55 protein-coding genes (1 of these 55 only partly in view) are annotated in these 56836 nt (G+C 67.8%); 35 read left to right on the forward strand and 20 right to left on the reverse strand.

Features of this window, described 5'->3' with window-relative positions:
- Positions 1 to 144: 144 nt before the first annotated feature.
- The 3 genes from DBO33_RS23480 (at position 145) to DBO33_RS23490 (ending at position 3244) form a co-directional block, all read left to right on the forward strand.
- Entirely contained in the window at positions 145 to 729 is a 585-nt protein-coding gene (locus DBO33_RS23480) for a hypothetical protein (RefSeq protein WP_107656979.1), read from the forward strand.
- Between the two features lie 706 nt (positions 730 to 1435).
- A complete protein-coding gene (locus DBO33_RS23485; RefSeq protein WP_107656980.1) occupies positions 1436 to 1975 on the forward strand; it encodes a hypothetical protein in 540 nt (179 codons plus the stop codon).
- Positions 1976 to 1978: 3 nt separating this feature from the next.
- Positions 1979 to 3244 (forward strand): DUF6545 domain-containing protein, encoded by a 1266-nt coding sequence (locus tag DBO33_RS23490; protein WP_107656981.1) that lies wholly within the window; start codon positions 1979 to 1981, stop codon positions 3242 to 3244.
- 45 nt (positions 3245 to 3289) lie between these two features.
- Here DBO33_RS23490 and DBO33_RS23495 read toward each other — a convergent pair whose 3' ends face one another.
- Positions 3290 to 5251: a cutinase family protein gene (locus DBO33_RS23495; protein WP_107656982.1), complete on the reverse strand. Its 1962-nt coding sequence runs from the start codon at positions 5249 to 5251 to the stop codon at positions 3290 to 3292.
- 184 nt (positions 5252 to 5435) lie between these two features.
- Here DBO33_RS23495 and DBO33_RS23500 point away from each other — a divergent pair, with 184 nt between their 5' ends.
- The 3 genes from DBO33_RS23500 to DBO33_RS23510 all read left to right on the forward strand — a co-directional run bounded on the left by DBO33_RS23500 (position 5436) and on the right by DBO33_RS23510 (position 8048).
- Complete coding sequence (locus DBO33_RS23500; protein ID WP_107656983.1) at positions 5436 to 5618, forward strand: hypothetical protein; 183 nt, start codon at positions 5436 to 5438, stop codon at positions 5616 to 5618.
- Between the two features lie 155 nt (positions 5619 to 5773).
- Positions 5774 to 6907 (forward strand): phosphotransferase family protein, encoded by a 1134-nt coding sequence (locus DBO33_RS23505; protein WP_199856727.1) that lies wholly within the window; start codon positions 5774 to 5776, stop codon positions 6905 to 6907.
- A gap of 55 nt (positions 6908 to 6962) precedes the next feature.
- A complete protein-coding gene (locus DBO33_RS23510; RefSeq protein WP_107660529.1) occupies positions 6963 to 8048 on the forward strand; it encodes a TIGR03857 family LLM class F420-dependent oxidoreductase in 1086 nt (361 codons plus the stop codon).
- 36 nt (positions 8049 to 8084) lie between these two features.
- On the opposite strand, the gene DBO33_RS23515 is transcribed toward DBO33_RS23510, so the two are convergent.
- A complete protein-coding gene (locus DBO33_RS23515) occupies positions 8085 to 9077 on the reverse strand; it encodes a helix-turn-helix transcriptional regulator (protein ID WP_107656985.1) in 993 nt (330 codons plus the stop codon).
- 123 nt (positions 9078 to 9200) lie between these two features.
- On the opposite strand from DBO33_RS23515, the gene DBO33_RS23520 reads away from it, so the two are divergent.
- A complete protein-coding gene (locus tag DBO33_RS23520) occupies positions 9201 to 9662 on the forward strand; it encodes a VOC family protein (RefSeq protein ID WP_107656986.1) in 462 nt (153 codons plus the stop codon).
- Between the two features lie 5 nt (positions 9663 to 9667).
- Here DBO33_RS23520 and DBO33_RS42955 read toward each other — a convergent pair whose 3' ends face one another.
- The 5 genes from DBO33_RS42955 to mbp1 all read right to left on the reverse strand — a co-directional run bounded on the left by DBO33_RS42955 (position 9668) and on the right by mbp1 (position 13126).
- A complete protein-coding gene (locus tag DBO33_RS42955; RefSeq protein ID WP_159080445.1) occupies positions 9668 to 9805 on the reverse strand; it encodes a hypothetical protein in 138 nt (45 codons plus the stop codon).
- Positions 9806 to 9922: 117 nt separating this feature from the next.
- The gene (locus DBO33_RS23525; RefSeq protein WP_107656987.1) at positions 9923 to 11302 is read right to left on the reverse strand and encodes an acyl-CoA dehydrogenase family protein; all 1380 of its coding nucleotides are present in this window, start codon (positions 11300 to 11302) and stop codon (positions 9923 to 9925) included.
- 25 nt (positions 11303 to 11327) lie between these two features.
- The gene (locus DBO33_RS42960) at positions 11328 to 11474 is read right to left on the reverse strand and encodes a hypothetical protein (RefSeq protein WP_159080446.1); all 147 of its coding nucleotides are present in this window, start codon (positions 11472 to 11474) and stop codon (positions 11328 to 11330) included.
- A gap of 166 nt (positions 11475 to 11640) precedes the next feature.
- Positions 11641 to 12741 (reverse strand): glutamate--cysteine ligase 2, encoded by a 1101-nt coding sequence (locus DBO33_RS23530; protein ID WP_107656988.1) that lies wholly within the window; start codon positions 12739 to 12741, stop codon positions 11641 to 11643.
- 136 nt (positions 12742 to 12877) lie between these two features.
- Positions 12878 to 13126, reverse strand: coding sequence for a microaggregate-binding protein 1 (mbp1, locus tag DBO33_RS23535; RefSeq protein ID WP_107656989.1), 249 nt, complete (start codon positions 13124 to 13126; stop codon positions 12878 to 12880).
- A 134-nt stretch (positions 13127 to 13260) separates the two neighbouring features.
- On the opposite strand from mbp1, the gene DBO33_RS23540 reads away from it, so the two are divergent.
- The 3 genes from DBO33_RS23540 to DBO33_RS23550 all read left to right on the forward strand — a co-directional run bounded on the left by DBO33_RS23540 (position 13261) and on the right by DBO33_RS23550 (position 16897).
- A complete protein-coding gene (locus DBO33_RS23540; RefSeq protein ID WP_107656990.1) occupies positions 13261 to 13704 on the forward strand; it encodes a Fur family transcriptional regulator in 444 nt (147 codons plus the stop codon).
- A gap of 35 nt (positions 13705 to 13739) precedes the next feature.
- Positions 13740 to 15962 (forward strand): catalase/peroxidase HPI, encoded by a 2223-nt coding sequence (katG, locus tag DBO33_RS23545; RefSeq protein ID WP_107656991.1) that lies wholly within the window; start codon positions 13740 to 13742, stop codon positions 15960 to 15962.
- Between the two features lie 209 nt (positions 15963 to 16171).
- Positions 16172 to 16897 carry a phosphoribosyltransferase gene (locus DBO33_RS23550; RefSeq protein WP_107656992.1) on the forward strand — a complete coding sequence of 242 codons (726 nt, stop codon included), beginning with the start codon at positions 16172 to 16174 and terminating at the stop codon, positions 16895 to 16897.
- Positions 16898 to 17118: 221 nt separating this feature from the next.
- On the opposite strand, the gene DBO33_RS23555 is transcribed toward DBO33_RS23550, so the two are convergent.
- The 3 genes from DBO33_RS23555 to DBO33_RS23565 all read right to left on the reverse strand — a co-directional run bounded on the left by DBO33_RS23555 (position 17119) and on the right by DBO33_RS23565 (position 19687).
- Entirely contained in the window at positions 17119 to 17901 is a 783-nt protein-coding gene (locus tag DBO33_RS23555) for a GAF and ANTAR domain-containing protein (protein ID WP_107656993.1), read from the reverse strand.
- Between the two features lie 191 nt (positions 17902 to 18092).
- On the reverse strand, positions 18093 to 18875 hold the full coding sequence (locus tag DBO33_RS23560; RefSeq protein WP_107656994.1) for an ANTAR domain-containing protein: 783 nt from the start codon (positions 18873 to 18875) through the stop codon (positions 18093 to 18095).
- On the reverse strand, positions 18875 to 19687 hold the full coding sequence (locus DBO33_RS23565; RefSeq protein ID WP_107656995.1) for a GAF domain-containing protein: 813 nt from the start codon (positions 19685 to 19687) through the stop codon (positions 18875 to 18877). Before DBO33_RS23565 ends, DBO33_RS23560 begins: the two co-directional genes overlap by 1 nt.
- Before the next feature lie 274 nt (positions 19688 to 19961).
- On the opposite strand from DBO33_RS23565, the gene DBO33_RS23570 reads away from it, so the two are divergent.
- The 4 genes from DBO33_RS23570 to DBO33_RS23585 are packed head-to-tail and all read left to right on the forward strand — an operon-like array spanning position 19962 to position 23987.
- Positions 19962 to 21062: a glycosyltransferase family protein gene (locus DBO33_RS23570; protein ID WP_107656996.1), complete on the forward strand. Its 1101-nt coding sequence runs from the start codon at positions 19962 to 19964 to the stop codon at positions 21060 to 21062.
- Positions 21059 to 22165 carry a glycosyltransferase gene (locus DBO33_RS23575; RefSeq protein WP_107656997.1) on the forward strand — a complete coding sequence of 369 codons (1107 nt, stop codon included), beginning with the start codon at positions 21059 to 21061 and terminating at the stop codon, positions 22163 to 22165. The genes DBO33_RS23570 and DBO33_RS23575 overlap by 4 nt, the downstream gene beginning before the upstream one ends.
- A complete protein-coding gene (locus DBO33_RS23580; protein ID WP_107656998.1) occupies positions 22162 to 23163 on the forward strand; it encodes a glycosyltransferase in 1002 nt (333 codons plus the stop codon). Before DBO33_RS23575 ends, DBO33_RS23580 begins: the two co-directional genes overlap by 4 nt.
- Entirely contained in the window at positions 23160 to 23987 is an 828-nt protein-coding gene (locus DBO33_RS23585) for a glycosyltransferase family 2 protein (protein ID WP_107660530.1), read from the forward strand. The genes DBO33_RS23580 and DBO33_RS23585 overlap by 4 nt, the downstream gene beginning before the upstream one ends.
- A gap of 29 nt (positions 23988 to 24016) precedes the next feature.
- Here DBO33_RS23585 and DBO33_RS23590 read toward each other — a convergent pair whose 3' ends face one another.
- Both DBO33_RS23590 and DBO33_RS23595 read right to left on the reverse strand, forming a co-directional pair.
- Positions 24017 to 24760, reverse strand: a complete 744-nt coding sequence (locus tag DBO33_RS23590; protein WP_107656999.1) for a maleate cis-trans isomerase family protein — start codon at positions 24758 to 24760, stop codon at positions 24017 to 24019.
- Between the two features lie 31 nt (positions 24761 to 24791).
- Positions 24792 to 25361: a TetR-like C-terminal domain-containing protein gene (locus tag DBO33_RS23595; protein ID WP_107657000.1), complete on the reverse strand. Its 570-nt coding sequence runs from the start codon at positions 25359 to 25361 to the stop codon at positions 24792 to 24794.
- An 81-nt stretch (positions 25362 to 25442) separates the two neighbouring features.
- Here DBO33_RS23595 and DBO33_RS23600 point away from each other — a divergent pair, with 81 nt between their 5' ends.
- Positions 25443 to 26477 (forward strand): DUF4437 domain-containing protein, encoded by a 1035-nt coding sequence (locus DBO33_RS23600; protein ID WP_234390998.1) that lies wholly within the window; start codon positions 25443 to 25445, stop codon positions 26475 to 26477.
- A gap of 1045 nt (positions 26478 to 27522) precedes the next feature.
- On the opposite strand, the gene DBO33_RS23605 is transcribed toward DBO33_RS23600, so the two are convergent.
- On the reverse strand, positions 27523 to 28986 hold the full coding sequence (locus DBO33_RS23605) for a dihydroorotase (RefSeq protein ID WP_107657001.1): 1464 nt from the start codon (positions 28984 to 28986) through the stop codon (positions 27523 to 27525).
- Between the two features lie 139 nt (positions 28987 to 29125).
- Between DBO33_RS23605 and DBO33_RS23610 the strand changes: the two genes are divergently transcribed.
- From DBO33_RS23610 to DBO33_RS23620, 3 genes are read left to right on the forward strand one after another with little or no spacing between them, the layout of a single operon-like run.
- Positions 29126 to 30313, forward strand: coding sequence for a CaiB/BaiF CoA transferase family protein (locus tag DBO33_RS23610; RefSeq protein ID WP_107657002.1), 1188 nt, complete (start codon positions 29126 to 29128; stop codon positions 30311 to 30313).
- Positions 30310 to 31155, forward strand: a complete 846-nt coding sequence (locus DBO33_RS23615; protein WP_107657003.1) for a cyclase family protein — start codon at positions 30310 to 30312, stop codon at positions 31153 to 31155. Before DBO33_RS23610 ends, DBO33_RS23615 begins: the two co-directional genes overlap by 4 nt.
- Positions 31152 to 32558: an MmgE/PrpD family protein gene (locus DBO33_RS23620; RefSeq protein ID WP_199856728.1), complete on the forward strand. Its 1407-nt coding sequence runs from the start codon at positions 31152 to 31154 to the stop codon at positions 32556 to 32558. Before DBO33_RS23615 ends, DBO33_RS23620 begins: the two co-directional genes overlap by 4 nt.
- On the opposite strand, the gene DBO33_RS23625 is transcribed toward DBO33_RS23620, so the two are convergent.
- A complete protein-coding gene (locus DBO33_RS23625) occupies positions 32541 to 33449 on the reverse strand; it encodes a hydroxymethylglutaryl-CoA lyase (RefSeq protein WP_107657004.1) in 909 nt (302 codons plus the stop codon). The two genes, DBO33_RS23620 and DBO33_RS23625, sit on opposite strands and share 18 nt — an antisense overlap.
- Positions 33450 to 33543: 94 nt before the next feature.
- Between DBO33_RS23625 and DBO33_RS23630 the strand changes: the two genes are divergently transcribed.
- From DBO33_RS23630 to DBO33_RS23640, 3 genes are read left to right on the forward strand one after another with little or no spacing between them, the layout of a single operon-like run.
- A complete protein-coding gene (locus DBO33_RS23630; protein WP_107657005.1) occupies positions 33544 to 34758 on the forward strand; it encodes a CaiB/BaiF CoA transferase family protein in 1215 nt (404 codons plus the stop codon).
- A 10-nt stretch (positions 34759 to 34768) separates the two neighbouring features.
- Complete coding sequence (locus tag DBO33_RS23635; protein WP_234390999.1) at positions 34769 to 35443, forward strand: isochorismatase family protein; 675 nt, start codon at positions 34769 to 34771, stop codon at positions 35441 to 35443.
- 17 nt (positions 35444 to 35460) lie between these two features.
- Positions 35461 to 36168, forward strand: a complete 708-nt coding sequence (locus tag DBO33_RS23640) for a hypothetical protein (RefSeq protein WP_107657007.1) — start codon at positions 35461 to 35463, stop codon at positions 36166 to 36168.
- Between the two features lie 7 nt (positions 36169 to 36175).
- On the opposite strand, the gene DBO33_RS23645 is transcribed toward DBO33_RS23640, so the two are convergent.
- The gene (locus DBO33_RS23645) at positions 36176 to 36961 is read right to left on the reverse strand and encodes an IclR family transcriptional regulator (protein WP_107660532.1); all 786 of its coding nucleotides are present in this window, start codon (positions 36959 to 36961) and stop codon (positions 36176 to 36178) included.
- Positions 36962 to 37103: 142 nt separating this feature from the next.
- Here DBO33_RS23645 and DBO33_RS23650 point away from each other — a divergent pair, with 142 nt between their 5' ends.
- Genes DBO33_RS23650 through DBO33_RS23665 form a run of 4 tightly spaced genes read left to right on the forward strand, consistent with a single transcriptional unit; the run spans position 37104 to position 42332 of the window.
- Complete coding sequence (locus tag DBO33_RS23650; protein WP_234391000.1) at positions 37104 to 38378, forward strand: acyl-CoA dehydrogenase family protein; 1275 nt, start codon at positions 37104 to 37106, stop codon at positions 38376 to 38378.
- Positions 38375 to 39763, forward strand: a complete 1389-nt coding sequence (locus tag DBO33_RS23655) for an aldehyde dehydrogenase family protein (RefSeq protein WP_107657008.1) — start codon at positions 38375 to 38377, stop codon at positions 39761 to 39763. Before DBO33_RS23650 ends, DBO33_RS23655 begins: the two co-directional genes overlap by 4 nt.
- Positions 39760 to 40905: an FAD-dependent oxidoreductase gene (locus tag DBO33_RS23660; RefSeq protein WP_107657009.1), complete on the forward strand. Its 1146-nt coding sequence runs from the start codon at positions 39760 to 39762 to the stop codon at positions 40903 to 40905. Before DBO33_RS23655 ends, DBO33_RS23660 begins: the two co-directional genes overlap by 4 nt.
- The gene (locus DBO33_RS23665) at positions 40902 to 42332 is read left to right on the forward strand and encodes an aldehyde dehydrogenase family protein (RefSeq protein WP_107657010.1); all 1431 of its coding nucleotides are present in this window, start codon (positions 40902 to 40904) and stop codon (positions 42330 to 42332) included. The genes DBO33_RS23660 and DBO33_RS23665 overlap by 4 nt, the downstream gene beginning before the upstream one ends.
- A gap of 123 nt (positions 42333 to 42455) precedes the next feature.
- On the opposite strand, the gene DBO33_RS23670 is transcribed toward DBO33_RS23665, so the two are convergent.
- The 3 genes from DBO33_RS23670 to DBO33_RS23680 are packed head-to-tail and all read right to left on the reverse strand — an operon-like array spanning position 42456 to position 44759.
- Positions 42456 to 43067 carry a neocarzinostatin apoprotein domain-containing protein gene (locus DBO33_RS23670; protein WP_159080447.1) on the reverse strand — a complete coding sequence of 204 codons (612 nt, stop codon included), beginning with the start codon at positions 43065 to 43067 and terminating at the stop codon, positions 42456 to 42458.
- A 19-nt stretch (positions 43068 to 43086) separates the two neighbouring features.
- The gene (locus DBO33_RS23675) at positions 43087 to 43677 is read right to left on the reverse strand and encodes a GPS-CTERM domain-containing protein (protein WP_107657012.1); all 591 of its coding nucleotides are present in this window, start codon (positions 43675 to 43677) and stop codon (positions 43087 to 43089) included.
- Positions 43674 to 44759: a hypothetical protein gene (locus DBO33_RS23680; RefSeq protein ID WP_159080448.1), complete on the reverse strand. Its 1086-nt coding sequence runs from the start codon at positions 44757 to 44759 to the stop codon at positions 43674 to 43676. The genes DBO33_RS23675 and DBO33_RS23680 overlap by 4 nt, the downstream gene beginning before the upstream one ends.
- A gap of 313 nt (positions 44760 to 45072) precedes the next feature.
- On the opposite strand from DBO33_RS23680, the gene DBO33_RS23685 reads away from it, so the two are divergent.
- From DBO33_RS23685 to DBO33_RS23720, 8 genes are read left to right on the forward strand one after another with little or no spacing between them, the layout of a single operon-like run.
- Complete coding sequence (locus DBO33_RS23685) at positions 45073 to 46686, forward strand: nitrilase-related carbon-nitrogen hydrolase (RefSeq protein WP_107657014.1); 1614 nt, start codon at positions 45073 to 45075, stop codon at positions 46684 to 46686.
- 20 nt (positions 46687 to 46706) lie between these two features.
- On the forward strand, positions 46707 to 47549 hold the full coding sequence (locus DBO33_RS23690; protein ID WP_107657015.1) for an oxidoreductase: 843 nt from the start codon (positions 46707 to 46709) through the stop codon (positions 47547 to 47549).
- A gap of 2 nt (positions 47550 to 47551) precedes the next feature.
- Positions 47552 to 48511, forward strand: a complete 960-nt coding sequence (locus tag DBO33_RS23695; protein ID WP_107660534.1) for an alpha/beta hydrolase family protein — start codon at positions 47552 to 47554, stop codon at positions 48509 to 48511.
- Positions 48505 to 49626 (forward strand): aromatic ring-hydroxylating dioxygenase subunit alpha, encoded by a 1122-nt coding sequence (locus DBO33_RS23700; protein WP_107657016.1) that lies wholly within the window; start codon positions 48505 to 48507, stop codon positions 49624 to 49626. Before DBO33_RS23695 ends, DBO33_RS23700 begins: the two co-directional genes overlap by 7 nt.
- Positions 49623 to 50312, forward strand: a complete 690-nt coding sequence (locus DBO33_RS23705) for a hypothetical protein (protein ID WP_107657017.1) — start codon at positions 49623 to 49625, stop codon at positions 50310 to 50312. Before DBO33_RS23700 ends, DBO33_RS23705 begins: the two co-directional genes overlap by 4 nt.
- Positions 50309 to 51226, forward strand: coding sequence for a hypothetical protein (locus DBO33_RS23710; protein WP_107657018.1), 918 nt, complete (start codon positions 50309 to 50311; stop codon positions 51224 to 51226). Before DBO33_RS23705 ends, DBO33_RS23710 begins: the two co-directional genes overlap by 4 nt.
- Positions 51223 to 52008, forward strand: a complete 786-nt coding sequence (locus DBO33_RS23715) for an SDR family oxidoreductase (protein ID WP_107657019.1) — start codon at positions 51223 to 51225, stop codon at positions 52006 to 52008. The genes DBO33_RS23710 and DBO33_RS23715 overlap by 4 nt, the downstream gene beginning before the upstream one ends.
- Before the next feature lie 33 nt (positions 52009 to 52041).
- Positions 52042 to 52785: a maleate cis-trans isomerase family protein gene (locus DBO33_RS23720; RefSeq protein WP_107657020.1), complete on the forward strand. Its 744-nt coding sequence runs from the start codon at positions 52042 to 52044 to the stop codon at positions 52783 to 52785.
- Here the strand turns inward: DBO33_RS23720 and DBO33_RS23725 are convergent.
- Together DBO33_RS23725 and DBO33_RS23730 are read right to left on the reverse strand one after the other, a co-directional pair.
- Positions 52768 to 53439 (reverse strand): hypothetical protein, encoded by a 672-nt coding sequence (locus tag DBO33_RS23725; protein WP_107657021.1) that lies wholly within the window; start codon positions 53437 to 53439, stop codon positions 52768 to 52770. The two genes, DBO33_RS23720 and DBO33_RS23725, sit on opposite strands and share 18 nt — an antisense overlap.
- Before the next feature lie 22 nt (positions 53440 to 53461).
- On the reverse strand, positions 53462 to 54331 hold the full coding sequence (locus DBO33_RS23730; RefSeq protein WP_199856730.1) for an HpcH/HpaI aldolase/citrate lyase family protein: 870 nt from the start codon (positions 54329 to 54331) through the stop codon (positions 53462 to 53464).
- Between the two features lie 228 nt (positions 54332 to 54559).
- On the opposite strand from DBO33_RS23730, the gene DBO33_RS23735 reads away from it, so the two are divergent.
- Together DBO33_RS23735 and DBO33_RS23740 are read left to right on the forward strand one after the other, a co-directional pair.
- Complete coding sequence (locus tag DBO33_RS23735) at positions 54560 to 55540, forward strand: alpha/beta fold hydrolase (RefSeq protein WP_107657023.1); 981 nt, start codon at positions 54560 to 54562, stop codon at positions 55538 to 55540.
- Between the two features lie 107 nt (positions 55541 to 55647).
- Positions 55648 to 56836, forward strand: the 5' portion of a protein-coding gene (locus DBO33_RS23740; protein ID WP_107657024.1) for a catalase. 986 nt of this gene lie beyond the right edge of the window; the window shows 1189 of its 2175 coding nt (coding positions 1-1189); it begins with the start codon at positions 55648 to 55650; its stop codon lies beyond the right edge, outside the window.

Below are 56836 nucleotides of genomic sequence, written 5' to 3' on the forward strand. Positions count from 1 at the left end.
ATGCGCATCGCGGTGGACGGTATTCGGTGCCCGGACGTGCCGTAAGGGCACGGTCTTGCTCTTGCGGCGCACCGAGACCGACCCGCGCGGCGCTAGGTGTGCATGATGACCAGCTCTGCGCAAACAAGTGGTACGATGCTTCCCATGGGCGACGAATTGGGCGCCAGCGAGACCGTGAAGCGTAATAAAGTCGAGTCGGCTGGACAGCGGTTCGGACGGCAGCTGAAAGCGTTCCGGCAGCGAAATCTTCCTGATGACCTGGTAACACACCAGCTCATCCATGACCTGGGAGGTCCTACGCGGAATGTCCAGTCCCGGATCGAAAGCGGGCAGGTCGACACGATAAGCGCCACCACGGAGGCGAAGTACAACCGAGCACTCGAAGCCCTGGGTTTGCCGGCCGGGAGTGCGACCGCGGCGCTGTATCACGGCGGCACGCTCGTGCCGCCCGCCGACGAGCCGCCCGCCGCACCAGCGGTGGACGACGACGTCGAGAGCGGCGTCAGCGCACTGCAGAATCTGGCCCGCAAACATCGGTCGGTCGTCGATCTCGTCACCGAGCTCGACCGGCTCGGCATCGAATTGAAGCGCGCACGCAGCCACACCGAGGGGTATCAGCTGGTCTTCCCGAAGACCGCGATCGATCGGCTGCTCCAGGCGCTGCAAAATACCGCCGACCCCGGACATCCGGGGCACGAATCCGAGCGAGACGACACCCCGGAGACGTAACACCTGCGAAGAAGCCGGCCGCGGACGCACGCACCGCGGCACCTATGCGTTGCATAAGCCCTGGCCAGGCTCCGCTGCCATCGATGTGGCGCGGGGTCCGCCGAAACATGTTCGACAGCAGGATCTTTCGGTGTGCGAACGGGTACTGTTCGCCCTTGTGATCATCCGGGCGTTGGTGCCGTCGCCGAAACTGCTGCGCGCGGGCGAGCGCAGCCGCGGGGAACCGAAACCCCGCCTCCCCCTATGTTCGATCTTGCACTGCCGTCCGCCGGTGTCCATGCAGGTCACACGCGTAGTTTGCGATTCGTGTCCCAAAAACACCCCCTACCCAGGGCCGCAGCGCCAGGTAGGGTATAGGCGAGCCCGGCAAGCCGATGACGACGAGTCGACGCGTGTCGACATGCCGGCCCCCGAAGACAATTCGGAACAATGGATAACGTCGTGCCCCCGTTGAACCGATGGCTTCAACGAACCGTTGAACTGGATGACTTCGGCGAACGACACTGCGCCGGCGGCAATGATGCCGCTGTTCGCGCGGTGAGCAAGATCAGATCTCCACAGGTGCTCGGGGGGAGGAAGTCGTGATTGGATATGTTCTCGATTCCACCGGCCTCGACGCGGGCGTAACAGCTCGGACCAGCGGTTATGCCGACGAGCCGGACATCACCGACGCGCGCCGCCTTACTCGGACGGGGAGGCAGGTGCGATGTTGAAACTGATCCGGCGCAAAGTCGCCGCCCTCGCCTGGAAACCTAGGGGAAAGATCTCCACCCGCGCCCGCCTGCAAGCGGTGGTCGACCGGCTGGAACTGCCCGCGGACTGGACCATCGAGGAGTTCATCGCGTGTGTCGAGCGCATGCGCGGGCGGCGGATCGTGCGATTACTCCTGCCGACGACCGCGCCGGTCGGATTGTGCGGACTGTGGTTGGCGTGCAAGGACTACGACGTGATCTTTCTTCGGCAATCCGCCGACCCGGCGGTAGAACTGCACGTAACTTTGCATGAGGTCAGCCATATGTTGCTCGACCACGGACAGGACACGTCGATCTCCGCGGTGGAATGGTCGACACTGACGAGCGGGGTGGCGCTGAATCACGACATCGACCTCACCACGGTCCGCGCGGCGCGCGGAGTATCGAGTTACGCCTCTATCGAAGAGTACGAAGCCGAACTGTTGGCGACCCTGATCGGCTTCCGTGCCAGGACCGTCGGACCACGTCGCGACCCGATGTTGAAGGAGTTGTGACGCATGTGGCCGCACGACCACCTACCCGCGGGAGTCACCGTCTCAGCGACGTTGTTCATCGTGGTCATCGCCCTGATCCGGCTCTCGCTGACCCTGCACACCTCGGTGTTCGGCCGCATGATCAACATCCTGCTCGGCTTCGACGCGGTAGCGGCCATCCTGCGTGAGCCGCTCTTCGCGCGCCCGATCTCCCGGCTCGTCCCCGGCGGCCTGCCCACCGTGTTCGACACCTGGCATTGGCTGACCGTCACGGCGTGGGCCTGCGGACTCGGCATGGCGCTGCTGCACGAGAACGGGCCGGTGCGGTACCGGATCCAGTTCAAGGTCGTGATCGGCACGTCGGTGGCGATCGGCCTGGCCTTCCTGCTGCTGAGCGCGCCCGCCCGGGCCAACGGGATGTCGTCCATCGCCGAGTACGGCGGTTGGCGCTACGGCGTCTACATCGGGCTGTATTCCGCTCTGCCCGTTATTGTTTCGACCTACTACTACGTGCTGAAAACCAGGGGCACGATGTGGCGGACGACCACATTGCGGGAACGGCTCACGGTGGCCGCCCTGGTCATCTTCGGTATCGCCAGCTCGCTGCCCGCCTGCCTCATCGCGGTCTCGGTGGCGTTGGACGCCGCCGGAGCGGGCAGCGCGTTCACCGACAACGCGTACAACATGGTGGCCGAGGGATTCGCCACCGGCGAGCCGGGACTGTTCTTCTTCAGCGCGCTGATCATGGTGTTCCTGCCGTCCTCGGTGCAGGCCGTGGTGCAACTGCTGCGGCTGGACCGGGAATCACGCGCCGCGCGCCGGGTGTATCCGCTCTGGCGGGACCTGACCGCCGCCGCGCCGCAGGTCGTCTTCCAGCTGAAATGGGCCGACAACTGGAACGTTTCGCCGCAGGAACGGCTGCACCGCCGACGGATGGAGATCCACGACGCGGCCGAGATCGTCGCCCGCTACGTGCTGCCGCTGCCGACCGCCGTCGACGAGCTGATCGAGACCAGCGTCATCGAGGACGACCAGGAGAACATTCGTATGGTCGCCGAGCTGGTGCTGGCGGCCCAGCGGCTCAGCGACAACAGCGGCGAACCGGCGGGCGAACCGACCGCCCGTGGGGCCGACGTCCCCGACGAACAAACCCTGCTGCGCTTCTGGCAGCCCGCGAAGTCGCTACTGCACGCGACCGATCGCACCGCGGAGCGCCGAACATCGGTCGGCACACAACGATTCGCGCCGGGCGCGTTCGAGAGCAGGCAGCCGGGTCAGGTCGTCGGATAGTCGGCGCAGCGGGGTAACCCGCTGCCCGGCAGCCACTTTCGGGTGTCATTTGACGTGGCCGATCCGCTGGTTCATCCAGTCGCCGAGCCACTGGACGGCGTTGCGACCGGCGCCGTCGACCACCAGGGATCCGTAGTTCACGTGCGCGCCGGACGCGACAAAGTTTGCGGCACTGAGGCCGTCGACGATGAGGTTGACCAGGTTGATGTCGTGGAAGGTCGTGATCCGGCTGAGCGGGCCGGTCAGATCTTCGAGGTCGAGGTTCGGCTCCGCGATGGTCTTCGCCGGGGTGCCGGCCCGCCTGCCCAGCACCACCGGCGGGGTCTGCTGCGCCTTGCCGGTGAGCAAATCGACTGTGGCCGCGGCCAAGTCGGCCCCGATCGGCAGCAGGCCGGACAGGGCGACGCCCGCGCCGGCCAGGTCGGGCGCCTGCCCCGGCGGCGGCACCAGCTTCGTCAGCACCGACCAGGCGACGTCCTGGATCCGGCCGATGATCTGCACCAGCCGGGTGATGTCGAAGTTGGACAGGATCGAGGTGACCTGCGCCGCCACCTCGGTGAAGCCCTGCGCGTCCGGGATCACCGACAGCACCTGCGAGATCCACTTCAGGTCAACGGTGCCAACGAGTTTCAGCAAGGGTTGCAGCTGATCGTTCAGCTCGGCGGCGACCTGGTTGGCACCCTCCGCGTCCATCGCGACGATCTTCTGCGGCAGCAGCAGGAGATTGTCGATGATCCGGGGGAAGTCGAACGTGGTGACGTCGGCGGCGACATCGAGCGCTTGGTCGACCAGCACGGTGGGTTTGAGCAGCGACAGGACTCTTGTTGCGGCACCCAGGGTTTCGGGCGAGGCGGCGGCCAGCGGCGCGACCTCACGCCGGACCGACTTGGCCGCGGCGCGCAGCGAGCGGGCTTTGGGAGAATTCGGTCGCAGCGTGCCGACGCCGTTGTCCAGCAGTTCGGTCGCGGTGTCGGCGATCGTGGTCATGGCCGCGACGGCGCCCGACAGGTCGGACTGGTCGAGCTGAGTCAGCACCTCCCCCGCGTCGCGCTCGGCGGTACCGGTCGGCGCGGCGACCAGCTGGGCCGTGGCAGCGGGGTTGGCCGCGCCGGAATCGATGAGGTCTACAAGCGGGTTCAGGGTGTCCAGCAACTTTTCCGCACTGCCGCGGACCTGGGCCAGATCGACCCCCGAGGGGGCAGCGAGGCCTGCGGTCAGTCCGGCCACGGTGGTCGCCAGTCCTGGCAGGTCCGCCTTGGAGAAGTCCGAGGTCAGCGCGGCGCCGATCGGGAAATTCGCGTCCGGCGGCGGCGCACCACCGCTGAGTGCCTTGCTCAGGATCGAGCCCAGCGCGCCGAGCAGTGGGTTGGCGCTCTTCTGGATCGAGCAGTACAGGTCCTTGGGGTCGCAGATCGAAGTGACCCGTCCCGAGAGTTTGCCCATGCCTTGCGGCCGCGGGTCGGCGATGCCGGTGCCTGCGGTACCCGGACCGACGATCGTCTCGCCCGGCGTGCCCGCGCCGGGGTCGGCGAGCAGGCCGACGGCCAGGACGCGATCGGCGGGCACCGGACCGCGATCGTTGCCGATGGCGGCGGCCAGATCGCCTGCGGCGTCGGCACCCTGGCTGTATCCGTTGATGGTGAATCGTGCTGTGGGGCAGCGGGTTCCGTAATCACGCAGCGCGGCGGTGGCGTTCTCCAGCGCGGTGTTCTTGCTGTCGGCGTAGGTGTAGCCGTTGTCGAAGGCGCGGGCCATGTATGGCGTGAAGTAGATTTCGGATCTCGGGCCCTGCTGGCGCTGGATCGCCTCCGCGATCGGCGCGAGCATGCCGATGGGTCGCGCGGGGTCGGCGTCCTCGTCGGTCTCCCAGGTGCCGGGAATGAACAGATTGAATGTTGCTGCGCACGTAGGTGGTTCGGCGTGTACCACGGCGGTGGTACCGGACGAACCCACGGCAACGCCGACGGTCACCAGCGTGGTGACCACATAGCGCTTGGACGAACGCATCACTGACTCCTGCACACGGTCTCTTCGGCTGGGCGATCCGGACCACGGTAAATCAAATTCTCGAACCATGAATTGTCCGCAGTGTCGTTCTTAATGTCGTTAAGAAGTTCTTCGAGAATTCCGGAACGGGAATGGTTGCGCGGACGAACAGCGGGTAATTCCTTGGCACCACAGGAGGTTCACCATGATGGCCATTGCCGCCGCTGTCGCGTTCGGGCTCGCATTGCTGTTCGATCTGACCGATGCCACCCTCGGTGACGAGATCACCGCAGGCACCCTCACCACCCTCGGACTGCTGCTCGTCGCACTGCACCTAGCCGGCGTCGGCACCGGGGCGCGTTCGTGGAACTGGCGCCGTCGCCGGTAATGCCGATGCCGACACACTGAGTGCAGGCCGGGTCCGGTCGAGGTGATCGCGGCCCGCCTGCACCGGGTCCCATTCATCGAGAACGCTTCTTGACACTCGCGATCGGGCAGGCCGACAGTTGGCCATACCGTTCGCGATCTTGTCAGGGGCGACCAATGTCTACACCACCGGCCGAGCCGGGCATGCGACTGCAACGCAGCAGCCGCGAAACCAGCACGCTGATCCCCCGTCTCACCGAGTGGCTCGCCGGCCAGCTGCCGGTGCCCGCCGACCCGAGGGTCACGTTGCGGTCCGGCATCGACAGCAATGGCATGTCGGCGGAGACGCTGGTGCTCCAGCTGAACTGGACGGAAGGCGGCGTCGCACAGGTCACCGACCTGATCGCGCGAATAGTGCCCGCCCCCGGCGACTTTCCGGTCCTTGAGCACTACAACATGCAAGATCAGTTCGACGTCATGCGCATCGTGGCCGAAGCCGGCGACGTCCCCGTGCCGCGCGTGCGGTTCATCGAACCGACCGGCGCGGTGCTCGGCACGCCCTTCCTGCTGATGGACCGCGTCGACGGGGTGGTGCCGCCGGACGTCATGCCCTACACCTTCGGCGACAACTGGCTTTTCGACGCGAGTCCGGAGCAGCAGCAGCGCCTCCAGCGCCGCACGATCCAGACCCTCGCCGCACTGCACGCCATCCCGGACGCGCCGAGCGCCTTCGCTTTTCTCGACCCGCGCCAACCCGGCGCGAGCCCACTCGAACGAACCCTGAATCGCGCCAGGAGTTGGTACGAGTTCGCTGCCCGTGACTCCGGGCGGTCGCCGCTGGTGGAGCGGATCCTGGTGTGGCTCACCGCGAATCTGCCCGAGACCTCGGCCGACGAGGCGGTTCTCTCGTGGGGCGACGCCCGGATCGGCAACTGCATGTATCGCGACTTCGAGCCCGTCGCGGTGCTCGACTGGGAACTGTCGACGATCGGTCCCCGCGAGCTGGACCTGGCCTGGCTGGTGTTCGCGCATCGCGTTTTTCAGACGATCGCCAACACCTTCGGCTTGCCGGGGATGCCGGACTTTCTGCGCATCGAGGATGTAGTCGCGACGTACCGCGAGTACTCGGGCGTGCAGGTGGGTGACCTCACCTGGTACACGCTGTTCGCCGCGCTCAACTACTGCGTCGTCTTCATGCGCTCCGGCGGGCGGCAGGTCCACTTCGGCGAGCTGGCGCGACCGGACGACATCGAGACGCTGTTCCATCACCGGTCTCTCGTCGAGCAGCTGCTCGCCGAGGTCGGCGCCTGATCGGCACCGTCGCCATCCATCGTCCCGAAACCGTTGCAGGAGCAGCATTCTCGTGATCGAGCAATTGAACGAACTGGCCTACTACTGCATTACCCGCCATCCCGCCGACGCCCGGGTGCTGTTCCCGGAGGCGCGCACGGCGCAGGAGATCGGCCTCGGCTCGTGCATGATCGGTGAGCGGATGACCGTCAAGGACTCCGCGGTCCTGTCCGGTGGCGTCGCCGGGTGCACGACCAGCCTGGGCATCGCGGCGGCGGCCACGAATCATCACACCCGGCACCCGATGGTCACCGCGACCATCGGTTCGACGATGCACGCCATCAGCGAGGGCCGATACGCCATGGCTTTCGGCCGCGGCATGGCGGCGAACTGGCAGGCGATCGGCCTGCCCGCGGTCACCGGAGCGCAACTGCGCGACTTCGTCGGCATTCTGCGACGCCTCTGGGCCGGTGAGACCATCATCGACCACCGGGGTCCCGCAGGTTCGTGGCCGGTCCTGTACCACCAGAACGGACTCGCCGACGCACCCCCGATCGGCTTCGTCGCGGTCGGCCCGAAAACCCTCGAGCTCGCGGGCGAGATCGGCGACTTCGTCGTCCTGCACACCTTCTTCTCCGACGAGGCCACCGCGAATTCCGTTGCGGCAGTGCGTCGGGGGGCCGAACGAGCAGGCAAAGACCCGGACAGTGTGCGGATCTGGTCGTGCTTGGCGACCGCGAGCGACGCGCTCTCCGAAGAGGACCAATTGCGGCGGCGGACGGGCCGGCTGGCCACCTACCTACAGGCCTACGCCGACGTGCTCATCTCCGCCAACGGCTGGGATCCCCAAGTCTGGGAGCGGATTCGCACCACACAGCTCTACCAGGACGCCGCGGCCGCCGGACCCATCGATGCGTCCGCCTCCGTCGAGGTGCTCGAGCAGCTCGACGCCCTCATCCCCGACGAATGGCTCGACTCGGCCGCGTACGGGACGCCGAAACAGTGTGTGCGCAAGATCGCGCGGGAGTTCGATCTCGGCTGTCACTCGGTGATCATGCACGGCGCCAGTCCGCACGAGCTGGCGTCGGTGGTCGCGGCCTACCGAGCCGATCGACCCACGCTGCGCCGTGCGGTGGCCGCGAATCCGGGCAAGCTGCTCTGACAACACGACGCCGGTCGGTGCCAGGGCGCGGCCGGCTCATGATTGCGCCGGGTTCGGCAACGGCGCGACTGCCGCACCGGCCGCACGTAGTCGCTGCGCGAAGGTGTGGCAGCGCGCGGCCAGCTCCGGCGGGTCGAGTACCTCGAAGTCGTATCCGAGCAGGAGCACGTGCATCAGCACGAAGTCGAGGCTCGCGGCCCCGCTGATCAGCTCGCAGTGTTCGTCGTCGCGGGGGTGCACCACCGCGGCCGATGCCGGAACCTGTGCGCGCACCGTGTCGGCCGGGGCGTGTACCAAAAAGCGGGCCTGGTGTGGGTACACCCGGCTCGCCACACCCTCCTGCACGTAGGTCGCCGCATCCGGTACGGCGCGCGGACGAAAACGCCAGGTGCGGGCGGCCACCTCGGTCATCCGGTCGACGCGGAAGGTGCGCCAGTCGTCGCGGTCGAGGTCGTAGGCGAGCAGATACCAGCGCCGATCGGAGGCGACCAGCCGATAGGGCTCGACTCGTCGCCGTCGCGTCTGCTCCCCGGACGGGTAGTCGAAGCCCGCCTCGACCTCGTCCCGGCAGGCCCGGGCCAAAATCATCAGCGCCTCGGAATCGACGCGCGGATAACCGATGTCGAACGACTCCACCGCGCCGGCCAGCGCGCGCACCTCGTGCCGCAGCCGGGTGGGCAGCACGCGATCGAGTTTGGTCAGCGCCCGCAGCGCGGCATCGCCCGCGCCGGTGACCGCGCCGCCCGCACCGACGAGCAGCGAGACCGCGGTGGCGATCGCTTCCTCGTCGTCGAGCAGCAGTGGCGGCAGGTCCTGCCCCGGACCGAGTTGGTAGCCGCCGCCGACACCCTGGCTGGCGTGCACCGGATAGCCGAGCGCGCGCAGCCGTTCGACATCGCGCCGCACCGTGCGCGGTGTGACGCCGAGCCGCTCGGCGAGTTCCGGACCGGTCCATACCGGACGCTGTTGCAACAGGCCGAGCAACGTCAGCACGCGTTCTGTCGTGCCCCGCTCGTCACCGACTGCCATCTGCACTCACCCAGTCTGTCCGCAATAGCGGACCGATTCTGTCCGCTAGGGGTGTCAGGATAGTCGCGTGGAGGCAGACGCCTTCGTCTGGAACCAGAACCGACCTACGAACGGAGCAGCCCGATGAGCCGCCAGATCCAGATCACCTTCGACGCGCACGACCCGCGGGCACTGTCGACCTTCTGGCGCGACGCGCTCGGTTACGTGCATCCCGGGCCGCCCGGCATCGAGCTGCCCGCCGACGCCGACCCGCTGGCCGCGTGGGACGAGTTCCTCGCTCGGGTCGGGGTGCCGCCGGAGCAGCGCAATACACGATCGGCCATCGAGGATCCGGACGGGCAGGGCCCGCGGGTGTTCTTCCAGCAGGTGCCGGAGGACAAGATTGCCAAGAACCGCGTTCATCTCGACGTGCGTGCGGCACCCGGCTTGCAGGGCGAGGAGCGGATGGCGGCGCTGGAGGCCGCGTGCGATCGGCTGGTCGCGCTGGGCGCGAAACGAGTGCAGCGCCACGATCCCGAGCCACCGCTGGGGGCGGGCCACATCGTGATGACCGACCCCGAGGGGAACGAATTCTGCTTGGACTGAGCGTCTCAGTACGGGATGGCGGCGGTGAGGGTGTAGTTGACGACGAGGGCGCCGAGCACGATCAGCAACAGCAGCGTCAAGAGCACGCCGGACACATTGTCGATCAGAGCGGGTTCGTTCGGGCGGGTGCGCGACACTGCCATGAGCTAGGACCTCCGGTCGTCGGGCGGGATGTGACTTCGCGATTCCCGGTTCCGTGAATATCAAACGGTGTTTACCTATTTGCCGCGTGCTCGGCGTGTTTGGTGAGCGCGGCCGATTCAGCGGGGCGGGCGCAGGATCTTGAGCGCGGCCTTCAGGATCGGCCCTGGGACGTGATCGCGCATGTTCAGCGCCGAGGCCGCCGCTCTGCCGCGCACCTCGGTACCGCGGCCGAACATCTTGTTCAGCGGCCCACCCGATGGCTCGAGGTCGACGTGCAGTGGCGGCCTGCCGTCGACCGCGCCGAGCGCGTGTGAGATGACGATGCGCTGGATCTCGCTGGTGCCTTCGAAGATGGTGTACAGCTTGGCATCTCGGTACCACTTCTCCACCGGATGGTCGGTGATGTACCCCCAGCCGCCCATGGTTTGGATGGCGCGTTCGGTGGTTCGCACGGCGACCTCGCTGGCCGCGAGTTTCGCCATCGATCCTTCACCGCGCTCGAAGGGCACTCCGTTGGCCGCCATCCAGGACGCCCGCCAGGTCAGCAACCGTGCGGCATCGATCTGGGTGGCCAGGTCGGCGATGGGGAACGAGACGCCTTGATTGTCGATGATCGGCGCGCCGAACGCTTCGCGCCGGTTCGCGTAGGTGGTCATGTATTCCAAAGCGGCCCTGGCGATTCCGAGCGCCTGTGCGGCCACCATGGGGCGGGTCTGTTCGAAGGTACCGAGCGTTACCGAACCGGATCGACCGCCGTTGCGAGCCGCCTCGCGCCGCTTGGCGAGCGAGCGCTCGAGTTTTTCCATGCCGCCGAGCAAATTGTCGGCGGGCACCCGCACGTGGTCGAACTTCAATTCCGCGGTGTGCGAGGCGCGGCAACCCAGTTTGTCCAGCTTGCGAACCAGCTGCAAACCCGGTGTGCCGCCCGGCACGACGAAGAGCGCTTGCCCGCGATGGCCGAGTTCCTGGTCCACCACGGCGTTCACCACGTGCACGTCGGCGATGCCGCCGTTGCCGATCCACATCTTGTGGCCGTCGATGATCCAGTCGTCCCCGTCACGGACCGCCCTGGTGCGCAGGTTGCGCACATCGCTGCCGCCCTCCGGTTCGGAGATAGCGAGCGCGGCGAGCTTCAGATCGCCTGGCGTGCCGAAACATTCGGGCGCCCACTGCAACATCTGCTCCGGTGTGGCGGCCTGGCCGATGGCCGACAGGGCCAGCGCGGGCATCACGATCGCCAACCCGATGCCCGCGCAGCCCCAGAACAGCTCCTCCATGAACATCGGCAGCGACAAGCCGGTCGGGTCGCCGATCAGGTCGCGATAGAACAGCGGGCTGTAGAACCCTCGCTCGGCGGCCTCTTCGAGGACCGGCCACGGGAACTCCTGGGCCTGGTCGTACTGCTGCGCGACCGGCCTGATGCAGTCCTGCGCGAACTCGTGCGCGCGCTTGGCCAGGTCGTGCTGGGCCGCCGTCGGGGTCAGATCGAAAGCCATGACTAGACCTCGGTTATCGACACCATCATGATCGGCTCTCCTCGCCCCCACCGGCCGCACGCTGCGCCTCCGCCAGTTCGGCGCGGAGCCGATCGGCGGTCGCCTTGTCGTCGGCGTCCTCGGCCGTGGTGATGTCCTGCTTCAGCTGCGCGACAACGTCCTGCTGGGTCATGAATTCTCCCGTCTACGTGGCGATCGGCTGCGCTGGTGCACCCGGATCGCGGGGTCGGTTGATTCGATCCACAAATGAGTCGGACGCATCCGCCTCTACTGGGTGGTAACCGGCGTCGCCCGGCCCAAACCCCCGGGTCGGCGGGCCAGCGCGCCCGCTGCCACTTTTACTGGCAACCTTCCAACGTCGCGGTCGCGAGTTCGGCTGTGACATCGGTGATTTCGCCGCGGGTGCGCAGGGCGCGGAGCTGGCGGCGGGCGCCGTTGCCACGCTGCGACAGTTCGGCCAGCGTCTCGGTGACGAACGGGTAGGCGCCGAGTTCGTCGAGGGCGGATCGGGTGTGGTCGACCAATCCGGATATCAACGTGCGGACAGGTGCGACGCGGCGGGTGAGCGGATCCAAGCCCTCCCCGTCGAGGCCTGAGCGCGCGGCGTTCCAGTAGGCGGCGCGGAGCACCTCCGCGGGTACGTCAGGAGCGGTGCGCCCCTGCTCGATGGCGGCCAATGCGGTCAGCACAGTCGCCCGGACCAGGGTTGCCAGCAACGCGGTCTCGGCAACCGTGGCGGGGACGTCGCTCACCCGAACCTCAACGGTCGGAAAGGATTCCGACGGCCGGACATCCCAATAGACCATCTTCCGATCCATGATGCTGCCGCTGGACAGCATCATGTCGACCATGCTCTCGTAGTCGTCGAGCGAGTCGAAGTACGGCGGCGGACCCGCGCTCGGCCACCGCCGCCACAGGATGCTGCGCCAGCTGGCATACCCGGTTTCCGAGCCGCGATAGATCGACGAGTTCGCGGTCATGGCCAGATACACCGGCAACCAGGGCCGCAGGTGGTTGCTGACCTGCACGGCGACTTCACGATCCGGAACCGCCACATGAACGTGGCAACCGGACAGGCCCTGCTCCCGGGCGATCATCCCGAATTCGCGCGCAATGCGCTGGTAGCGGGGTGTTTCGGTGACGGGGTACTGCTCGGGAACTGTTGGCGGCACCGCGACGGCGAGCAGGCGGGCACCGTTGCGCTCGGCGCAGGCCGCGACGTCACGGCGCAGTTGGCCGAGCTCCTTCAGCAGTGCCGCGGTGTCGGAGTGCACCCCCGTGCTGGTCTCCACCTGACAACTGGTCAGTTCGAGCTGCAACTCCACACCGACGTCCTCGGCGGTGCGGGCCACTTCGATGTTCTTGGGGACGGGGGCGCCGGTGTCCGGATCGGCCAACAAGAATTCCTCTTCGACACCGACCGTCGCTGGAGTTTCCATGCTCGGGAAGATGCCCGCCGAGCGACCCGGCAAACAGTGCGCCGCCGAGCATTACCGCCTCGACCGGAGTGCACCCGAAAAAGGCTGGTGGGTAGGCGAATTCGCCTACCCACCAGCCACGGGTGTGCGCGTAGCGCTATTGACCGTCGTGCTGATGGCTCGCTTGCCGCGCTTCGTCCACGTTGGCCTCGGCGCGCGCCTTCTCCGCGGCGGCTTCCTTGGCCGCGGCTTCGCGTTCGGACTCGGCCTTGTCCTGTTGAGCCTGACCCTCGCCCTTCAGGTTCTCGTCTCCGGTGACGACGCCGGCCGCCTCCTTGGCCTTGCCCTTCACGTCCTCGACGACACCTTCGACACCCTCGCGGGGCCCGCTTCCCTGCTCCGACACAGCAATAACCTCCGACCGATCCGACGAACGACTGACATTCGGCGCGTACCCGCTATCGGCCGCCCCAATCCGCCTGTGCTCGATCGCGAAACAAATGCTTGACTCATTCCAGAAAAGGGACCAGACTCTCCGACGTGACGACGGCCACAGAGTTCCAGCAGATGTTGCGGGAAGTCTCGCTGCGCGTGACAGCCCCCCGCGTCGCGGTGCTGACCGCGGTGCACAACCATCCGCACGCCGACACGGACTCGATCATCCGCGCCGTGCGATCCCAGCTGGCGACGGTGTCGCACCAGGCGGTGTACGACTCGTTGCACACGCTCACCGCCGCGGGCCTGCTCCGCTGCATCCAACCGTCGCGCTCGGTCTCGCGATACGAGACGCGGGTCGGCGACAACCACCACCACGTGGTGTGCCGGAACTGCGGGGCCATCGCCGATGTCGACTGCGCCGTCGGCGAGGCACCGTGCTTGACCGCCTCCGACGACCACGGCTACTCGATCGACGAGGCCGAGGTCATCTACTGGGGTCTGTGCCCCGACTGCTCGGCCGCATCGACCGCCCCATCGCATCCCTGACCACAGCCCAGATAACTCGATCAGGAAGGAATTCTGTGTCATCCGAAAGCCGCCCGCCCACTCCGGACACCGAAACCCGAAGCGCAAGCGAGAGTGAGAATCCGGCGATCCCGTCGCCGACCGTCAAGGAGGGCCGTCCGCGCACCAACAAGGACTGGTGGCCGGAGCAGATCGATGTGTCGGTGCTGCACGCCCATTCCTCCAAGTCCAACCCGCTGGGCGAGGACTTCGACTACCCCGCGGAGTTCGAGAAGCTCGACGTCGACGCGCTGAAGGCCGACGTCGCCGCGGTGATGACCAATTCGCAGGACTGGTGGCCGGCCGACTACGGCCACTACGGCGGCCTGTTCATCCGGATGAGCTGGCACGCGGCGGGCACCTACCGCATCGCCGACGGCCGCGGCGGCGGCGGGCAAGGCGCCCAGCGCTTCGCGCCGCTGAACAGCTGGCCGGACAACGCGAACCTGGACAAGGCGCGCCGCCTGCTGTGGCCGGTCAAGCAGAAGTACGGCAACAAGATCTCCTGGGCCGACCTTCTCGTGTTCGCGGGCAACGTGGCCCTGGAGTCGATGGGTTTCCAGACCTTCGGCTTCGGCTTCGGCCGCCCGGACATCTGGGAGGCCGAAGAGGTCTTCTGGGGCCCGGAGGACACCTGGCTCGGCGACGAGCGCTACAGCGGTGACCGCGAGCTGTCGGGTCCGCTCGGCGCCGTGCAGATGGGCCTGATCTACGTGAACCCGGAGGGCCCCAACGGCCAGCCGGATCCGGTGGCCTCGGCCCGCGACATCCGAGAGACGTTCGGCCGCATGGCAATGAACGACGAGGAGACCGCCGCGCTGATCGTCGGCGGGCACAGCTTCGGCAAGACACACGGCGCGGGCGACGCCGACCTGGTCGGCCCCGAGCCCGAAGCCGCTCCACTCGAGCAGCAGGGCCTGGGCTGGAAGAGCGCCCACGGCAGCGGCAAGGCAGGCGACGCCATCACCAGCGGGCTGGAGGTCGTCTGGACCTCGACCCCGACCAGGTGGAGCAACGGCTTCCTGCAGAACCTGTACGGCCACGAGTGGGAGCTGACCAAGAGCCCCGCCGGTGCGTGGCAGTGGACGGCGAAGGACGCCGAGGCCAGCATTCCGGATCCGTTCGACGGACCCGCCCGCAAGCCGACCATGCTGACCTCGGACCTGGCCCTGCGCGAGGATCCGATCTACCGGGAGATCACCAGCCGCTGGCTGGACCACCCCGAGGAACTGGCCGAGGCGTTCGCCAAGGCCTGGTACAAGCTGCTGCACCGCGACATGGGACCGGTCAGCCGCTACCTCGGACCGTGGGTGCCCGAACCGCAGATCTGGCAGGACCCGGTGCCCGACGTCGATCACGAGCTGATCGATGAGCAGGACATCGCGGCGCTCAAGAGCAAGGTGCTCGAGTCCGGCCTCTCGGTCGCGCAGCTGGTGAAGACCGCGTGGGCGTCGGCAGCGAGCTTCCGCAGCACCGACAAGCGCGGCGGCGCCAACGGTGCCCGGATCCGGCTGGAGCCGCAGAAGAACTGGGAGGTCAACGAGCCTGCCGAGCTGGCCAAGGTGCTGCCGGTGCTCGAGCAGATCCAGCAGGACTTCAACGGTTCGGCGACCGGCGGCAAGAAGGTCTCGCTGGCCGACCTGATCGTGCTCGCCGGTTCCGCGGCGGTCGAGAAGGCCGCCAAGGACGCGGGCCACGACGTCACGGTGCCGTTCGCGCCGGGCCGGACGGACGCGTCGCAGGAGAGCACCGATGTGGAGTCGTTCGCGGTGCTCGAACCGCGCGCCGACGGTTTCCGCAACTACGTGCGGGCCGGCGAGAAGGCGCCGCTGGAGCGTCTGCTGCTCGACCGCGCATACATGCTCGACGTGACCGCACCGGAACTGACGGTGCTGATCGGCGGCCTGCGCGCGCTGGGCGCCAACTACGGCGGCACCGAGCACGGCGTGTTCACCGAGCGGCCGGGCGTGCTGACGAACGACTTCTTCGTCAACCTGCTCGACCAGAGCACGGAGTGGAAGGCCTCGGATTCGGCGGAGAACGTCTACGTGGGCGTTGACCGCTCCTCCGGCCAGACCAAGTGGACCGCCACCGCCAATGACCTTGTCTTCGGCGCACATTCGGTGCTGCGGGCGGTCGCCGAGGTGTACGCCCAGCAGGACGCCGAGGCGAAGTTCGTGAACGACTTCGTCGCCGCGTGGGTCAAGGTCGTCGACAACGATCGCTTCGATCTCGCCTGATCTATCGACGAATCCAGGCCGGCCCCTTCTGGGGTCGGCCTGGATTCGTTTACGCGCCTCCTGCCCGGACACGCAAACCTGGCTTTGCGCCGGGCGTAGCAAATGTTGTGAAAATCGTTTGTTCACTCGGTCTCGCGGCGTAAAGTTCGGTCCTGTTTCCGAGTCCCGAAGAGTGGCTTACCCCCAGCAACGCCGGACTTGGGAGCACTATGTCTTTTCTCGATCGTCGTGAAGCAGGCCGCCGACTCGCGCAGCAGCTGCGGCATTTTCGCGGCCAGGATGTGGTTTTGCTCGGCGTCGGCGGGGGCGGTGTCGTGGTCGCCCATGAGGTGGCCGACGTGCTGCGGACGCGACTGGATATCGCGGTCGTGTGCGAACTGACAGTCCCGTACCAGCCGTGGCTGGTGTTCGGCGCACTCGGCGAACACGACGTGTGTGTGCTGGATGAGGACGTCATCGCCCGCGCGCTCGTCTCCCATCCGGAACAGCTCGCGGTGCAACGGGAGGCGCGAGAACAGTTACGGCGCAGCCTCACTCGCTACCGCGGCGAGGGCGGCGCCCTTGCTCTCGACGGTGCCACCGCGGTCATCGTCACCGACGGTGTGACCTGTGCGGCCCCCGCCCGGGTCGGGGTCGCGATCGCGCGGGCCCGCGGTGCGCGACGGGTAGTGGTGGCCACGCCGCTCGGTGCCCCGCGCGCGGTGCGTGCGCTGCGCGGCGTCGCCGACGACGTCGTCTGCTTGGAAACGCCGCCACTGTCCGGGTCGATCCGGCCGTGGTACCGCGAATTGCCCGCGGTTTCCGATGCGGAGGTCGTGGCCCTGCTGAATCAGCGGCACACCGGCTTCCGGCCTGATCGCGCGGAAAACGGAAGTGCGCGCGGCGAATCCGTGTCCACCGGCCTCTCACCGGCAGGCGGCGAGCTGACTATCTGATCCACACTCCGACGAGGGTAAGGAGGTGAAGACATGCAGGCATTACTGCGGCCGGGCCCCGATGGGGCGGCCGACAACGAGGACACCCAGCACGACGCACCGTGAGTACCTCATGAAAGCTGTACCGCCGGTTTCGCTGCACAGGCACTCGGGACAGGACGTCGGTGGAGGGGCCGGGGCTCCGGCGCTACCGCGGTAGCGCCGGGGCGTGGCAACGGTTCTCACCGAGGATGCTGTGAGCCGGTCCGTTTACCCGGCGGCACGGGTGGGCGGCCGGGTTCATTGAAGTGCAGGCCCTCGGGATCGGCGCCGGTACAACGGCGAATAACGTCGGCGGCGACGACCGCCAGCTTCGTATTGCGGCGTTGCGAGACATCGCGCAGGGTCGCCGCGGCGTCCGAGCGGGTGCAGCGCTCGCGACCCATGATGATGCCCAACGCCTGATCGATCACCGACCGTGAGGCCAGCGCCGCACGCAGCTGCTCACTCAACTCCGCCTGCCGTGCGGCCGCGGTCGCCGCAGCGACGACCGCGGCGATGATCGTGATCAACCGGCGGGCCCGCCGGTCGAACGCGTGCGGGATCGTCGAATAGAAATTCAGCGCGACGATCGGCGGGCCGTCCGCGATCAGCGGCTCGCAGTGCACGGACCGGATACCCTCGGCGAGCATTTCCGCCCGGCACTCTGCCCAGCGCTGCTCGGCGCCGATATCCGGAACCGACACCGGCGCAGCGGTATCGAGCGCCTCCAGCACAGGGCCACGCCCGCTACGGTGCTGGACTTCCTCGATCCGCGCCACCGGCGCGTCGGTGGCGGCTACCAGTCGGACGTGGCCACCCATTTTCAGCGTGACAGCGGCCATCGGCTGCTCGGGCACCATGCGCGCGGCGATGGCGGCGACCTCGTCCCACGCCTGCTCGATATCGCGCGCCGCGACCAGCGTCCGGGTCAACTCCGTCAGACCCGTCGCGAGGTCGTCGGATACCAGATCTTGGTCGGCCATCGTTTGGACACCCCTTACGAGCTTCTGCCGCACGCCCTTTCGTCTTGCCCCAACTAGGAGATATCTAACTCATGCTCTACAACGTCGTCTAGATAACCTGCATTCCCGGACATAGATTTTTTGTAGCACTGTGCTCGAGGGAGTGCAAGAGATCAAGGCGGGGAGCCGCTTTCGCCGGACCAGGCCGGCCGTCAGCCGTCAATACGCCTCGGCGGCGCCAGGTCCGCAGGGGGATGTAGCGCACCGGACCGGGCCGGATCGGCGGGATAGGCATCCTGCCCGGCGATGATGGCCCGCGCCTGTTCGGTAGGTGTCACGCCGTGTACCCGGGCCAGCCGAACCAACGTGAGACGCGCCTGTTCGACGTCGAGGCCGAGCTGCTCGACCAAGATGCCGATCGCGACGGCGATCACCTTGGTGCCGTCCAAGACGGCCTCCGCGGTTTCCCTGGTGCTGACCCGGCGGCCGTCGACACTGCCGAGCGACAGGGCGATCCCGGTCAGGTCGGCCAGGACCTGACCGAACTCATTGGGTCGTTCGGTGCCCCACGGGTCGTCGGTGTGCACGATCAACGAGCCGAGCGAGGCGGTCAGGCATCGCACCGGGTATGCGCGGACCGCCCGCATACCGGCGGCGATCGCGTGCTCGCGGTAGCGGGGCCAGCGGGTGTCATCGGGGGCCCACAGATCCGAGATCATCGTCACCGCCCCGTCGCAGGCGCTGGTATAGCCGGGGCCGATCGCGTGCAGCCGCGGATCCGCCGAACGACCTTCTCGCAGCGCCTCCGCGACGACGTGAATCGTGTTCTCCGCCAGGCCATTACGGTCATCGAGCAGGACCAGCACCGCGGAGAACGCGTCGAAGCATTCATACGCGTGCCTGGCTATCGTGTACAGCACGCTGGGCACATCGAAATCGGTGGCCAGCGTCGCGGTCAGCTCCGCGACCGCCAGCCGCGTCCGCGCAGTATCCATCACTCCTCACCTTCGATCCGGTCGCGGTCGCCCCGCAAGGACAGTCGACGAGCGACGATATCGGCCGCCACGGCCGCGATGGAACGCCGCTGCGCATAGGCGTAGGCGCGCAACCGATCCAGTCCCTCGTCGGAGGGCACCGCCAGCTGCACCGCCACCATGCCTGCGGCGATATACACCTCGGTGCGCGAGAACTCGCCCCCGGTCTCCGCGCGCTCTTCGAGTTCGCTGAGCTCGATGGCCTGCTCGACGCCGCCCGCCTTGTGTACGCGCACAGCCCAATTCGCGGACAGCGTGCCTGCGACGGCGGCCGCGCAGGCCGCCGCCGACTCCTGCGCTCCCGCATCCAGCTCGCCGGTCGTGCTGCGGTACAGCTCGAGCACGCCGATCGGCAGCCGCCGACCCGGCAGCGGGAAGGCGAAGGCGGCGCGCACCCCGATGGCCAGCGCGTCCGGCACGAACGCGGGCCAGCGCTCGGCCGCGACGTCGTTGCCCAGGTCGGGCCAGAGTTCGACGCCGGCCTGCCGATAGGCGTCCAGGCACGGTCCTTCGCCGATGACGAATTGCAATTCGTCGATCTGCTGAGCGGTGGCGTCGGTGGCGTAGACGAGTTCCCTGGCCTGCGAGGTCGAGCTCAGCACCGCCACCGCGGCCCCGTCCACCCCCGTCAGCCGCACCACGGTCGCACACAAGGTGCCGATGCCGGTGAACAGGGAGCCGCTGTCGACGCCGTGGCGGGTGCGTCCACCGGGTTCGAGCCGCTCCCGACCGGCGGCGCGGGGCGGCGGGTCGTTCTCGGATGCGTGCTCCACGATGCACTCCCCTCTACTGACCTCAACTCTAGTCTCGATTCCCGCCGCGGCGACGGCACCGGCTTCCGCGAAAACACGGTGACCGGTCGGCCGACAAAGCAGGATACCGGCCGCCGAACGGGCCGGGTTTACGGCTCGATGGCCAGGGTAGGTCCGGAGGACGCGGTTCATGATCATTTGGGAAGGGTGGGTACGGCATGCAGATCGCGCGAGGTAGTCGACTGGTTCGCCGCGCGGGAGCGAGCGACGGCATGGTGCCCGGGTGGCAGCGGAGATGACCAGGACCATCACCGGCAGTGCGCAACTGCCCGCGCCGAGCCGCACGCTGCGCATCGCTTCGGTGCCTGCGTCGCACGTCTACGTGCGGCACCTGTCCCCCGTCGGTCACGCCGACCGGGTGCTGAGGTTGCCGGACCCGCGGCCCGCCGACGGGCGCACCGTGCCGGGTGGCTGGTGGCCGCCGGTGATGCTCGACCCGCAGTGGATTCGCCGCCACCAGCACCAGTTCGACGTCTTCCATATCCATTTCGGTTTCGACGCGGTCGAGCCCGAGGTGCTGGCCGACATCGTGGGCGAGCTCCGCGCGTACGGCAAGCCGCTCGTGTACACCGTGCACGATCTGCGCAATCCGCACCAGCCCGATCCGCGGGGGCATCGAGCACAACTGGATGTGCTGATCCCTGCCGCCGACGCACTGATCACGCTGACACCGGGCGCGGCGGCGGAGATCGAAAAGCAGTGGGGCCGAATGCCGCACGTCCTGGCTCATCCACATGTCGTGCAGCGCAGGCTGATCGAGGCACCCCGCTCCGTCGAACAGTTCGTGTTGGGCGTGCACGCGAAAAGCTTGCGCGCCAACATGGATCCGCTGCCGGTGCTGGAGGTACTGGCCGAGACGATTCGTGGTCTGCCCGGCGCGGTGCTGCGCATCGATGTGCACGACGAGTTGTTCGAGCCGGGCAACCACTGGTACGACCCGGACACCGGCGCAGCGCTGATCGACTTCGGCCGCCGCCCGGGTGTCGATGTCAGGGTGCACGAGTACTTCACCGATGCGCAACTGTGGCAGTATCTTTCGTCGCTGTCGGCATCGTTGCTGCCGTATCGGTTCGGCACCCACTCCGGGTGGCTGGAGGCCTGTTACGACCTGGGGACCGCCGTCATCGCGCCGAGCTGTGGTTTCTACCATCAGCAACGGCCTTGCGCGGTCTTCGGTTTCGACGAGACGCACTTCGATGCCGAATCACTGGATCGTGCGGTCCGCGCGGTCTACGAGAGCCGGGCGCCACGAGCCGATTGGCCGTCACGACGGGCCGAGCGCACCGAACTCGCTGCGGCACACCGCCGCATCTACGAACAGGTGCTGGCGCGATGAGCACCGAACGGCTGTCCATCGCCTTGCTGGCCTCGAATCGGCATCCGATCCGGCAACCGTTCGCCGGCGGGCTCGAGGCCCACGTGTGGCATCTGGCGCGTGCGCTGCAGTCGCGCGGTCACCGCGTGACGCTGTTCGCGGCCGACGGCAGCGACTCGGACGCGGCGGACGCGATACTGCGAGTGCGTGCCTTCAGCCCGAGCACCACGGCGAGCACCGATTCATCGATGCCACCACGCCAGTTCCTCGCCGACCATCATGCCTACCTGACGGTGATGACAGATCTCAGCGCGACCGCACCGACCTCGTTCGACGTCGTGCACAACCACAGCCTGCACTATTTGCCGGTCGCGATGGCTCCGGTCCTCGGCGTGCCGATGCTCACCACCCTGCACACGCCTCCGACGCCCTGGCTGGAATCGGCGCTCGATGTCAGCAAAGGCATCGGTTCCGCTTTCGTCGCGGTCAGCAGGTATACCGCCCAGTCCTGGGACCACGTGGTGCGCGGAGTCGACGTGGTGCCCAACGGGATCAACCTGTCCGCGTGGCCGGCGGGGCCGGGCGGGGCCGACCTGGTGTGGTTCGGCCGGCTCACTCCGGAGAAGGGCGCGCATCTGGCGATCGAGGCCGCGCGCCGCACCGGACGGCGGCTGCACCTCGCGGGGCCGGTCAGCGACGCGCAGTACTTCCGCGAGAGCATCGAGCCCCGGCTCGGCCGGGAGACGGTCTACCACGGGCATCTGGATCAGGCGGCGCTTGCACGTCTCGTCGGTTCGTGCGCGGCCGCGCTGGTCACTCCGCTGTGGGACGAGCCGTACGGGCTGGTCGTCGCCGAGGCGCTCGCCTGCGGCACCCCCGTCGCGGCGTTCGCGCGCGGCGGCATCCCGGAGATCGTGGATTCGGACTGCGGCAGGCTCGTCACACCCGGTGACGTCGACGCGCTGGCCGACGGTGCGGCGCAGGCCGTCACGCTCTCCCGCACGCACGCCAGGGGTCGGGCCGAGACGTCCTGTGGTCTGGACGCGATGGTCGAGGCGTACCTGGAGCGCTATCACCAGCTCATCGCCACCTCGTCCACCGAAGCACACCGGGGCGCGGCATGATCGGCTACTACATTCACCATCACGGTGCCGGGCATCTCATCCGCGCGCGGAGCATCTGCGCCGAACTCGACACTCCCGTCACCGCTTTGACGTCTTTACCGATCGAGGACGATTCCGCCTTCGATCGTGTCGTCACGCTGCCCGCGGACAACACGGCACCCGTCGTCACCGACGCAACCGCCTTCGGTGCGCTGCACTGGGTACCCAAAGCCGATGCGGGACTGCGTGATCGTATGGCCGAGATCGCGCAGTGGATTGCCATCGAGAAGCCCGACGCGCTCGTGGTCGACGTGTCGGTGGAGGTCGCGTTGCTCGCCAGATTGCACGGCGTCCCCGTGCTCACCATGGCACTACCGGGCACCCGCACCGATGCGCCGCACGAGCTGGTGCACCGGATCGCCGATGTTCTCATCGCCGCGTGGCCGCGCGCGGTGTACGAGCCGGGCTGGCTGCGGCCCTATGCGCACAAGACCCATTACATCGGTGGCATCAGCAGATTCGCGGGGCGGTCGCCGCTGCCCCGGCACGGCGGGGTTGGCCGGCCGACCGTGCTGGTGCTCGCCGGAGCGGGCGGGAGCTCGTTCACACCGGCGATGATTCGCGAATGCGCCGAACGTCATCCGCAATACCGTTGGCGGACAGCCGGTATCGACGACTGGGTCGATGATCTCTGGCCGCGGCTGTGTGCCGCGGATGTCGTCGTCTCGCATGCCGGGCAGGGCACTGTCGCCGATATCGCCGCCGCCGGTAAATCCGCGATTTTGATTCCGGCGGAGCGTCCGTTCGGTGAACAGCACGACACCGCAACTGCTCTCGCCGAGGCGGGGATGGCGGTCGCCGTCGACTGCTGCCCGGCGGTCGAGGAGTGGCCCGGGTTGATCGAAGCGGCCCGGCGCCTCGACACCGGACAGTGGCGGCGGTGGGACACCCGCGGTGCTGCGGGTCGCGCCGCCGCCGTGATCGGCCGGATCGCTACCGGCAGCAGGTCTGCGGCGTGAGGACCGCCGTCATCACCCTGGCGGCCCGTCGAACGGCGCACCTGCGCAATCAGTTTCGTGGTCTGGCGATGAGTTCGCGGATGCCGGACGAACACGTCGTGGTGGCCATGGGCGATCCGGAGATCATGGCGCTGGCCGAACAGCAACGCGCGCACGGCGTCTGGATGGACGTGCACGACGCACAGTTGCCGTTGGCCGCCGCCCGCAATCTCGGTGCCAGGACCGCGATCACCCGTGGTGCCGAACTTCTCGTGTTTCTCGACGTGGACTGCATTCCCGATCCGGGGCTGATCGAGCGGTACCAGAGCCTGGCCGCCGCCGAGCCCTTGCTGCTGTGCGGGCCGGTGACCTATCTGCCGCCCGCGCCGACCGGCGGATACGACCTGCCCACTCTGCACCGGCACCGCGATCCGCATCCGGCACGGCCGGACCCGCCCGCGGGCACCTACTTCGACAGCAGCGACTTCGACCTGTTCTGGTCCCTGTCGTTCGCGCTCACCGCCGATACCTGGCGTCGCATCGGCGGCTTCTGCACGCGTTACCGCGGTTATGGTGGGGAAGACACCGACTTCGCGTACAAGGCTGCCGCCATCGGTGCCCGGCTGCGATGGGCCGGCGGTGCCGACGCCTACCATCAGTACCATCCGGTCTCGGATCCGCCGATCGAGCACCTCGACGATATTCTCAGTAATGCCAGGGTCTTTCACCGCCGTTGGGGACGGTGGCCGATGCTCGGGTGGCTCGAAAGCTTTGCCGCCTCGGGACACATCGCCTACGACCAGGCGACCCAGACGTGGAACTCACTGGTCTCATCCGCCGGCTAGGCCTTGCGTCGACGTCCGGCCGGATGGGTTCAGTGCTCGCGCAGGAGCTGTCCGGCACCTTCGACACGGTCGTCGAAGCCGTGCTCGCGCAGCGCGTGCCACAGGGTGGCGGCGTTGATGGCGATGACCGGCTTGCCAAGTTCGTATTCGAGTTGCTCGGCCTGGGCGACGAAGGACAGGTTGGTGCCGACCTGAACGATGGCCTCGACGTCAGGCCCGTCGATCGACGCGACAGTCTCGCGTATTCGGTCGGCACCGACCCGGGCGATGTCCGGTGCTGTGGGACAACGCAGGCCGGTGATCGCGGCGACGTCGAAACCGGCCTCGGTGAAGAACCGGCCGACCTCGATGTCGGCGATCGGCTGGTAGGGCGAGAAGACCGCGATTCGATGGCAGCCCAGTGCGTGCAGGGCGGCCCGGCAGGAGCTCGCGCCGGTGGTCACGGGCAGTCCGGTGCGGTCACGCAGGCGCTGCTCGAAGGCGGCGTTGCCCGCGATGCCACCCCAGAACGTCTCGGCGGACATGCCCATGACCATTCGATCGGGTTCGGCGGTGAGCACATCACGGACCGCGGTATCGATGGAGGCGCGGATCTGTCCGAGCAGCGCTTGGAAGTCCTCGTCGTTGCCCATCACCGGGTTCGGGATGTACATCGATCCGGCGCGGTAGGCGATGCCGGAGAGCCCGGCGCGCCAATAGTCGTGTTCGACAACGGTGTTCGTGCTCGGCACGATCACCCCGAAGACGGCGCGGGGGCCGACGGCATTGGTCATCTGCGTAATTCCTTGGCGTGCGGCGGTTTTGTCAGCGAATCGGGTCGGCGATCCGGGTCAGCACATCGTCGACGGCGCGGTGGGCGCGCTGCCGATCGGCGGTTCGGTCCAGCAGCAGCGCGTCCACGAGCAGCGGCGAGACGATCGCCGTGGCCGCCTCCTCGATGTCTACTTCGGAGTCGACGCCGAGTGCGCGGATCGACCGGTGCACGGGGGCGAACAGGTCCAGCACATAACGCTGGCGCAGCGGCACACATTCTGGATCGGTGGACGAGGCGGTGACCAGCGCGCGTAGAAATGCCGCAACGGGCTTGTCGCGCAGTCGATCACAGAGCAGGTCTACTTCCGCGTGCAGATCGGCCACCGGGTCGCCGGTCGGCTGCGCCGCCGCATGCGGGGCGACGGAGATGAGGGCGGCGAGGAAGTCCCTCGGGGTCGGCCAGTGCCGGTAGATGGTGGTGCGCGCCACGCCGGTGACGGTGTGCAGCCGCTGCGGCGTCAAGGCGGTCCCGCCCTCGGTCAGCAGCAGATCCAAGGCGGCGGTCAGCACGATCTCTTCGGTGTCGGCGGCGGGGCCCGCAGGGCGTCCTGGCTTGCTCACGCAATAAACGATACATCTTGTTTTGCTTATTGATAAGCAGTACATTCTGTAGCGGAATTACCGCTCGCCCCAGGAGAACCCATGCGTCCACATGTCGAACTCATCGACGACCGCGATCTGATCCCGCACATCGCCGAGTTCCAGCACGCCACCGGCAGCGCCGAACAGCGCAACCTCAGCTATGACGAGGAGGATGGCTCCGCCTCACTGAAAGTCCGCTTCCTCAGCGACTGGTCCCGCCCCGCCGGGGTGCACAGCGCCGACACCGAGTGGTTCGTCCTGTCCGGTCAGGTGACCGTCGGCGACACCGAGCTGACGGCCGAAGGTTTCTGGTCGGCACCCAAAGGTGTTCTTACGCCGCCACTCTCCGTCGCCGCGGGCACCGAGATCCTGCTGTTCCGCGAAGGCGGCGACTGGGGCTTCGAACCGGCCGACACCGACCGCGACTTCGTCCGCGCAGACCAGAAATTCGTGGTCCTCGACACCGCCACAATGCCGTGGATCGACGTAAAAGACGGCAGCCCCATGCGTTTCGACCTGGGCGGCACACCCGTCCCAGGGCTCTACATCAAACTCCTGCACCGCGACGCGGAAACCGGCTTCTACACCCGCCTCATCAAGGCCAAGCCCGGCTGGCGCGAGGAACCGCTCGCCCATCACCCCTGCAGCGAAGAGGCCTACTGCCTAGCAGGCGGATTCGACTACAACTTCGGAAAAATGTGGCCCGGCACCTACTTCTGGCGCCCCGCCCTCATCCGCCACGGCGACTTCACCGCCGACGCGGAACAAGGCTGCACCTGGCTCGTCCGCTCCGACGCCGACCTGGTCTCCTTTTCCCCCTCCCCCCCCCCCCTCTCCCTCCCCCTCCCCCCCCCCCCCTTCTTCCCCTCCCCTTTCTCTTCTCCCCCTCTCCTCTCCCCCTCGCCCTTCCTCTCTCTCTTCTTCCGTCTTCTTCTTGCCCCCCCCCACCCCCCTCCCCCCCCCACCCCCCCGCCCCCCCCTTCCCCTTCTCCCCTCTGTTCTGATACCCCGACCCCCCCCACTCCCGACTCACTCACTCGCAGTGTTGTCTCCTGCCGCAATCCGTCCCCTCTCGTCNCCCCCACCTACCAGTAGCCCGGTCGATTCCGAGATCAACCAGCACACGGACGCGGGCGAGCACGCCCACCCCCATCTCCCGTTGCGCACGAACCGCCCCACCCAACAGCCGCACTCTCTCTCGGGATCCGCACCCACTTGGGACCCCCGTCGGTGCAGATCCCGAGAGCCAGTGCGGATCTTCCTGGCAACCACCGCTGCGCCAGCATTGACGCCATTTCGCGTACCCCCCGGAGCTCCGTTCAGGATCAACGGGACCCAGCGGCACCAAAGCGCACGGCCCGCCGCCGCCATGTCCCGCTGAGTGAGCAGTTGCATGCCGAGGGGGACATCACGGCGGACTCACTCGCGTTTTCCCACCCCTATGTCCCGCTGGGTGATCGGCTCGGCTTCGAGCGGGACGTCATGGCGTGCTTACTCCCGTCTCCCTGCCCTCATGTCCCGTCGTTCATGAAAGCGGGCCGCTGCCAGCGAAATCCGCACCCTCTCTCTCCCGCAACGTATTCCATTCCCGGAGATCTCGAAACGCAACCACAGCCAGATGACCACGCTGGAACCGAGCGCCGCGTGACCGACCGCCGAGGTAAGCCGGGTACGGCACACGACGTGCCCAGCACTACTCACGGGAAAACCTGTGTAGGTCTTCAGCTCACTGGACCGCTCAACCTGGGGAGTCCTTGATTGCTCCTATCGGGGGAGGTGAACCTTGGCGGGGTGTCCTTGGGTGTACCCGTCTAGGACCGCGCGCCCAAAGACCTCCCGGGGTGAGCTGACCTGAAGGTTTATGACAGTCGATGGGGTGCCCGGATAGTGCTGAGCGCGTCGGGTGGTGTTCCCGGCTTTCTCTTCCGCAACCTGGGATGGGCAGGGTGAAGGTTCCGGCGTGGGGACTGGCTGTGGTGCTGTTTTCGAGATCTTCGGGAGGGAGGCGATCGGGTTAGGCAGTCGGGCACCCATTCTCGGGATCTGCACTCGCTTGGGAGCGGCAGCCGCACTCTCTCTCGGGATCCGCACCCATTAGGGGCGTCCGTAGTCAGTGCGGATCCCGAGAGAGAGTGCGGGGTTAAGGGGTGGTGCGGTGGAGGTAGTTGCCTTGGGGGGTGTTTTGGACCTTGCCGTTGTGGACTATTCGGTTGCCGCGGAGGAAGACGTCGGTGACCTTTGCGGTCATGGCGAAGCCTTCGAAGGGGGTGTATTCCTGGGCGGATTCGGAGTCTGCGGCGTGGACGGTCCAGTGGGCGGCGGGGTCGACCAGGACGATGTCGGCGTCGTAGCCTTCGGCGAGGGTTCCCTTGCGGGTCAGGCCGTAGCGGCGGGCGGGGTTGGTGGCGGTGAGTTCGGCGATTCGGTGTAGGGAAAGGCCGCGTCTCCGGCCTTCGCCGATCAAACCGGGGAGGAGGTATTCGGCGCCGCCGAAGCCGGATTTGGCGAGGAAGACGTCGTCGCGGTCGGCGCCGAATTTGGCTTCGTCGCGGCAGCATGCGTGATCGCTTACCACCCAGTCGATTTCGCCCGCCAGCAGGTGTTGCCATAGCGCTTCGACGTCGGCTCGCTCCCGCAAGGGAGGATTGACCTTGCCGCCGATGCCGTGGGCGGTGTCGACGTCGGCGAGCAGGTGGCCGATGGTGACCTCGCGGCGGAAGTTCACGTGCGGGAAGGCCTGTGCCATCGTCAGTGCGGCCGCGACGGCTTTCGCGGAGGACAGGTGTAGCAGGTTGATGTCGGCCAGGCCTGTCTCGTGCGCGAGGTAGGACGCCATGGTGATCGCCAGGCCTTCGCTGTGCGCAGGGCGCGAGGCACTGTAGGCGCGCAGGCCGGTTTGCGTGCGGTCCTGCTCGACCAGAGCGGTGTACGCGGCCATGATCTCTGCGGTTTCGCAGTGCAGCGACAGGGACAGAGGCTGACCCGATTGTGCACGGGCCCGCTCGATACCACGCATCACGAACTCGAAATGCGCGAGGTCGTAGCGTTCGTTCGGCGGAATCATCAGGAACGAGGACTGATCCGAAGATCGACCGTGCAGGCCGTGGCCGCCGTAGAACATAAAGATCTTGAACGACGTGACGCCGAATTCTTCGACCAGGTAAGGGATTTCCTCGATGTGCTCGGCGGTCATCGGCGCCAGGTGCAGGCCGTAGTCCACGTGTGATCGCCCGGCCATCCGGTCGAGGACCTCGGGCACGAACTCCCGATAGGGCCCACCGCGGTTGAGGTAATAGCGGCCGGTGCGCATGTACGTCAACGAGGTGGTGACCCCGCCCTGTGCGCAAGCACGGCTTTCGCTCGCGGTGTCGTCGGCGAGATCCCGGTAGATGCCCCAGTGCTGATGCGCGTCGACCACGCCGGGGAATGCGAGCAGCCCACCCGCGTCCACGATACGCGTCTGGTCGTCGACCGGCAGGCCGAGCCCGATCGCAACAATCCGGCCGTCGGCGACGGCGATGTCGGCGAGCGCGGGATCGTCCGACGCGGGATCGCCGGGACGGACCACGCGGGCGTTGCGGATCAGCAGTTCGGTCGCGGGCACGGCAGCCCTCCAGTTTCTCTACGCGAAACGCAGTTACCATTTCGGCGATCATCGCAGTAGCATGCGCTGGTAGTCAATGCCGCGATCCCGCATCAGCGTTTCGCTGAGCGAAACGTGTCGCGGCACTAAGGAGTTGGCGATGACGCAACCGCTGGCCGGAATCCGAGTGCTCGATGTGGCGACACTGTTCGCCGGTCCCCTGGCAGGCACGCTGCTGGCCGACTTCGGCGCCGACGTCATCAAAGTCGAGCATCCGAACGGCGATCCGGTGCGCAGCCACGGCGCCCAGCGCGACGGCGTCGGCCTGTGGTGGAAGATGCTCGGACGCGGCAAGAAATCGGTGACGCTGTATCTCGGTGCGCCGCAAGGCCAAGAGATCTTCCGGCGCATGGTCGCCGAGGCGGACGTGGTGATCGAGAACTTCCGCCCGGGCACCCTGGAACGTTGGGGCCTCGGCTATCCCGAGCTCCGCGCGCTGAACCCACGGCTGGTGCTGGCCAGGGTCACCGGCTTCGGACAGATCGGGCCGTACGCAAGGCGTCCCGGCTTCGGCACCCTGGCCGAGGCGATGAGCGGATTCGCCGCCGTAACAGGCGAGGCGGACGGCCCGCCTACTCTTCCCCCGTTCGGCCTCGCCGACGGAATCGCGGCATTGACAACGGCATTCGCGATCATGACAGCGTTGCGCGCCAGAGACCGCGACGGCACCGGCCAAGAAGTCGACCTGGCCATCATCGAACCGATCCTCACGCTGCTCGGACCGCAGATCATCGCCTACGACCAGCTGGGCGAGTTGCAGCCGCGCATGGGCAACCGTTCCTCGAACAACGCACCGCGCAACACCTATCGCACCGCCGACGGCGGCTGGGTCGCGGTCTCCACCAGCGCCCAGTCGGTCGCCGAGCGGGTGCTGTGGCTGGTCGGCCGCCCCGATCTCATCGATCAGCCGTGGTTCGCCTCGGGCGCCCAAAGAGCCAGGCACGCAGACGAACTCGACGCGGCGGTGGGCGGCTGGATCAGTCGGCACAGCACCGAGGAGGTGGTACGCGCCTTCGAAAAGGCCGAGGCCGCGGTGGCCCCGATCTACACGGCCGCCGACGTGCTGGAGGATCCCCAGTACCGGGCGCTGGGTTCGATCATCGCATTACCGGACGCGGAGCTCGGCACCGTGCGCATGCAGAACATCTTGTTCCGGCTTTCCGAGACTCCAGGCGAAATACGGTGGACCGGGCCACCTTTGGGCGCACACACCGACGAGGTGCTCGCACGCTACGGCGTCGACGCGAACGAGCGGGCCGAGCTCCGCGCCGCCGGGGTGATCCGATGACGCACCCACGGGCCACCCACCGGCCGACAACCGTTGACCCGCTGCTCGCGGCGGTGCGTGGCGGCATTCGCCTGATCGAATTGGGCCAGCCGTTCTTCACCGGCATGCCCTGCTCACCGAACCACCCCGGCTTCCGGATGACGTTGGCGCGCAGACACGGTGACCTGGTGCGCCCCGACGGCGGCTCGGCCGCCAACGAGATCATCGTGACCGGTGGGCACGTCGGCACCCACATCGACGCGCTCAGTCACGTCAGCCAGCACGGCGCACTGCACGGCGGCGTCGACGCACAGGAGGCCCAACGCGGCGGCAGGTTCACCGCCCACGGCGCTGAGCACCTCCCCGGATTGCTGTGCCGCGGCGTACTGCTGGACATCGCCGCCGCCCACGAAACCGACACGCTCCCCGGCGGTTACGAGATCACGGTGGCCGACTTGGACACGGCAGCCCGGCAAGCACGGATCGAGGTGGCGGCAGGTGACGTCGTGCTGATCCGCACCGGATGGTCGCTACTGTTCGGCGAACCCGACGCCTATCTGGGCAAGGAAACGGGCGTCCCGGGGGTCGGTGTCGCCGCGGCACAGTGGCTCGCCGCGCGCGGAATCGTGGCGACCGGCTCGGATACCACCGCGTACGAATGCATTCCGCCCGGCGCCGGTCACAGCGTGCTACCCGTGCACCAGGTGCTGCTCGTCGAATCCGGCATCTACATCATGGAGCACCTCGCACTGGAAGACCTCGCGCTGACCGGGCTCGGCGAGTTCACTTTCCTGCTGGCACCCTTACGCATCGTGGGCGGCACCGGCTCCCCCATCCGTCCGCTCGCGGCGGTCGGCCGATGAACGAGGCAACCATCGTGCAACGGCTGGCCGCCTTCGCCGTGTCCGCCCGCGACGACGGCGTCGGTCCCGCCTTGCGCGCGAACGCCGCCCAGCGGGTGCTCGACGCACTCGGCAACAGCCTCGCCGCGCTCGAAGCGCCGGCCGTCCAGGCGGTGCGTACCGTCGTCGAGGAATGGGGCGGCACGCCGCAAGCTACGGTTCTCGGGTTACCCGGTCGGTGGCCTGCCGCGAGTGCGGCACTACTCGGCGGAACCCTCGCGCACGCATTGGATTTCGACGACACCCACCTGCCGTCGGTCTTACATCCCTCGGCGACTGTGGTCCCGGCCGCCCTCGCCGTCGCCGAAGCCCGGAAAGCCAGCGGCGCCGCGCTACTCGACGCCGTCGCGGCCGGGATCGAGTTGTCGGTCCGCGTCGGCATGGCTGGTTACGATGCGGCGCTTGGCAATTCGATCTTCTTCGAGCGTGGCCTGCACGCGACCGCCATCTGCGGCACGCTCGGTGGTGCCGCAGCCGCCGCCATGCTCGCCGGAGCCGACGCCGACACCATCGCGCACGCGATCGCTATCGCGGCGAGCATGGGGTCGGGCCTGCTGGAAGCCAACCGAACCGGCGGCACCGTGAAGCGGGTGCACTGCGGCTGGGCCGCACACGCCGCCGTCACCGCGGCCGGGCTCGCCCGCGCCGGACTGACCGGTCCGCCGACCGTCTTCGAGGGCAGATTCGGTCTACTCCAAGCGTTCTGCGGCGATCAATGCAATCCGGCTGCCATTCTCGCCGGCCTGGGCGAGCACTGGGAGTTGCCGAAGGTGGTCTTCAAGCCCTATCCCTGCAACCATTTCACCCACGCCGGGATCGACGCGGCACTGCGGCTGCGCGCCGCGGGCATCACCGCCGCCGATATCGTTCGCCTCGAACTCGGTGCACCAACGGCGGTGTTGCGCACCATCGGTGAGCCACACGCGGAGAAGATCCGCCCGCAGTCCGGCTACCACGCCGCCTTCTCCGGCCCCTACACCATCGCCGCCGCATTGCTCGGCGGTGGCGGTCTCGGCGTCTTCCACGAAGACTTCACCGACGCCGCGGCCGCCGACGCGGAACGGCTGGCCCTGGCCGCCCGCGTCACCTGTGTCGCGGACGCACGCTGCGACGCCATCTTCCCGCACCAGTTTCCGGCCGTGCTCACCGCGTGGCTGCGCGACGGCAGCGTCCGTACCGAGCGGGTCGAGAGCAACCGGGGCGGCCCCGGCAATCCACTGTCCGAAGACGAGCTCGCCACCAAGTTCCGCCTGAATACCGAACACAAGCTGTCGGCAGATCAAGCGGACCGGATCAGCAAAGTGGTGTTCGGCCTCGCCGAACAACGAGACCTCGACGAGCTGATGTCACTGCTGCGGACGTGACGGCGCCGGGAACAGGCCGGCCCGGCCGAGCAAGGCAGGCACCGGCTTACCGAGCAATTCGCCCAGCCACGAACCGGTTTCGATGACCGGCTCGATCCGCACACCGGTCTCGATCCCCATCCGATCCAAGCTGTACAGCAGATCCTCGGTGGCGATATTGCCGGTCGCGGCCGGCGCGAACGGACATCCGCCGATGCCCCCGGTGCTGGCATCCAGCACCCGGACACCAGCCTCCAACGCCGCTACAGCATTGGCGTAGCCGGTGTTTCGGGTGTTGTGGAAATGACAACGCAGGCCGACCTCCGGCGCGATCGCCGCCGCACCGGCCACCAGCGCGCGTACCTGATCCGGTGTCCCGACACCGATGGTGTCGGCCACCGCGATCTCGCCCGGCCCCGCCCCGGCGACGCGGCGAATCAGTTCCAGCACAGTCGATTCGGATACTTCCCCGTCGAACGGACAACCGAACGCCGCCGCGATGGTCACCGTCCGCAGCAACCCGGCCTCCCGCGCCCTGGCCGCCAGCTGCGCCCACCGCTCTACACCCTCCAAGGTCGAACACCCCTGATTGCGTCGACTGAACGAATCCGTCGCCACCACAACAACATTGATCTCATCGACACCCGCCGCCAGCGCGCGATCCAATCCACGGTCGTTGAATACCAGCCCGGCATAGGACACTCCATCGATTCGCGGCACCCCAGCCATGACCGCCTCCGCATCCGCCATCTGCGGCACCCGGCGCGGGTTCACGAAGCTCACCGCCTCGATCCGCCGCAACCCCGCATCGACGCTGCGCCGAACCAGCTCGACCTTGTCGTCGGCGGCGAGCATTTCCGGCTCGTTCTGCAAGCCGTCCCTCGGGGCGACCTCGACCAGCGTGACGTTCACAGATCCTCCAACTCACCTTGCGGCCGTGTTCCACTGAGGGATACATTGTATCCAAATTGAACCTCCGGGGTGCAACAGGATGGAGACCCGCCACATGGCAGTCGAGGCGACGAAATCGACAGGGCCGCTTGCCGATCTGCGGGTGGTCGAGATGGGACAACTGCTCGCCGGGCCGTTCTGTGGTCAGCTGCTCGGCGATCTCGGCGCCGAGGTGATCAAACTCGAAGCGCCCGGCACGGGTGACCCGATGCGGCAATGGGGCCGGGAACAGTCGCAGGGCAAATCGCTGTGGTGGCCGGTGGTCGCCAGGAACAAGAAGTCGGTGACCTGCAACCTTCGCGACGAAGCCGGGCAACGGCTCGCGCGGCAGCTCATCGACCGCGCGGACATCGTCATCGAGAACTTCCGGCCCGGCACCATGGAACGCTGGAACCTCGGGTTCGACCGTCTGCGCGAGCACCATCCGGAACTGATCATGACCCGAGTCACGGGTTACGGCCAGACCGGCCCGTACGCGCCCCGCGCCGGCTACGGCTCGATCGGCGAGGCCATGGGTGGCATTCGTTATGTCACCGGCGATCCCGAGCACGCCCCCGCCAGAACCGGTATCTCCCTCGGTGACTCGCTCGCTGCGGTCTTCGCCACCATCGGCACCCTCGCCGCGGTGCACCACCGCACGAACACCGGACGCGGCCAGATGGTCGATTCGGCCATCTACGAGGCGGTACTGGCGATGATGGAGTCCCTGCTGCCGGAGTGGGCGGTGACCGGCTACCAGCGCGAACGCACCGGACCGGTGCTGCCGAATGTCGCCCCCAGCAACGTCTATCCCACCGCGGGCGGCGAGATGATTCTCGTCGCCGCCAACCAGGACACCGTTTTCGCTCGGCTGGCCACGGCAATGGGCCGCCCCGAACTCGCTACCGACGAAAGGTATGCCACCCATACCGCCCGCGGCGCGCGGATGGCCGAACTGGACGAACTGATCGCCAGCTGGACGGCGACCATCGGAACCGGCGACCTGCTCGACCGGCTGCACGCGGCGGGCGTCCCCGCGGGCCGTATCTTCACCGCGCGCGACATGTTCGCCGACCCGCACTTCGCCGCCCGCGAAGCCATTGTGCGACTGACACATCCGGAGTTCGGCGAACTGCCGATGCAGAACGTCTTCCCGAAGTTGAGCGAGACACCCGGCGCGGTACGCCATCCCGGACCGGCGCTCGGCGAGCACAACCAGGACGTCTACGGCGACCTGCTCGGCCTCTGCCCGGACACGATCGAACAGCTCAGCGCCGATGGCATCATCTGAAAACCGCCCGGTGACCGAGCGATCCGGCGAGTCCCGCCGCTCCGGCTACAGCGCTCGCCTCGGCGCGGGCGACTCCCCCGCCGTGCTGGTGATCGATATCTGCGCCGCCTACGTCAACGAGGACTCGCCGCTGTACGCACCGGTAGCCGACGCAGTGCGCGCAGCCGACGAAATCGTTGCTCAGGCAAGAGAATCCGGCTTGCCGGTGATCTTCACCCGGGTCCGCTTCGAACCCGGCGGTCCGGACGGCGGCCTGTTCCGCCGAAAGGTGCCGGTGCTGCGGGTATTCGAGGCGGGCAACCCGCTCGGCGACTTTCTCGATGATCCCGCACCGGTCGCCGGAGACTTGGTGATCACCAAGCAGTACGCCAGCGCCTTCCACGCCACTCCACTGGCCGCGCTCCTGACCGCACGCCGCATCGACACCCTCGTCATCGTCGGCCTCACCACCAGCGGGTGCGTGCGCGCCTCGGCGACCGACGCACTCCAGCACGGTTTCCGGCCGCTGATCGTCGCCGAGGCCTGCGGAGATCGCACCACCGCCTTACACGAGGCCAATCTGCTCGACCTGGACATCAAGTACGCCGACGTGCTGAGCCGCACGGAGGCGCTGGCCGTCTTGCGCTCAGCAGTCGGCAATGAATACAACACTCCCGAGACCGCCGACGGCGCGGAACTCGTCTAGCGGACAAGAGGATTCCCATGGGCCCACACCCGCACGGCTGGTGGATCGTGCTGCATCTGGTGCTGTTCGTATTCTGGCTGGGTGGCGATCTCGGCGTCTTCTATTCCAGCCGATTCGTCATCAACCCCGCACTCACCCCGCCCGCTCGCGCGACCGCGCTGTCCATCATGAGTGGCCTGGATCTCGCGCCCAAGATCTGTCTGGTGCTGTTCCTACCCAGTGGCATCACACTGATGGCGCTGGAACCGCACGGCGCCAGCGCATTCGGAATCGACTTGTTCCCTTGGTGGTTCGTCACCGCGGTGTGGATCTTCGCCGCCGTATGGTTGACGCTCACCGTGCTCGCGCACCGTACCCACGGGCAACTCGCCGCAGTCCGCCGAGCCGACCTCTTCCTGCGGTTCGCGGTCATCACGGCGATGACCGGATCCGGCGTCTATGCCCTGCTCGCGCACGAGCCGTTCGGTGTCACCACCAATCCACGCTGGCTCGGCGGCAAGATCCTGCTCTACACGCTCGCCATCGCGGCCGGGCTGGGCATCCGAATGACGTTGCGCCCCTTCGGCCCCGCCTTCGGCACGCTGATGACCACAGGGTCCAGCGAGCCCGTCGAGCGCACCCTGCGGCGCAGCGTCGACGGTTGCCTGCCGTACGTGTGGCTGATCTGGGGCAGCGTGCTCGCCGCGGCGGCACTGGGTGTGTTCAAGCCCGGTGCCGCACTATGAGCGGTGGTTACGGCGTGTAGCCGAGCTGAGCGGAGACCGCGCCGGCCGCCTTCAGCAGCATCGGCACGTACTCGTCCATCCGCGGCTGGAACCGGGAGAGCGGCCCGCACACGCTGATCGCGGCCACCACGCCACCGTCGTGGTCGAGGATCGGCGCGGCGAGGGACGCGGCCCCGATCTGGCGTTCCCCCATCGAGATCGCGTAGCCGCGCTTCTTGGTGGCGTTCAGTTCGGTGCGCAGTTTGCGGACGGAGGTGATCGTCGCGTCGGTGAAGGCGGTGAGCTGGTGCCTGCTCAGGTACTCGTCGATCTCCTCCTTACGCAGCATCGCCAGGATCACCTTGGAGGAGCTGCCCGCGTAGAGCGGGTACGGCACGCCGAGGGCGACCTCCATGCGCAGTTCCTGGTCCGGCACAACCTGATCCACGTACATCCGGGTGTCGCCGCGCCGGATCGACAGCGTCGCGGTCTCGCCGGTCACCGACGCCAGCCTGCGCAGTTCCGGCGCGGCCATCACCCGAAGATCGGTGCGCGCCAGGTAGGCCCGGCCGAGCGCGATGGCGGCGTGGCCGAGCGCGTAACGACGGGTGGTGGGTTCGAGGGCGATGAGGTCGCGGTTGCGCAGGGCGGTGAGGATGCGGTGCACCGCCGCCTTGGTGATGCCGAGCTCGGTGGCGATCTCGGTGACGCCGAGGTCGGACCTGCCGCTGCGGCCGAACAGCAACAGCACATCCATGGCGCGTTCGACCGCCGCGATCGACCGGCTCTGGTTGTCGGATTCGGTTTCGGACACGCCTCGAGTGTAGGCGGTGCATTTCCCGATGGGAAACACCATCCCCATCACGGCTTGCGTGCCGCCGAGGCGCGGCGTTACCGTGTGCGTAACAATGTTTCGACTATCGAAACAGCAATACAGACCGTTAGAGGATGGTCCGATGATCGGTGCACGACTCGTCGAAGATATGACCGACGCCGAACGCGAACGCGCACAACGGGTCGACGCCGTGCTGCCCGCGCTGCGTGCCGCCGCCGAGGAGGCCGACCGACTCGGCGCCTTCCCACCCACCCACGTCGACCTGCTCCGCGATGCCGGACTGCTCGGGCTGGTGGTGCCGGAGAAGTTCGGCGGGCTCGGTGGCACGCTGCGCGATCTGGCCGCGGCGACCTTCGCCATGGGCACCGCCTGCCCGTCCACCGCGCTGGCCTACTTCTTCCACAACACCAGCGCCTCACGCGGTCTGCTACCGCTCGAGGCGATCGATGCCGGACTGTTCGCCGACGACGAGATCGCCGTGGTGCGGGCCTTCGCCGAGAAGGTGCTCACCCGGATGGCCGACGGCTGCTGGCTGGCCAATTTCGCCTCCGAGGCGATCAAGACCGCCGCCGCGAACATCACCATCGCCACGACCGCCCGCAAGGTCGACGGCGGCTGGATCCTGCAGGGCGAGAAGTCTTTCGGCTGCGCGACCGGCGTGGCCGACTACTACCTCACCTCCGCCAAAATCGAGGGCTACGACACCGCCGAGGGGCTGGCGACCTTCTTCGTCCCCCGCGACGCACCCGGCGTGCACGTGCGCGCCCCCTGGGACGGCCTCGGCATGCGCGCGACCGCCAACAACGGCATCCGGCTCGACGAGGTGTTCATTCCGCAGGACGAGGCCTTGGCGGTGCCCGGCGCGTTCACGAAGATGCTCAGCATGAGCAGAGGCAGTTTCGTCGGCAACCAACTCGCCATCGCGGCGGTCTACACCGGCTGCGCACAGAACGTCTACGACGAGATGCTGGCCACCGCGACCAAGAAAACCTTCGCCGATACCGGCGATCCGATCGCGTCCTCCCCGGTGCACCAGGTGCTCATCGGCGAGATGACCCGGCAGTTGCAGACCGCGTACCTCTGGTTGCGCTATCAGCTCGCGGTGGAGACCGCGGAGCCGCCGTTCAAACCGAAGCAGGAGGTGTTCACCCAGTGGCGCCTCGGCAAGGGTGCGGTGACCGAGGCCTGTTTCCAGGTGGCGCTCGGCGCTTTCAAGGCGGGCGGCACCTCCGCCGCCGCGATGAGCGGGGTGGCGGGGCGTGCGCTGCGCGATCTGGCGATGGGCCTGGTGATGACCTTCCCGGCCGAGCGCGGCATGCTCGAGGTGGCCCGCATCGTCACCGACGCCAAGGCGAACGAATTGTTCGCCACCGCACCGGCTGGAGCGGACCGGTGAGCACCGAACTACCCGCCATCGCCGACCTGATCGACGGCGAATGGGGCACACCGTCGGTGGATCTCGGTGTCGCGCTGGAGGACCCGGCCACCGGAGCACCGGTGGCCAGGGCCGTTGCCACCGCCACCGACCGGGTCGAGCGTGCACTCGAAGTCGCCGAAACCGCCTCCGGCCGAATCGATCCCGCCGTGCTGGACGCGATCGCCGCCGACCTGGAAGCACAGCTGCCCTGGATCGCGGAACTGGATGCCCGCGCGACCGGTGTCCCGATCGCCCAGACCACCCTGCTGGGGCCGATCGTGTCGGGTTCGTTCCGGCTGGCGGCCGAGCAGATCCGGTCCGGGGCATTGCGCCAGGAGCAGGACGGCGTCGAGGTGCTGCGACTGCCGCTGGGACCGGCGCTGTGCCTGGTCCCGTGGAACGCGCCGGCTCCCATGGCCGCCCACAAGGTGGCCAACGCACTCGCCGCAGGCTGTCCGGTGATCCTGAAGGTCAGCGAACTCGCGCCCTACAGCTCGGTGGTGCTGGCCGAGGTGATCGCCGAGCACGTGCCCGCGGGCATGTTCCAGCTGGTGCAGGGCGGCGCGAAAGTCGGTGCGCAACTGGTCGCCGCGTCCCGGATCAAGGCGGTCTCGTTCACCGGCGGGCTGGCCGGCGGGCGTTCGGTCGCCACGGCGTCGGCCGCTATGTTCCGCCCCTGCCAGCTCGAGCTGGGCGGCAACAATCCGCTCGTGGTGCTGCCCGACGCCGATCCCGATGTCGCGACGCGGATGGCCGCCGAACTGCTGACCACGTTGAACGGCCAATGGTGCCGGGCGCTGGGCAGATTGATCCTCCCGGCGGACCGGGCGGACGAGCTACTCGACGGCATCGGTAAACGACTCGCGGCGCTGCGGGTCGGGCCGCCGATGGATCCGCTGACCGAGTTCGGCCCGCTGGTGCACTCGAAACATGTTCAGCAGCTGCGGTCTTCACTCGCCGCCCGCGGGTCGCGGAGCTTCGGTGTCCTGCCCGAAGACGGAAACTACTTCTGCCCAACGCTTCTCGACGGCGACCTGCGCGACGAGGTATTCGGGCCGATCGCCGGCGTCACCACCTACCGCCGGATCGAGGAGGCGGTAGCGCTGGCCAACGCCGTGCCCTACGGCCTCGAGGGCTACGTCTGCGGTGCCGACGAACAACAGGCGCTCGGCGTCGCCCGGCAGATTCGGGCGGGCGAGGTGAAGGTGAACGGTTCCTCGATCATGAGCCTGCACCTGATGACACCGCGGCCCGCGTGGGGACTGTCCGGCCTCGGCGAGGAGGGCACGGCGGAGACGCTGCGTTTCTTCACCGGCGCACGCGTCGTCGGCGTCGAAGGGCGCTTCGCCCTGCACACGTCATGAGCACGCCGACGGTCGTCGTGGTCGGGGCCGGGCCGGTTGGTCTCACCGCCGCACTGACACTGGCCCGCCGCGGGATCGCGGTGACGGTGCTGGAGCAGGGTGCGGAGTTGGCCACCGAGTCGCGCGCGTCCACTTTTCATCCGCCGACCCTGGAGATGTTGCGCGACCTGGGTGTCCTGGATGCGCTGCTGCACCAGGGCATCGTCGCCTCGACCTTCCAGTACCGCGAGCGTGGCGGCGGTGAGATCGCCACCCTCGACCTCGCCGTGCTGGCCGAGGACACCCCGTTTCCGTTCCGGGTGCAATGCGAGCAGAGCAAACTCACGCCGCTGCTGCTCGAGGCCCTCGGTGCCGCCGACGTGCGGTTCGGCTACCGCGTCGACGGGTTACTGAGCACCGCAGACGCGGTGGTGCTGCGGACGGCCAAGGGGCCGGTGCGCGCGAACTGGGTGATCGGTGCGGATGGTGCGCACTCCGCCGTCCGGCATGGCCTCGGTGTCGAATTCGGTGGCAGCACCTATCCGGAACGCTTCCTGGTTGCGTCGGTCGAGGAAGATCTGGCGGACGTGCTGCCCGGCGTCGCACCGATCAACTACGTCTTCGATCCCGACGAATGGCTGGTGCTGCTGCGCACACCGGAGCATTGGCGGGTGCTGCTGCCGACGCCCGCCGACAGCGACGACGCGAACGAATTGCGCAGGCTGCCGGACCGTTTGGCGGCCGTCGCCGATCTGGGCAGGCCGTGGCGGATCGCGCACGCCACGCTCTATCGGGTACATCAGCGGGTCGCCGACCGGTTCCGGCACGGCCGCGTGCTGCTGATCGGCGACGCCGCCCATGTCAACAATCCACTCGGCGGGCTGGGCATGAACAGCGGCATCCACGACGCCGTCCAACTCGCGTCCGCGCTGGCCGATGTCATCGAAGGCGGTCCCGAAGCGCGGCTCGACGAGGTTGCGGCGCACCGTCATCGCGTCGCCGTGGATCACGTGCAACGCACCAGCCACGACAACTGGAACCGGCTCCGCGGCGATGATGCGAGCCACCGCGAGCAGCTACGTGAACTGGCCGCCGACCCGGTCGCGGCCCGCACCTATCTGCGTCGGGCCTGTTTGCTCGACTCGCTGGAGATCCGGCCGTGAGGATCGAACGCGAGAACCCGGCGCGGCCGCAGGAGATGGTGGGGGCGGTGACCACGACGCAGCCCGATGCAGTCGATGCCGTTGTGCACAAGGCGCACTCGGCGTTTCGCGAATGGTCGCAACAACCGCTCGAAGCTCGACTGGCCGCGCTCGGCCGTGCCGCCGACGCCCTCGATGCCCGCACTACCGAGTTGGCGACCTTGCTGGCGCGCGAGACCGGTAAACCCGTCACCGATTGCCGCGGTGAGATCGGTTTCGCCGCTATCTATTTGCGCTGGGTACGGGCGCACGCGGCGGAAGTGCTCTGTCCCCGAACGACCGACGACGCGCAAGGTCGAGTCATGGTGTCGCCAAGCCCCTTCGGCGTTGTCGCCGCGATCACGCCGTGGAACGCGCCGATCATTCTGTCGATGCTCAAGCTCGGTCCAGCGCTCGCCGCGGGCAATGCGGTAGTGCTCAAACCGTCGCCGCTGGCACCACTGGCCATTACCGTCGCCGCCGAATTGCTGCCCGCCACCGCGGTGATCCACGGCGGTCCGGACACGGTGCACGCGCTGATCACCCATCCGCTGGTGCGCAAGGTCGCCTTCACCGGCGGTGCGCAGGCGGGACGCGCGATCGCGGCGGCGGCAGGCGCGGCGATCACGCCGGTGCTGCTGGAGCTCGGCGGTAATGATCCGGCGATTTTCCTGGACGACTTCGCCTTGAGCCCAGTGGATTTCGAGCGACTCGTGCTCGCCTCTTTCGCTACGGCCGGACAGGTATGCATGGCCGCGAAGCGGCTGTACGTGCCGGAGACTCGGCTCGCCGAATTCGTGGAGTCGTATATTGCTGCCGCACAACGCATCCTGCTCGTCGGCGATCCGCTCGACCAAGCCGTCACCATGGGGCCGGTAGTTACCCGGGCAGCCGCCGAACGGATGCGCGGGCTGGTCACCGACGCCAGGGACCTCGGTGCGCTGATCGTCCCGCTCGCCTGCGCGCCGACCGGCGAGGGATATTTCCTCGATCCGATACTCGCGCTCCGGGTACCCGACGACGCGGATCTGGTCCGCACGGAGCAGTTCGGCCCGGCAGTGCCGATCCTCACCTATCGCGACGAGGCCGAGGTCCTCGCGCGCGCCAATGATTCCGAGCTCGGTCTGGCCGCATCGGTCTGGTCGGCCGACGAGGACCGGGCCTTCGCCGTCGCCGCTCGCATCGAAGCGGGCTTCACCTTCATCAATACGCACAACCGCACCGGTATGTCGCTGCGCGCGCCGTTCGGCGGGACCAAGAACAGTGGCTTCGGCCGGGAGTACGCGCAGGAAGGTCTGTGCGAGTACGTCCAGCCGACCGTCACGCATGCACCCGGCGCCTTCCGTGCGGGCGGCACCGGTCTCCCCGCCGGTGCTTATCCGGGCCCGTCCGCAGCGCCCCACCGATAAGAGTTTTCACGGTCACCGGCCGGCGCCTATCCCGGCGCATCCCCCCACGCCACTGGTCCGGCCCGAATGGTCGCAACCGATGGCCCGGGACGACCTGCGCATGCCCCGGACCATCCGTTGCGATCAGTTGCGACGGCGACGCGCTACCAGCACCACGGCGGCCGCGATGAGCACCGCTGCGGCGATGCCGATGCCCGCCATGACGGGAGTGTTGCTGTCGGAGTCGTCGTTCTCGGCTGTATCGCTCGCGGCAGCAGAGGGTTTCGGAGTCTCCGCGGGCGGCCCGAAGGTCAACGGTACCGAGGCGATGATCTCCGTAGCGTTGGTCAGGCTGGTGACACTGATCGTGCAGGCACCCGGTGCCGCGGTGCAGTCGGTGCCACCGACCGCGCCGACGAGCGTGATGGCCCGTTTGTCCCCGGTGGGTTGCCAACTGCCCTGCCCATCAGCGGCACCCATCATCGAACCGGTGAGATTGCAGTCCCCCGGCCCCGCGATCCGCGGTTTGCATTGGCCGACCGCGACCGCCGCCATATTAGCGGGCAGGCCGTCCAGGATCACCGTAATCGTCTGTCCCACAGCGAGTCCCGTGGATTGGCTCACCTGCAGAGCCGGTGCGGCCAGCGCGGTCGGCATGCCGCCGAGCAGCCCGACCGTGGTGAGCGCGGCCAGCGCCACCAGACGTGGTCTGCCGAATATGCCGTTTGTCCCGGGCCGGGTACCGATGAGCTTCACATTTTCCTCCTGATGGATTTCACAGTCGCCGCCGATCGGCGAGGGCGAAACCGGCGACGAGCACGAGCAGGCCGGCGGTGGCCGCCCACAGCACGGTGGACGGCCCTTCGATGTCGGTGTCCGAGCGCGCGGCCGCGGCGGGGACGGATGCCGAAGCAGCCGGCGGCCGCGCGCCCGCGAAAGTTACCGGCACCGCAACGGAATTCGCCGCGATGACGGCAGGCGGTTCGGTGCCGGGTAGGGGCGCGGCCGCGATCACGCATTGCTGCTGGGTGCAGTCGATCTCGTGGAATCGGGGGTGCGCGGTCAGGGTCAGCGGGCCGAAGGTGCCGTCCGCGCCGATATTGACGAACGTCGCGCCGCCGGACAAGTCGCAGTCCTTCAGTCCGTTGCTGAAGCCCGCTTTGCACATGCCCACTGCGACGGCGGCCAGTCCAGCACGGAAGCCGCTGCCACTCAGCGTGATTCGCTGCCCTTCGGTCAGCTCGGACGTGGCGTCGACCTGGATCGCCGCGGGTGCGTCCGCGAACGCCGCCGCCGGAGAGCCGAGTAGGAAACCACTGAGCGCCAGCGTCACCGCTACCCGAGCCGTCGTACCGAAACTCCTCATGGCGCACCTCTTTCGCTGGACGATCCGCGCGTGCCGGGGAGCAGGCGTCGGTCAGGTCGGCCGGACAGCCAGGCCGCGATGAGTACGCCCATACCGAGGACGGTCAGCGCAGACCCCGTGCCGATGAGCCGGCCCAGCAGGTCGACCAGGCCCAGGCCCGCCAACCCCGCGGTCGCCACGACGAGGGCGCAAACTCCGATGGCGTGCGGCGCGGTCTCCCAGACCAACTCGTCGAGCGCAGTCATCGCGCGCGCAGCGGCGGCCAACGTCACCGCCAGCCCGATCGCCAACGGCACCGGCCCCGGCGCGGTCACCACGAGCAGCGCCCCGCCCGCCGCCAGGATCAACAGCACGGGGGCACCCGCGGGTCGACGCCCCGGCAAGGCAACGATGGCCACCGCAGGTGCGGCCGCGAATGCGAGCCAGCTGAGTTGCTCAGCACCGAATTCGTTCCACCGGAACAGCAGTAGGTGCAGCGCGGGTAGCACCGTACCGCCGACCACGAGTCCTGTTGCGACATAACCGAATAGAGCCGGACGAGGAGGGCTGGAGTTCTCAACGACTCGGTCAGCAGTCGGACCGTCTGTGCCACGAAGCCCGACCGTCCCTGCGGCCACGCCGAGGGCGGTGGTCAACGCGCCCGTGATGAGGAGACCCGTACTGGGCTCCTCGTAGTAATGACCACTCAGCAGCGCGGCGATGGCTACTCCCCCTGCGGCCGCTGCATGGAGGAAGACGAAGTTTCCGCGACCGAACTCTGCCGCGAGGGCACGACCGGCGAGCAACAACGGACCCGTCGCCGCGCCCGCGACGAGCACCGCGATCGTGAACACCGCGACCGTATCGACGACACCCGCCACGACTACCGCGATGCCAGCGAGACTGCCACTTACACTTGCCATTCCGAGAGACAGCGGCAATCGCCACAGACACAGCGCCGCAGCGAGTAGCCCGAGCACCCCGGCGGTGAGCACCAGATAACCGACCACCGCCCCTGGCACCCCGAGCACCCCTCCGAAGGGCTTGCCGAGCAACACCAACTGACCGCCCGCCACCGGCCCCGCCGCCACCGCGCAAAGCACTGCCGCACCAACACTTACGGTCCGGCGCGCGCCATATGGCGGATGGTTGGCGTGGCCGATCGCAGTCCGTGACGGGCGCCCGCTGTCCGCATTACCGAGGGATGGGCGATGCCTCGTCATCCGTAACCTCCACTCGCGTTCCACTGAGGGAAACGCAGTTTCACGATTGCCATATCGTGCCCGCGACGTCGGACAGTGTCAAGGCGAATGTCTCGCCACCCCTGGACAGATCCTTTGCCGGGGTACAGAATCGGAACAAGGTGGAAACTGCGTTTCGTCCTACGAAACGCAATGAACGAAAGGGTCCGAGTCCATGACCCGAGTCGCGGCCGCACAACTCGCTGCGGGAACCGACGTCGCGGTCAACCTCGACGCCTGCCTCCGCCTGATCGACCAGGCCGCCGACGCGGCGGCGGAACTCGTTGTGCTGCCGGAATTCTGTAACCATCTATCTTGGTACGACGATCGGGCGCATGCGCGCCGAATGGCCTGCACACTCGGCGACACCTTCCTCACCGCGGTCGCCGAGCGGGCGCGACGGCACCGCTGCTACGTGAAGATCGGCGTCACCCTGGCGCGGGCCGACGGCCGCACCACCGGCACCGGCCTGCTGTTCGGACCGGACGGTGCGCTGCTCGGCGAGTCCGATAAGCAGATCCTGATGGGCGCCGAGAACGACTATCTCGATGCAGGCACGGCCGAATCACCGGTGATAACTACACCTTTGGGCCGCATCGGCATGTACGCCTGCATGGAAGGCGTCATCAACGAGGTCACCCGGTCACTCGCGCTGCGCGGCGCACAGCTGTTGCTCAACAGCCTCAACTCGTTCGCCATCGACGAAGCGAGCCTGCACATACCGGTACGCGCCGCCGAGAACAAGGTGTGGGTGGTGGCCGCGAACAAGGTCGGCCCGCTCCTGCCCGCCGACCAGCTGCCGCAGATCGCCGCCCGCCTCGGCGTACCCCCGGATCGCCTGCACGGCGCGGGCGAAAGCCAGATCGTCGGCCCGGACGGCAGGCCGGTCGCGATGGCGCCGGTGACCGGCGAGGCGATCGTGGTCGCCGATATCGACGTGCCGCTGGCCGACGACAAACGCAGGCCCGACGGCACCGACATCCTCGCCGCGCGCAGGCCCGAGCTCTACGCCCCGCTGACGAGCGCACCACTCGGCCGGCGTGCACCGGCCGGGTCGCCGACGCTGTCGGCCGCGCTCGCGATCGCCGACCCCGAGCTGATTGCCGAGCTCGCGGCCGACGACGTAGACCTCATCGTGCTGCCCGAACTCGCGGCGATGCCGGTCCCGGAAGTCGTCCGGGCACTGCACGGAACGACCGCACACGCGGTGCTCAGCGTGCGAACCGGCGGCGCGCATCACGGCGTGCTGGTCGACGCCGCCGGGGTGGTCGGCTGCCAGCCGCAGCTGCACCCGACCAACCGTCATCCGTGGCTCACCCGGCAGGGCAGTGCGCTGGCCGTCTTCCAGTTGCCTTGGGGCCGTACGGCACTCGTGGTCGGTGACGACGCCCTGTTCCCGGAGAGCTTCCGGCTGGCCGCGATTCAGGACGTGGACGTCGTCGCGGTGCCGTATTCCCCGGCCGAGCCATGGGAATTGCCGCTCGGCCTGGCCGAGCGCGCCGCGGAGAACCGGATGAACATCGTCGCCGCGGGCAGCGACGAGCACGGCGGACTCGTCGGCGCGATCTACGCGCTGAGCCCCGATTTCACGCTGTGGACCGCGTGGAGCGGCCCGTTCACCGGCGTGATCAGCCACCCCATCGTGACCGAAGCCCCGCCCGGTGCGCCGAGCGTGCGCGCGACCGTGCGTCCCGCGCAGGCCGTTAACCGCGCCGTATCCCGGGGCACCGACCTGGTGGACGGGCGTCCGCGGCACCCGCTCGACGCCATGACGACAGAAGCACAGTGACGACAGAACCCGGAGCGACGATGAGTGAAACAGTGCGACATGTCGAGCAGTTGGTCGACGAGACGGCCAGGACGGACGTCACCGAGACCTTTCAGGAATGGCGAGACCTGTTGAGCGGGCTGAAGTCTCGGATCGCCGAACGGTTCGACCTCACCAGAGATCCGTCGACCGACGATCTGGCCAGCTACGGCGACCCGGCCACCGGCCCGTCCGGCAGCCTGGCCGCCTACACCGGACCGGAGATCGACTGGCTGGTGCATTCCTGGATCGGCGACCCCGCAACGGGTTTCGTCAACCTGCACCTCACCGTGTGGCTCGGTCCGCAAGTCAGGGTCCCACATCTGGGCATCGCGTTGCTGCTGTGGCCGGAGGGTTGGTTCTATGTCGACGCGGTACCGCGTGGCGATCTGGTCGGCGACGGCGACTACTTCGACAGCTACTACGCCGAGAACGGTGCACCGTGGTTGGCGTTCAAGGAAGAGCACCCCGATTTCACGTGGTTCACCAGCCGCACGGGGTTCATCCGTGGCAGCCTGTCGCCTACCGCGTACTGCTACTCCTTCCCACCGCATCGGGCCAATCGGGAGACCGTCGCCGCGCTGCTCGGCGCGCGGGTCGAGCAGTGGCTCGGCTGGGTCGACGCCGCCGCGCCGGTGCCCGCCGACGAGCAGCCGGCACTGGCGGCACGTGACCTCGCGGTCCGCCGCAATATCGCCGAGCGCGATCCCGCGAATGTGATGGGCGAGCGCATGTTCGGGGCCGAACTTACCCAGCGCCTGGTACGTAGCCTCTGGGGTGGCGATCGCAAGCTGCCGCGGCCGACCGGCGAAGCAGCGCTGAGTGTCCGCGAGACACGGTCATGAGCATGGTCCGTTCGCTCTGGTGGTCGGCGCGCACCGCGGGTGCGGCGCCCTTCGATACCGCGCATCTGAAGGTCTACTACCCCGCGATCGCCACCGGCTCCGACCACGAGCGGCTGACCGGCGTCTTCGAGCCCGATCCGGTGGCCGCACCGTATCCGGTGGTGGTTTTCCTGTCCGGGGTCAATGTCGGTCAGGATTCCTACCGCCGCTTCGCCACCGCCATCGCCGAAACCGGTTTCGTGGTGGTGACTTTCGATCGGGTCGCCGAATTGTTCGGCGGGCTGCGCGGATTGACGGTCGGGGTCGATCTGGACGCGGCCCGGCCCGACGCCTACGGCACCCGCCCGACCTGTCCGACGATCGGCGCCGTCCTCGACGCGCTCACCGAGTTGAACAACGACGGCCCGTTGCGCGGTGCACTGGATCTGGACTGCATCGCACTCGGCGGCCATTCCGCGGGCGGGACCGTCGTGCTCCAGTCGGCGCGCTTCTTCCCTTCGGTCGGTGCGGTTTTCGCGTGGGGCGCGCACACGATGGTGGCGACCATGCTCGGCTGGCCGGCAGGCACCGTGCTGCCCGCACAGGTCAATTGCCCGGTACTGCTCGGCGTCGGCACCAACGACGGTGTCATCAACGGCAGCGCCGACCGGTACGGCGAGGACGGGGAAAACCGACCCGACCCGGTGGCCAGGACATTCGACGAAGCATTGCCACCGGGCGACCATCTGCTCGCGGTCATCCCGGAGGCCAACCACTTCGGGATCGCCGACGCCGATCCCACCGCGGCACGGGCCTTCCTCGACGGACCGGGCGACGTGGACGCGCTGGCGCCGTTCGCCCGGCTCACGTCCAGTTTCCTGCACGCGCACCTGCACGATTCGGCAACGGCGCGAACCGAACTCGCCGACTACGTCGCGGCGCAGGTGCTGCGGCCCCACCTAGCGGAGCACGAACAATGTTGAAAAACTTCTGGTACGCCCTGGAATTCGCCGACCAGGTCGGCCGGACACCGAAAAAGGTGACCTGCCTCGGCCAGGACTTCGTGCTGTATCGCACCACCGCGGGCACGGCGGTATGCCTGTCCGATCTGTGCGTGCACCGCGGTGGCGCGCTGTCGATGGGCACGCTCACCGGCGACTGTATCGCCTGTCCGTACCACGGCTGGCAGTACGACGCCGAGGGCGCCTGCGTGCGCATACCGGCGAACTCGGCGGATCGGGCCATTCCGAAGAAGGCCAGGGTCGATGCCTACCCCACGCAGGAACGCTACGGCATGGTCTGGGCCTTCCTCGGCGACCTGCCCGAGCGCCAGCGCCCGCCGATCCCGGACATCCCGGTGCACGACGATCCGGCCTTCCGGAGGGTGCAGTTCGAGATGGAGGTCGAGGCGAATTACGAGCGCACCTTCGAGAACGTCGTCGACGCCTCGCACACACCGTTCGTGCACGGCACCAGGTTCGGTAATCCGGACAAGCCCGAGATCCCGAATTTCACTGTGCGCAAGGACGACTGGTCCGCGGAGGCCGACATCCAGCTCAGTCCCCCACCGCCGAGCGGACTCTGGGGTGTGCTGTCCAGGAACAAGCCGCGCCCGGAGTTCGTCACCGTCACCAATGGCTGGTACCTGCCCAATGTGGTGAAGCTGCACATCCGGCTGCCCATCGGGGATCTGCTGCTCTATGACTTCAATATCCCGCTGTCGCAGGACCGCACCCTGATCAAGATTCTCGGCTACCGGAACTTCTTCACCGGCCGCTGGGCCGACGCGGACGCCCGCCGAAGAATCAAAGACATTCTGCTGCAGGACAAACCGATCGTCGAGTCACAACACCCCGAGCTGCTGCCGTTCGATCTGTCCGACGAATTGCACGTACGCAGTGACGCACTGCAGGTCGCCTACCGGCGCAGGCGATCCCAGCTGATCAAGGACGGCTGGTGGGTCGGCGGCGACGACATCATCACCGGGGACGGGCCACGCCGCACCGCCACCGTCATCGCCTCGCCGGCCCGGCGCGACAATCCCGAACTCGACCAGGCCTGGGTACACAAGGCCCGCAACGGAGGAACACCGCGATGAGCCTGCCCACCGAACTCAGCGAACGCACGCTGCGGACGCTGAGCACCGCCCTCGAACTCACCACCGCCGACGACACCGCGCTGACCAGCACCATGTCACCCGACCCGGTCGGCAGGCTGCGGGTGTTGCGCGGTGGCCCGATCGACAAGGTCGTCACCGTCGATCTGGTCGTCCCGGCCATCGGCCTGGACAGCCATATGATCTTCGCCTTCACCCCGGCTGATTCGGCGATCCCGCACTTCACCCTGGACTCGGTGCGGTCGACGCACTATCACGCCATGCACCTCGATCTCATTCCCCGTGCCGACCTCGCGGTGCATCTCGCCTACCTCGATGCCGCCTACCTGCCGCTCACCCCGCTGCTGGAGGCGGCATGGCAGCTGGACGGGGTATCGGCGGCGGCGATCGGGCCGCGGCAGCGGGCGATGATGTCGCCGTGGATGGTCGTGTGCCGAGCCACCGAAGCCGCCTTCCAGGCACTGGATGCCACCGTCGAGGGCTATCTCCAGCACTGGCTCACCTTGGTGGACAAGGGAGTTCCGCCGGTGACCGGCGATACCGCCGCCCGTGACCGCGCCAACCGCGCGAACCTGTTCAGCCCCGAGGTGGACCTGGTGTGGGCGCAGGTAGCCGGATTGCTCGGCGACGAGCAGGCCGAGCGGGTGCGGGCGGAGTTGCTCGGATGACCGCCGCCGCAGCACCGAGCCAATGGCAGCAGCGCATCGCCGGCGAATGGGCCGGCAGGCCATCGCTGTTCGCCGCCGACGGGGTCTGGCGTGGTTTCGAGGACATCCGCCGATCATCGGTCTTCGCCGACGGGACAACGACTTACTACATGGACGGCGGGCTCACCGGCGGCGGCGAGCTCGCGGGGCGGTTCGCCCTCGGCGCACCGTTCGCCTTCGGGGTGGTCGACTCCGACAACGACCGGCTCTACACCGGACCCGACTTCTACGGTGCGGGCAGGCCTTACGGCGGCTTCGTCGACGCGCACTACTACGGACCCGGCTGGCAGGTGGGTTTGAACACCTGGAACCAGACCCTCGGTGATACGCAGGTGTACTCCTCGGTGCTGTACCAGGGGCCGGCGATGATCGGTGTGTTCAATGGCGTCTACACCCGCGACCCCGCACTGCGCGACGACCTCATCGAACACGAGACACGGTGCGGTGCTACTCCTTTCGTCTTGCCGACGAAGGATGACTGCCGCTACGCCGGTGACTGCGAGCTGTGGGGCGCCGACCAGCAGCCGCGCGGCACGGTGCGGATCGTGCTCGACGTGACGCCGCTGAGCTTGCTCACCGCCGAGCACCGCGTCACCTGGAGCGGCGCACTGGACCGCACCTTCGAGGCGACGGTGCGCCGCGACGGCGTCCGCTCATTCCACGAGGGGCCTGGCGCTTGGGGCAACGCAACGGCCTACGGCCGGGCCAACTATCCGGTGCTGCACCTGTGCGACGGCGGCAAACTCAACGGACGCGAATTCATGATGGACGCCGAACCGGGGATGGGCGCGGGCACCGAGCTCGCCGTGGTCTACGAACTGTTCGAACACAACAGCCTCAGCGCTGTGCTGCACGGCGTGCTGGTGCGCTCATGAGCGCGCCCGCGAGCCGGACCGTCGTGGTCACCGGTGGCACCCGTGGCCTCGGGCTCGGCATGGCCAGGGCGTTGCTCGACCGGGGTCATCGAGTCGCGTTGTGCGGCACCGATACCGAACGGATCGGCAAGCTACGGTCCGAACTGCCGGATGCCGCATTGCTGCTGGTCGCCGACGTCACCGATCGCGCTCAGCTGCAAGCGCTCTGGGATGCCGCGGTCGCCCGCTTCGGCCGGATCGATGTCTGGATCAACAACGCGGGTATCACGCACACCCGAACGCCGCTGTGGGAGCTGCCCGCCGAGGATGTCCGGAAAGTGGTCGACACCAACCTGATCGGCGCGCTCAACGGCTCCGCCGTCGCGATCGCGGGCATGGCGGACGCGGGCGGCGGGCACGTGTGGAACATGGAGGGTCTCGGCAGCGACGGCCGAACGGTACCCGGACTGTCGGTCTACGGAGCGAGCAAACGAGCACTCACCTATCTGACCGAGGCACTCGCCAAGGAGGTGCCCACCGGTGTCTCCGTCGGGCTGCTGAGCCCGGGCATGGTCGTCACCGACCTACTGACGCATGGCTATTCCGATCCCGGCGAATTGGCCGAGGCGCGTAAAATTTTCAATATTCTCGCCGACCGGGTCGAGACCGTGGCACCGTGGCTGGCCGAACGTGCCGTCGCGCACCCGCGCAACGGCGCGCACGTCCGCTGGCTCACCACACCGAAGGTGCTCGGCCGCTTCGCCACCGCTCCGTTCCGGCGACGCGATCTGTTCGCCGAATGAGCACGATGAATCGTAGCGATGGGGAGATGTTCTATGCCTGACGTTTTGGGCTGGCGGCGCAAGTTCGGGGTGCTCGCCCCGTCGACGAATACTGTGGTGGAACCGGATTTCGCGCGCATGGGTGTGCCCGGGGTGACCGCGCATTTCGGCCGCATCCACATCCGGGACCAGAACATGGGTGACGATGCGGGCATGGACCGGCTGCTCGAGCAGATCCGCGCCGAAATGGACGCGACCTGCGCGCGGGTGCTGACCTGCGAGCCGGATTACATGGTGATGGGCATGTCGGCCGAGACGTTCTGGGGCGGTATCGAGGGCAATCAGAAGTTCGTGCGGCAGATCGAGGACGCGACCGGGCTGCAGGTCGCCACGGGTGCCGAAGCGTGCAGGCGCGCGCTGACACTCAACGGCGCGAAGCGGATCGGCGTGGTGACGCCCTACCAACCGATCGGTGATGCGAATGTGGTCCGGTTCTTCGGCGAGCTGGGGTTCGAAGTGGCCGCGATCAAGGGATTGCGTTGCCCCACCGCGGTATCCATCGCCCAGGTGCCGGAGAGCGACCTGCGGTCCGCGCTGCTCGAGGTGGACGGCGACGGTATCGACGCCCTCGTCCAGTGCGGCACCAATCTGTCCATGGTGCGCCTAGCCGACGAGGCCGAGCGCTGGCTCAGCAAACCGGTGATCGCCATCAATGCCGCGACCTGGTGGATGGCGCTGCGCGACAACGGCATCCACGACCGGATCGAGGGTGCGGGTTCGCTACTGCGGGACCATTGAGCGGTCCTCGTCGCGCCGCCGCAGCCAGTCGGCGGTGCCGAGCAGGCCCGCGGAGAGGACGAGCTCGCCCGCGTTGCCGAGCACCGGGATGACGGGCGCGGCTCCGGCTACCAGCGTCATGACCGCCGCCGTTGCGAAGAGTACGCGGTAGCGATGTCGGCGCCACAGGGCTACGCCGGCAGCAAGCACGACCAAACCGGCGATGATCGCGGGCACTGCCGTCGCAGCGGAACCGTCGACGTCCGTATAACGCAGTGCGCCCGCCCACCATCGAGGTCGCAGGTCGAGCTGGAGGACGTGCAGACTTCCGATCGCGATGAGTGCGACGGTGAGCGCGACTGCGGCGGCCTGAACGCCACGACGCCGCGCCACCGGGATGTCCGCCCTATCCATCGCAGCGCGCGCCCAGAGCACGAGCAAAGGGGTAAGGATCGCGTGCAGTACGAAGCGCGGCACGCTCATCAGCTCGAGTGAGCGCCCCGCACCCAGCGTGCTCCCCAAGGCGAGCACGGCGTTGTCGTAGCACAGCGCCGCACACAACACCGTGGGCAGCATGAACATCCGAGAAGCACCGGCGCGGATCTGCGACACACCGATCAGTGCGAGGGCGAGATGCCCGACCGCGAGCAGCAGGAAGAGTACCGAAACGATCACACGGAATCCATAGTCATGTGCTTCAGCCTTCCAGCGGGCGACGAGCTTGGCGGACCACGGCCAGATCCCCCATTCTGCCCGCCTCGTCCAGCAGGACCCCGCCTGCAGCGGACTCGAAGCGATCCACCAGCGCTCGCGCACGGTCCAACTCATCCGCGGCGGGCGTGAATATCTCGTTGACCACCGAGAGCTGCGCCGGATGGATGCAGGCGCGGCCACGGAAGCCCATTCGCGCCAACGCCCGTGTGGATTCGCGTAACCGCTGCGGGTCCCGGAAGTCGGTGCTGACCGGTCCCAGCGGTGCCGCGATACCCGCTGCCGCACTGGCCAGTACCACCTGGGTACGCACCGTCAGCAGTTCGCGGTCGTCGGCGCTCGGTTCGATACCCAGCTCGGCCCGCAGGTCTGCCTCGCCGAGCTGAAGTCGAGCCACCCGTGGACCGGCCGCGATCGCGCGGGCGTCGAGAACAGCCGCCGCGCTCTCCAGTAGCGGGCAGATTCGGATCGCGCCGTGCTGCGGTTCGTACTCCCCGAGCACCTCGGCCGCGGCCCGGACCTGTTCCACCGATTCGGTTTTCGCCAGGCAGACCGCCGAGACCGCGGGCAGTGCTACCGCCGCCAGATCATCCTGCCCGGCAGCACCGGAATTGACACGGACCCAGATCTGTTGCCGAGCAGCAACAACGCAGCGCAACCAGGAGGACACCGTCGCACGCGCCGCATCCTTGTCAGCCAGCGGCACAGCGTCTTCCAGGTCCAGCAGGATCACATCCGCGGGACCGGCCAGCGCTTTGTCGAATAGTTCGGGCCGGTTGCCGGGCACATACAGCGCGGATCGCACCGTCGCGGCTCGGGTAGGCCGAATATCAGGACTGCGGCCGGAGTCGAGCACCGAATCACAGTAACCAGGCGGCGCTCATCAGGTCAATAGTTCGAAACACAGTTTCCCATAAGGAAACACAGAGCAATGGGTACCTACGTCTTCCAGCATCGATCCCCGTCCACCCAAAGCCATTCCACCGCTTGACAGCCATCCCGATGTAGGTGCTAATGAACACCAACGGCTAAGAAACGCCATTCCATCAAGGGAAACACCCTGGGCATCGCCGTTGGAGTCGCCATGAATTTTCGAGGTCCGGCACTCGCCGCCGCTGCCGCCATCGTCACCTGCCTCGCCACCGCCACCCCGGCCACCGCCGCCGAGCTGTCCAGGCTGCCCGGTGTGGTCGATATCCCCTGCGCCGCAACTACTTTGCATCAGGGCGTCGACTGGTATCTGCCGACCGGCGTGCCGAAGGGCATGGTCTGGATCCAGCACGGCTTCGCCCGCACGCACAGCAATGTCGCGCAGTTGGCCACCACCTTCGCCGCGGGCGGCTACCTCGTCTTCGCCCCCGCACTGCCCTTCATCGATTTCGCCGGGTGCACATTGCAGAACCTCGGGGACAACACCCGCTTCCTCGACAATGTCGCGAACCTGTTCGGCACCGCGGCAAACCCGGACGGCGCACTGTCCCGGAGCCTGGCCGCCGCTGCCGCCGACGCGGGCCGGCTCCCCCCGCCACTGCCCCGCGACTTCGTTTTCGTCGGACACTCTGCGGGCGCGGAAGCAGTCGAGTTCGTCGCGCACCGTCTGCACGTCGCCTATCCGGACACGTGGCACCGGCTGCGCGGGCTGGTACTGCTCGACCCCGTGAAATCCTTTCTCGGCGACAATACCGACCGAGCGCTGGCCGACCTCGACCCCACCGATCTGCCGATCCTCACGATCGCCGCGCAACCGTCGCTGTGCAACAACCTCGGCAGCGGCACCGACGCCGTGCAGCAACGCCTGAACCGCCCGTTCCTCGGCATCCGGCTCGGCAACGGTCTGCACACCGACGCCGAGGGCACCAGCTCCGATTCGATGGGGAACCTCCTGTGCGGCACCCCGGACGTGGCCAACACGTCGGTCTTGCAAGTGCTCGCCCGCGGCTGGTCCGACGACTTCATCGCAGGCAGCAAAACGGCCGACTACTACCCCGCGACCACCGAAGAAGCGGTTACCGCCGCTCCTGCCGTCGCCGCGGCACCGGCCGCGACGATCTTGCCCGCGAACTGAGCGCCGGACCGAAGACCATCCGACCAGGGCTGTTTGCATCGAGGACAGCTGGGCAAGCCGCTCGCGAGAGAACCTTTGTGCCCGCTCGCCCTCAGGAGGTGCGTCGAATGCCCGGATCCAGCCGTCGTTCGAAGTCGAAAACGCCGCCCGTCGTGCCCGGAGCGCCGTCCGTCACCGCTCCCTCGGTGACCGAACCGACGCAGCCGCACGAACCGCTGCCGCCGAAACCGGACCAGGCCGCCCCGCGGCCGAGCACGCCGACAGGGGTGCCGGTGCCTGCCCCCGTCGAGGCGATGGCGCAGCAGGGCGCCTACCTCACGACGGCGCAGGGTGCGCGGGTGCCCGATACCGACCACTCGCTGAAGGCGGGTCCGCGCGGACCGGTGCTGCTGCAAGACCACCACCTGCGCGAGAAGATCACCCACTTCGATCACGAACGCATCCCCGAGCGGGTCGTGCATGCCCGCGGCGCGGCCGCGCACGGGGTGTTCGCGGCCAACGGCGCGGCGGAGAAGATCTGCTGTGCGTCACTGTTCGAAAAGGGCAAGGAGACGCCGGTTTTCGTGCGGTTCTCCACCGTGCTCGGTTCGCGCGGTTCGGCCGACACGGTGCGCGACACTCGCGGTTTCGCCACCAAGTTCTACACCGACGAGGGCGTGTTCGATCTCGTCGGCAACAACATCCCGGTGTTCTTCATCCAGGACGGCGTCAAATTCCCGGACATCATCCACGCCGGAAAGCCGCACCCGGACCGGGAGATCCCCCAGGCGCAGAGCGCGCACGACACCTTCTGGGATTTCGTCACGCTGCACACCGAGGCCACCGCGCACACCCTGTGGAACATGTCGGACCGTGGCATCCCACGCTCCTATCGCATGATGGAGGGCTTCGGGGTCCACACCTTCCGGCTGATCAACGCGCGCGGCAAGACGGTTCTCGTGAAGTTCCACTGGAAGCCGAAACTCGGTGTGCACTCGCTGCTTTGGGAAGAAGCGCAGATCGCCGCCGGTGTCGATCCGGACATGCACCGCCGCGATCTGGCCGATGCCATCGAATCCGGCGCCTTCCCGCAGTGGGACCTCGGCGTGCAGGTGTTCCCGGACACCGAGGAGCAGACCTTCGAAGGCATCGATCTGCTCGACCCCACCAAACTGGTTCCGGAAGAGCTGGCTCCGGTGCAGGTGATCGGCACGATGACGCTCAACGCCAACCCGACGAACTACTTCGCGCAGACCGAACAGGTGGCCTTCCACCCGGGTCATCTGGTGCGCGGCATCGATCACACCGACGACCCGC

This window comes from Nocardia suismassiliense (genome assembly GCF_900269665.1).
GTDB classification, from domain to species: domain Bacteria; phylum Actinomycetota; class Actinomycetes; order Mycobacteriales; family Mycobacteriaceae; genus Nocardia; species Nocardia suismassiliense.

Bases quoted from the DNA above. Each gene is read 5' to 3' on its own strand.
- DBO33_RS23505 (WP_199856727.1), top strand. From the start codon at position 5,774: ATGTCTACACCACCGGCCGAGCCGGGCATGCGACTGCAACGCAGCAGC.
- DBO33_RS23695 (WP_107660534.1), top strand. From the start codon at position 47,552: ATGGTCCGTTCGCTCTGGTGGTCGGCGCGCACCGCGGGTGCGGCGCCC.
- DBO33_RS23485 (WP_107656980.1), top strand. From the start codon at position 1,436: ATGTTGAAACTGATCCGGCGCAAAGTCGCCGCCCTCGCCTGGAAACCT.
- DBO33_RS23530 (WP_107656988.1), bottom strand. From the start codon at position 12,741: ATGGAAACTCCAGCGACGGTCGGTGTCGAAGAGGAATTCTTGTTGGCC.
- DBO33_RS23650 (WP_234391000.1), top strand. From the start codon at position 37,104: ATGATCGGTGCACGACTCGTCGAAGATATGACCGACGCCGAACGCGAA.
- DBO33_RS42960 (WP_159080446.1), bottom strand. From the start codon at position 11,474: ATGACCCAGCAGGACGTTGTCGCGCAGCTGAAGCAGGACATCACCACG.
- DBO33_RS23700 (WP_107657016.1), top strand. From the start codon at position 48,505: ATGTTGAAAAACTTCTGGTACGCCCTGGAATTCGCCGACCAGGTCGGC.
- DBO33_RS23715 (WP_107657019.1), top strand. From the start codon at position 51,223: ATGAGCGCGCCCGCGAGCCGGACCGTCGTGGTCACCGGTGGCACCCGT.
- DBO33_RS23640 (WP_107657007.1), top strand. From the start codon at position 35,461: ATGGGCCCACACCCGCACGGCTGGTGGATCGTGCTGCATCTGGTGCTG.
- DBO33_RS23495 (WP_107656982.1), bottom strand. From the start codon at position 5,251: ATGCGTTCGTCCAAGCGCTATGTGGTCACCACGCTGGTGACCGTCGGC.
- DBO33_RS23480 (WP_107656979.1), top strand. From the start codon at position 145: ATGGGCGACGAATTGGGCGCCAGCGAGACCGTGAAGCGTAATAAAGTC.
- DBO33_RS23675 (WP_107657012.1), bottom strand. From the start codon at position 43,677: ATGAGGAGTTTCGGTACGACGGCTCGGGTAGCGGTGACGCTGGCGCTC.
- DBO33_RS23630 (WP_107657005.1), top strand. From the start codon at position 33,544: ATGGCAGTCGAGGCGACGAAATCGACAGGGCCGCTTGCCGATCTGCGG.
- DBO33_RS23735 (WP_107657023.1), top strand. From the start codon at position 54,560: ATGAATTTTCGAGGTCCGGCACTCGCCGCCGCTGCCGCCATCGTCACC.
- DBO33_RS23710 (WP_107657018.1), top strand. From the start codon at position 50,309: ATGACCGCCGCCGCAGCACCGAGCCAATGGCAGCAGCGCATCGCCGGC.
- DBO33_RS23490 (WP_107656981.1), top strand. From the start codon at position 1,979: ATGTGGCCGCACGACCACCTACCCGCGGGAGTCACCGTCTCAGCGACG.
- DBO33_RS23570 (WP_107656996.1), top strand. From the start codon at position 19,962: ATGACCAGGACCATCACCGGCAGTGCGCAACTGCCCGCGCCGAGCCGC.
- DBO33_RS23660 (WP_107657009.1), top strand. From the start codon at position 39,760: ATGAGCACGCCGACGGTCGTCGTGGTCGGGGCCGGGCCGGTTGGTCTC.
- DBO33_RS23500 (WP_107656983.1), top strand. From the start codon at position 5,436: ATGATGGCCATTGCCGCCGCTGTCGCGTTCGGGCTCGCATTGCTGTTC.
- DBO33_RS23705 (WP_107657017.1), top strand. From the start codon at position 49,623: ATGAGCCTGCCCACCGAACTCAGCGAACGCACGCTGCGGACGCTGAGC.
- DBO33_RS23515 (WP_107656985.1), bottom strand. From the start codon at position 9,077: ATGGCAGTCGGTGACGAGCGGGGCACGACAGAACGCGTGCTGACGTTG.
- DBO33_RS23560 (WP_107656994.1), bottom strand. From the start codon at position 18,875: ATGGATACTGCGCGGACGCGGCTGGCGGTCGCGGAGCTGACCGCGACG.
- DBO33_RS23580 (WP_107656998.1), top strand. From the start codon at position 22,162: ATGATCGGCTACTACATTCACCATCACGGTGCCGGGCATCTCATCCGC.
- DBO33_RS42955 (WP_159080445.1), bottom strand. From the start codon at position 9,805: ATGGCAGTGTCGCGCACCCGCCCGAACGAACCCGCTCTGATCGACAAT.
- DBO33_RS23525 (WP_107656987.1), bottom strand. From the start codon at position 11,302: ATGGCTTTCGATCTGACCCCGACGGCGGCCCAGCACGACCTGGCCAAG.
- DBO33_RS23590 (WP_107656999.1), bottom strand. From the start codon at position 24,760: ATGACCAATGCCGTCGGCCCCCGCGCCGTCTTCGGGGTGATCGTGCCG.
- DBO33_RS23720 (WP_107657020.1), top strand. From the start codon at position 52,042: ATGCCTGACGTTTTGGGCTGGCGGCGCAAGTTCGGGGTGCTCGCCCCG.
- DBO33_RS23610 (WP_107657002.1), top strand. From the start codon at position 29,126: ATGACGCAACCGCTGGCCGGAATCCGAGTGCTCGATGTGGCGACACTG.
- DBO33_RS23685 (WP_107657014.1), top strand. From the start codon at position 45,073: ATGACCCGAGTCGCGGCCGCACAACTCGCTGCGGGAACCGACGTCGCG.
- DBO33_RS23575 (WP_107656997.1), top strand. From the start codon at position 21,059: ATGAGCACCGAACGGCTGTCCATCGCCTTGCTGGCCTCGAATCGGCAT.
- DBO33_RS23615 (WP_107657003.1), top strand. From the start codon at position 30,310: ATGACGCACCCACGGGCCACCCACCGGCCGACAACCGTTGACCCGCTG.
- DBO33_RS23550 (WP_107656992.1), top strand. From the start codon at position 16,172: ATGTCTTTTCTCGATCGTCGTGAAGCAGGCCGCCGACTCGCGCAGCAG.
- DBO33_RS23520 (WP_107656986.1), top strand. From the start codon at position 9,201: ATGAGCCGCCAGATCCAGATCACCTTCGACGCGCACGACCCGCGGGCA.
- DBO33_RS23555 (WP_107656993.1), bottom strand. From the start codon at position 17,901: ATGGCCGACCAAGATCTGGTATCCGACGACCTCGCGACGGGTCTGACG.
- DBO33_RS23620 (WP_199856728.1), top strand. From the start codon at position 31,152: ATGAACGAGGCAACCATCGTGCAACGGCTGGCCGCCTTCGCCGTGTCC.
- DBO33_RS23690 (WP_107657015.1), top strand. From the start codon at position 46,707: ATGAGTGAAACAGTGCGACATGTCGAGCAGTTGGTCGACGAGACGGCC.